Origin of the sequence: Craterilacuibacter sp. RT1T, from assembly GCF_023502145.1 — a bacterium.
Classification (GTDB): Bacteria; Pseudomonadota; Gammaproteobacteria; order Burkholderiales; family Chromobacteriaceae; genus Craterilacuibacter.
The window spans coordinates 455,629-510,449 of the sequence record NZ_JAMFLI010000002.1; the positions used below are offsets into that span (position 1 = coordinate 455,629).

Below are 54,821 nucleotides of genomic sequence, written 5' to 3' on the forward strand. Positions count from 1 at the left end.
AGGGCAAGATGCATCCCAAGTGGCCGCCGGCTATCTGAAGAGCAAGGGTTTTATCAAGTAATGGCGATCAGGCCCGGCCATGCCGCGCACTAGCCCGGTCATCCTGTTTTTAATCAGCGCGGCCTGGCTTGCCGCGCTGGGCTTGCCCCTGCTTAGCATCGCGCCCAACCGTCTGCTCAGCGGGCAGGGCGTGAGCCTGGCCGCCTTATTGCATGGCTGGCGCTATGCCCTGCTAGTGCCGGCTCTGGTGTTACTGGCTGCGCCCTGGCTTGCCGCCTGCGCGCCCGGGCGCGGCCTGCTGCTGCTTGGCAGCGCCATGCTGTCTTTTGCCTTGCTGGCCTTGTGCGGCGAAGAAGCGCAGTGGCAAAGTGCGCAGGATGGCGAGGGCCTGCTGCGGGTGTCATTCGGCGGGGGATTCTGGTTGTTGCAACTGTTGTTGTGGCTGCTGCTGGCCGAATTGCTGCGCGGCATGAGGCTGCGCATGCTGTGGCTAAGTGCGGCTCTGGCACCGCTACTCTGGCTGCTTGAGCGTGGCCGTCTGGATGCGCTGTCGCTGGCGCAGGAGTACCGCAACCATCAGGACAGTTTGGCGCTGGCACTGGGGCAGCATCTGGCGCTGGTGGTGTATTCGGTACTGCCGGCCATTTTGTTTGGCAGCCTGCTTGGGCTTGTGGCCTATCGCTATCCCGTCTGGCGCAAGCCCTTGTTTTCCTTCCTTGGCGTGCTGCAAACCATTCCCTCCATCGCACTGTTTGCCTTGCTGATTGCACCCTTGGCTTGGCTGGGCGCGCACTGGCCGCAATCGGGTATTGCCGGCGTGGGGCGGGTGCCGGCGCTGGTGGCCTTGACCCTGTATGGCTTGCTGCCGATGGCGCGAAGCAGTTTTGCTGCGCTTACGCAGATTGCGCCTGAGGTGCTTGAGGCCGGGCGCGGCATCGGCATGTCGGCGGCGCAATTGTTTTTCCGTGCCGAGTTGCCGCTGGCACTGCCGGTATGGCTTAGCGGGGTACGGGTGACCGCGGTACAAACGGTCGGGCTGGGTGCCGTGGCCGCGCTGATCGGTGCCGGCGGTTTTGGCAGCATCATGTTTCAGGGGCTTTCCAGTAGCGCGCTGGATCTGGTCTTGCTGGGCGTGATACCGCTGGTTTTGCTTGCGCTTTTGCTGGACGTGCTATTCCGTCTGGCGCTTAGCCTGCTCAAGGTAGAACCATGACGCGCGCCATGATAGAAGTGCGCAGCCTGAGCAAGGCTTTTGGCGCGAGCCCGGTGCTGCAAGCGCTCTCGCTGGATATTCATGCAGGGGAGCTGCTGGTGCTGGTGGGCAGTTCGGGTTCGGGCAAGTCTACCTTGCTCAGGCTGCTTAACCGCCTGCTGGAGCCGGATAGCGGCACCATCCATTTGCAAGGCGAGGATATCCGGCTGTGTGCACCCGAGCTTTTGCGCCGGCGTCTGGGCTATGTCATCCAGTCGGTCGGCCTGTTCCCGCACTGGACGGTGGCCGAAAACATAGGCGCCGTGCCGCAGCTGCTGGGTTGGCCCAAGGCGCGGATACGCGCGCGGGTGGACGCGTTGCTGGCGCTATTGCAGCTGCCGGCTGCAGCCTATGCGCAGCGCTATCCGCATGAGCTTTCCGGCGGGCAGCAGCAGCGGGTGGGGGTAGCGCGCGCGCTGGCGGCGGATCCGGATGTTTTATTGATGGACGAACCCTTTGCCGCGCTCGACCCGCTGACGCGCAGCAGTTTGCAGCAGGCCTTGTGGGAGATCCATGCGCGCTCGGGCAAGACGATTGTGCTGGTCACGCATGATATTGACGAGGCCTTGCGTCTGGGGACGCGGCTGGTGTTGCTGGATCAGGGCCGTATCGTGCAACAGGGCACGCCACAAGCCATTTTGCGCGCGCCGGCCAATGACTGGGTGCGCGAGTTTGTCGGGCAGGGCGAGGCCGGCTTGCGCCTGCTGGGGCTGCAAGCTGTTGGCGAGCGCATGCGGGCGAACGAGCGCGTGGCCGGCGAGCCCATCGCCAGCCACTGCTCTTTGCGCGAGGCGCTGTCGCTGTTTGTCAGCCGTCAGGTGGATTGTTTGCCGGTGGCAAACGAGAGCGGGCAATTGATAGGCAGCCTGCATTTTTCCGACCTGATCGGCGGGGACAGATGAAGCGCTGGCGTGATTACCGGGGCGCCCTGCTGTCGGGCGCGGTCTTGCTGGCGCTGACGCTGGCCTTGCCCTATAGCAGCGCACTGTTTTCATCCCTCTTTCCCGAGCTTGAGCGTCCGCTGTACCTGCAGGAGTCCTTTGCCCGCTTGCTGCTGTCGCATCTGGCCATCGTCTCGGCTTCCAGCCTGATCGCGGTGTCGCTGGGCATGGGGTTGGGGGCCTGGGCCAGCCGGCCGCACGGGCAGGCATTTCGCCCCTTGCTCGATAGTGTGCTGGCACTGAGCCAGTCATTTCCGCCGGTGGCGGTGCTGGCGATTGCCACGCCGCTGATCGGCTTTGGCGAGGCGCCGGCACTGATTGCGCTGGTGCTGTACGGCATCTTGCCGGTGGTGCAGGGCACCATGGCCGGCTTGGCCTCGGTGCCGGCAACGGTCACGGAGGCCGCGCGCGGCATGGGGTTCGGGTCGCGCCAGCTTTTGCTCAAGGTCGAGTTGCCGCTGGCGGCGCCGGTGATTCTGGCCGGGGTGCGGGTCTCGGTGGTGATCAATATCGGCACGGCAGCGATCGCCTCGACCGTTGGCGCTAAAACACTGGGCCTGCCTATTCTGGTTGGCTTAAGCGGTTTTAATACCGCCTATGTCATTCAGGGCGCACTGCTGGTGGCGGGGCTGGCGATTGTGGCCGACCAGTGTTTCGAAGGGCTGGCCCGGCGCTGGCCGTCTTTGCCGGTCAGTGCATGATATTTTGATCGAAAGAGGGTATTTATAAGCTCAAAAGCATAGAATGGACGCCTGCATCTAGGAGTCCCTTGTGTTATCGCTCGCTTTTTTGTGCTTTTTTGCCTTTATGGCCGGCCTGATCGATGCTGCTGTGGGTGGTGGCGGCCTGATCCAGATTCCGGCGCTATTCAATATCCTGCCGAATACTTCGGCCGCCACGCTGTTTGGCACCAACAAGTTTGCCTCGGCCATCGGCACCTTGTCTGCCGCACGCAGTTATCTGGCGCGGGTCAGGCTGCCGTGGCGTCTGGTGCTGCCGGCCGCTTGTGCCGCTTTTGCCATGTCGTTTGCCGGCGCCGCGACGGTCAGCTTCCTGCCTAAAGACATCTTGCGCCCCATGGTGCTGCTGCTGCTGATCGTGATGGCGGTGTATACGCTATGGAAAAAGGATTTTGGCCAGTTGCACAAGCCGGTGACAATAGGGCGGCGCGAGATGCTGGTCGGCCTGCTGATTGGTGGCGCCATCGGCTTTTACGACGGTCTGTTCGGGCCGGGAACCGGCAGCTTTCTGATGTTCTTGTTTATCCGCTTCTTTGCCTTTGATTTTCTGCATGCTTCGGCCGCCGCCAAGGTGGTCAATCTGTCGACCAATGTGGCGGCCCTGCTGTTTTTCATCCCCAGCGGCAATGTGCTGTTCGGTTTCGCGCTGCCCATGGCCGCTTGCAATATGGCCGGCGCTATGGTCGGCACCCATCTTGCGCTGAAAAAGGGTGCCGGCTTTGTGCGTATCCTGTTTCTGATTTTGATAAGCGTGCTGATTGGCAAGCTGGGCTGGGATACTTTCAGCGCGCTATAAGCGCAGCAGCATCAGGCGTTCAGGGCTTTTCCAGCTCGCGTTCGATCTCGCGGATATGTGCTTGATGGGCGCCGATACGCGCGCCAACCGGCGGGCCCTTGAAGTGCTTCTTGACGCCGAGCAGATGCCAGAACACGCCCAGCACCAGTAATAGGGCAAGGCTGATATGCAGCACCTTCTCGTTTGGCGGCTGAATGCCGACAAAAACCAGTACCGCGCCGCCTATGGTGGCCAGCACGGCTACCGGCCGCGACCAACTGTAAAGATTGAACGGCCCCTTATGCTTCCAGCTGCGTCCTTCGGCAAAAATGCCTGCGGCAATCGGCAGCACATAGGAGATATACAGCAGCACGGCGCAGGCGGTAGAGAGCACGATAAAGGCGTCACCATACAAGGTGGCGGCAATGGCGAGCACGGCACTGACCCAAATGGCCGTACCCGGTGTGCGGTGGATGGGATGGACCTGCTTGAGCTGGTGCGAGAAGGGCAGGCCGCCATCGCGGGCAAAGGCATACACCATGCGCGAGGTTGAAGTCAGGCAGGCGAGGCCGCAGATATAGTTGACCACAAATACGCCTATGCCCAGCGTGACCTGCAGCGTGCGTGGCAGTTGCGAGAGCAGGGCCGAGAAAAAACCCATCCCTTGTTTGACGCCTTCCCCGATGCTGGGCAGGGTCAAAACGAATACCGACACCAGAATGTAACCGAACAGCGCAGACCATAGCACCGCCAGCATAATGCCTTTGGGTACGTTATGCGCGGCATGGTGCGTTTCTTCCGAGGTGTGGGCAGAGGCGTCGTAGCCGGTGAGGGTATAGACGGTGAGCAGCAGCCCGGACAGGAAGACCAGCAGTGCATTCTGGTTTTGCGGCCACAGGCTGCCTTCTGTGCCGGTGAAGTTGGTGAACGTAAACAAGCGGGTGAAATCCAGTGGCCCGGGTGCATAGATCAGCAGGGAAACGGTTAGCAGCAGCGAGACAAAGAAAATCAGATAGCCCGAGAGGTCGGTCAGGCGGGTGGTTGTCTTGATGCCCAGATGGTTAAGCCAGGCCTGAGACAGGGTGATGGCGGCAATAAATAGCGTCTGGTGCGTCCAGGTCAGATTTTCCGGCGCGATACCCAAGAGCGGCGCAATCAGCGTTTTGAAGAAGGGGTCGTAGACGCCAAAGTTGACCGAGGCAACAACAAAAATCAGCCCCAGCAGATTAAACCAGGCAGTGACCCAGCCGTAGCCGCGCCCCCCCAGAATGGAACCCCAGTGATACAGCCCACCCGCCGTCGGATAAGACGATGCAATTTGCGACATGGCAGCCGCCACCAGCAGTACGAAGAGCGAGCCGACCAGCCAGCCCAGTCCGACCGATGCCCCGCCCCCGGCCGATAAGGCCGCCGGAAAGGCGGTGATGCCGCCGGCGAGGATACAGATAATGGAAAAGGAAATGGCGAAATTGGAAAAGCCGCTCATGCGCCGCGCCAGCTCCTGCGCGTAGCCCATGCTGTGCAGCTGCTTTTCGTCTTCGCTAAGCGGCGCTTGTGCGTTATCGTGCGGATGTTTGCTCATGTTTACTCCTCGTGGGGCCTACCTGTGCTGCCGGCCATGCGTGCGGATGCGACGAGATGGTCAAACAGCGCCTGCTGCTGCGCGTCGCTTGCCGCGCTAAGTTCCGGATGCCACTGCACGGCACAAATCTCGGGATGGCCATCGATTTCGATGGCTTCGATTACGCCGTCTTCTGCCCATGCCACCGCGCGTATGCCGCTTCCCAAGCGGTCTATTGCCTGGTGGTGCCATGATTGAACATATGCCTGTGTGCCGATCAAGGCCGCGAGCCGTGATGCGGGCGCAATGCGGACTTGGTGTGCGGTTGGCTGGCGTGGTGGTGCGCGATGCGCTACCTGATCACCGACCACATCGGGCAAGTGCAGATGCAAGGAGCCGCCACATGCAACATTGATCAGCTGTAAACCACGACAGATCGCCAGTGTCGGCAAGCGCTGCTGCCGTGCCGCGTTAAAGAGTGCAAGCTCGGTGTTGTCACGAGCCACACTCAGGCTGTAAAGCGCCGGGTGCGTGTCGGTGCGGTGGCGCGCAGGATCGATATCACCGCCACCTATCAGTACCAGCGCATCCAGTACCCCGACCCAGGCGTGCGCCCAGCGCTCGCTCTCTTCGCCGCTGGTGTGCGGCAGCATCAGCGGTACGCCGCCGGCCCGAACAACGGCATGCAAATACTCGGTCGGGACATGCATCCCATGGCCGTCGCCTGCCGGGTAGCAGCTCAGGCCGACCCGTATCTCAGCCATGGTGCAGCCCTTCGGTGGCCGCAATGAAAAGTGCCCGGTAATCGGCAACGCTTAACGTGCAGGGGTTGCCGCTGTCGCTTGGGTCTGCCTTGGCCATGGTGGCGATTTCATCGGCGCGGCGACTATCCAGACCAATGGCTGCCAGTGTGTCGGGAATGGCGCAAGCAGCGCGCAGCTGCAGCACCCAGTCATAAACGGCGTCAAAACCTGTACCTGGCAATGTCAGTACCCGCGCTAGCTGATTCAGCTTGTCATGAATCGCACTGCGGTTTCGTTGCATGACATAGGGCAGGAGAATGGCGTTGGCCAGGCCATGATGAATATTGAACACCGCACCTATGGGGTGGGCCAGGGCATGGACGGCACCGAGGCCCTTTTGAAATGCGGTGGCACCCATTATGGATGCGGCCAGCATCTGGGCGCGCGCCTCGAGGTCATGGCCATTGTCTACCGCACGTTGCAAGTAGCCATGGACTAGGCGCATGCCTTCCAGTGCAATGCCGTCGGCCATGGGGTGGTAGCCCGGCGCACAAAAGGCTTCGAAATTGTGCACGAAGGCATCGATGCCGGTGGCGGCAGTCAGGCTGGGCGGCAGGCCTATGCTCAGCTCAGGGTCGGCGATGACCTGCTGCGGCAGCATCTTGGGGTGGAAAATGATGACCTTGCGCGCCTCGCGTTCGTTGATGATCAGTGCGGCGCGGCCGACTTCGGAGCCCGTGCCGGCCGTCGTGGGCAGGGCGATAAGCGGTGCCATGCCCGCCACGTCAACCCGTGTCCAGTTGTCTCCCACATCTTCAAAATCCCATAGCGGCCGCGTTTGTCCGGCCATCAGGGCAATGGTCTTGCCCACGTCCAGCGCGCTGCCCCCGCCGATGGCAATGACACCATCGTGCCCGCCACTTCGAAAGGCGGCGACGCCTGCCTCGACGTCGCGCCCAAGCGGGTTGGGGCGTAGCTCATGAAATAGCGCGTAGCGTATGCCGGCACTGTCCAGCTCTGCCATCAAAGCCTGCACCGGGGGAAGTGTGGCCAGCGCCGGGTCGGTGACGACCAAAGGGTGGCTGATATGGCTGCTTTTGCACAAGCCGGCCAGCGCCTTGAGCCGGCCGGCTCCAAAACAGATGGCCGTCGGGTAGTTCCAGTTTCCGGCAAGCGTCATGATCAGTCTTTCAGGTGGAAGGATTTGATGCGCGTCAGTTGCGCGTAGGCCTGCGCCGACAATGACACGCCACGGCCGCTATCTTTGACGCCGGTCCAGGCCAGCATCGGGTCGAGATAGTCGCAGCGGTTCATAAAGACGGTGCCGGTTTGCAACTGTTCGCCAAGCCTGATGGCGGCGTCTTCGTCACCGGTCCAGATCGATGCGGTCAGCCCGTAGCGGCTGTCGTTCATCAGTTGCAAAGCTTCGCCATCGGAAGAGACCGGCATGATGCCGACGAGGGGCCCGAAACTCTCCTCGTGCATGACACGCATGCGGTGATTGACGCGGGTTAAAACCTGTGGCGCCAGATAGGCGCTGCCGGGCGCATCGGCGGCGAAGTGCGCGGGGTCTATGTGTGCCTGTGCGCCGCTGGCGAGTGCTTCGGCAATCTGGCCGCGCACGAATGCGGCGGCCTGCGCGCGCACCATGGGCCCTAGCGTGGTCGCGCTATCCAGCGGATTGCCCAGCCGGTACTGGCGTGTGGTTTCGACAAAAGCCTCGACAAAGGGCGGATAAAGCGCGGCATCTACATAGATGCGCTCGATGCCGCAGCAGGATTGACCAGCGTTGAAAAAAGCGCCATCGACCAGATTTTCGACTGCGCGTTCAAGCTCGGCATCGGCGCGCACATAAGCCGAATCCTTGCCACCCAATTCCAGACCGACGCCGATAAAGCGTCCGGCGGCAGCCTTTTCGATGGCGCGTCCACCTTCAACCGAACCGGTGAAGGCTACAAAATCAATCGAGCCGTTTGCCACCAGCTTCAGTGTCGAGGCGTGATCCAGTTGCAGGCTCTGGAAGACACCTTCGGGCAGCCCCGCGCTGGCAAAAGCTTCAACAAGCAACTCGGCAGCCAGCGGTGTCTGGCTGGAATGCTTAAGTAGCACAGTATTGCCGGCGGCAAGTGCCGGAATAATGCCGTTCAGCGCGGTGAGAAAAGGGTAGTTCCACGGTGCCAGTACCAGTACGGTGCCCAGTGGTGTGCGCCGCAAGAAGCGGCGAAAGCCGGCTTTGATGGGCAGCGTGATGTCGGCAAGCGCTTCTGCGGCCATCGATAGCATGGTGCGGGCGCGCTCCTCCAGCCCCCTGACTTCAAAGGGAGAATGGGCAATGGGGCGGCCGATCTGGCGCGTGATGGCGTCGGCGATGCGCGGTTTCATCGCGACCAGCGCGTCAACGGCCTGCTCCAGTAATAAAATGCGTGCCTCGACGGGCATGGCGGACCATGGCCCTTGTGCGCCCTGTGCCGCATCCAGCGCCTGGCTTACTTGCAGGGGGCTGTTATATTCGCGGCTGAGTAACACGCAGCCATCTATCGGGGAAATGACCTCGAAGCCGTTTTTCATCAGATCACCTCGAAGTAGCGTTGCAATTCCCAGTCGGTCACGTAGCGCTGGAATTCCCTTTCTTCCCATTCGCGGGTGGCCGCGTAATGATCGACAAAATCGTCGCCCAGCCAGTCGCGTGCCATGCTCGAGCTACGCAGGCATTGGGCTGCACCGTGCAGGGTGTATGGCAGCTTGAGATGGGGTTTGGCATCGAATTGGTAACCGTTGGCCGCGATGGGCGCCTCAGGCATGATTTTTTCATTGATACCGGCAAAGCCGGCGGCAAGTGCGCCGGCCAGCGCAAGATAAGGGTTGGCATCGGCACCGGGCAGGCGGTATTCGATGCGCTGGCTTTTGCTGGTGCCGGGAATGGCGCGAATGGCGACGGTGCGGTTGTCTATGCCCCACAGCGCCTGGGTCGGCGCCCAGTAACCGGGCACCAGCCGGCGAAAACTGTTGATGGTGGGGGCCGCGGTGGCGGTGATGTCGCGCATATAGCGCTGCAGGCCGCCGATAAAATGCTGTTGCAGTGTGCTGATGCCGTGGTCCGTCCCCGGATCATGAAAAGCATTGCTGCCGTCGGCGTGCTGCAGCGAGATATGCATATGCCCGCCTTGGCCTGCGTGGTTCTCGTTCCACTTCGCCATGAACGACACCATGCGCCCCTGTTTCTGGGCCAAAACCTTGGCAAAGGTCTTGAATATGGCCGCGTTGTCGGCGGCATGCAGTGCGTCGCCGTAGCATAAGGCCGCTTCCAGCGCGCCCGGTCCGGTTTCTTCGTGCAAGCCTTCGATCGGCATTGCCATGCCGTCACACAAGGCAAGCAGACCACGGTAAAAATCGGTGTTTACCGAATTGCGCAGCACCGAGTAGCCGGATGCGCCGGTGCCTAGCGGCTTGGGATCGCGATAGCGCCTGGCCTGCAGCGCAGAGTGATCCTCGTCGGTGACTAAAAACTCATACTCGAAACCGGCCTTAACCGAAAAACCCTGAGCAGCAATACGCTCCAGTACCCGGCGCAAGACACCGCGCGGACACAGACACTCCAGCCGTCCGCTGACTTCACCTTGCACCATAATCATATTGTCTTCCAGCGGCAGTTCGCGCCAGGAGGCAGGCAGCAGGCGGATCTGTACATCGCCGTAACCCTGGCCCCAGCCCGTCAGCTTTGTGTTGTCGTAAAGCTTGTCCGCCATATCCCAGCCGAACACCACATCACAAAATCCGAAGCCGTTATCCAGCGCGGCGAGGAATTTGTCGCGCGCCATATATTTACCGACCATGGCACCGTCGATATCGAACAGGGCGACTTTCACCTGCTTGAGGCCTCGCGCTTCAATCACGGCTTTCAGTTCGGCAATGGCGTTTTCTGTAGTCGGCATGGCATTTACCTGCGCTTGAAGAGTCGAAACTCTGATCAGCTAGTCATAGCGATTGGTTTATGTCATTTCAAGGTGCGAATGTAGTAGCGAGTGTGGCGTGACTGCTTGGCTATTACAGTACGTGTCGTGCCCGTACTGAATGTTGGGCCTAGGGAATTCAGCGCAATCAAAAAACCATTTTGGGTAGCATGCGTCGCCGTCTTACAATGGCGCGCAATACAGATCAGGATGCAGCTAGATGCGCTATCAAGGCAGGATTCACCAGTGGAAAGACGCGCAGGGTTTTGGTTTTGTGACGCCCAATGGCGGTGGCGAGCGCGCTTTTGTGCATATCAAGGCCTTCGAGGATCGCAGCCGCCGCCCAGGTGACGGCGATCTGATCGTGTACCGGGTCGAGAAAGATGCACAGGGGCGGCTTGCTGCCGTGGACATTGTCTACCCGCAGCGCGCCGGGCAAGCAGCACTGAGCAAGGCAAACGGTTGGCCCTTGTTGCTGGCGCCGCTGTGTTTTGCCTTGCTGGGCATCTCGGTGTGGCTGGGGCGCATGCCCATGCTGGTTTTGCAGGTCTACGGCGCATTGAGCGTGCTGGCTTTTTTGCTCTACTGGAAAGACAAGGCCGCAGCGCAAGGCGGGCGCTGGCGCACCCGCGAGGGCACGCTGCACTTATGCGCGCTATTAGGCGGTTGGCCCGGCGCACTGGTGGCGCAAAAGCTGTTGCGGCACAAGACGGTCAAGCCGGCCTTTCAGTCGGCCTTCAAGGCAACCGTCGTGCTTAATGTGCTGCTGGTGGCCGCCTGTTTAAGTCCTTGGGGCCAGCCCTATCTCGCGCAATTGTCAGGGCGTGAGGCGTCCGTTCCCGGTGTGCAAGAGGCCGCATGGCTTGCACCGGCCACCACGCCGGTAACGGTCAGCCGCTTCAGTTGCGACGGGCGCACCCAGTGCGCGTAGATGACGTCCTGCGAGGAAGCGACCTTCTTCCTGGAAAATTGTCCGGGCGCGCAGATGGATGGCAACCACGACGGCGAACCGTGCGAGCAGCAGTGGTGCCGCTAAGCCTTATTTACTGTGTAGCGGGTGCTGCGCGCGGGCATGCTCGATAGCATGGATGCGGGCGGCGTCGACGGCATGCGGGATGTCGCGCTTATTGGCACAACCTTGCGCCACGGCGCCTGCGTCGACGTTGCGCGCCGCGTGCAGCAAATCGGCCAGATAGCCGGCTTGCGGATACAGGCAATGCTCGAAGCCCAGGCGGCCGCGCGCATCGGCCACGCAGGCCGACAACATCTCGTGGAAACGCTCGGGGCGGCGCAGCGCATCGCAATCGCGCAGCAGGCGCAGTATGGTGTCGGCGCGCATTTCAGGCGCGATATGTACCTTGGTGTGGTAGAGCACGGTAATGCGCGCCAGGTCGCGGCATTCGGCCGGCACGCGCAGGCGCTCGCATAGCGCCAGTAGCGGTTTCTCGCCGCGCGTCTCGTGGCCGATATGGCGCGGCAGAATATCGGCCGGGGTCAGCGCCTTGCCCAGATCATGGGTCAGACAGGCAAAACGTACCATCAGTGGCGCACCACTTTGCGCGGCGGTGTCGATGACGCGCATGACATGATCGCCGGTGTCGATTTCGGGGTGGTAGTCGGCGCGCTGCGGCACACCGAACAGTGCATCCACTTCGGGCAGGACGCGCGCCAGTGCCCCGCACTCGCGCAGAACCTTGAACATGCGCGAGGGTGTGTCTTCCATCAGGCCGCGCGCCACTTCCTGCCATACCCGTTCCGGCACCAGCGCATCCACTTCGCCGTTGTCCACCATCTGGCGCATCAGCGCCAGCGTCTCGGGCGCAAGGGCAAAGCCGAAGCGGGCGGCAAAACGCGCCAGCCGCAGGATGCGCACCGGATCTTCGGCAAAGGCGGGGCTGACATGGCGCAAGATGCCGGCGGCAAGGTCTGCCTGTCCGCCATAGGGGTCGGTCAGGCGGCCGTCTTCGTCTTCGGCGATGGCGTTGATGGTCAGGTCGCGCCGTGCCAGATCCTGCTCCAGCGTGACATCGGGGGCGGCGTGAAAGACAAAGCCGTGATAACCGGCGCCCGTTTTGCGTTCGGTGCGCGCCAGTGCGTATTCTTCGTGCGTGAGCGGGTGCAGGAATACCGGAAAGTCGCGCCCGACCGGGCGAAAGCCCTGTGCCTGCATCTGTGCGGCACTGCTGCCGACCACCACCCAGTCGCGATCCACCACCGCGCGCCCCAATAAACGGTCGCGTACCGCGCCGCCTACGACATACAGCTTCATTCCCGTTCTCTCCAGCGCGCCAGGCGCGTATTGCGTTCGTCTTCGCCCAGCCAACCCGGCGCGACCGCTTCCAGCGCGCTGGGGCAAAAACCCAGCAGCTCACTCGGGAAAGGCGCCAGGCTGACATTGTCGACACGCAGCGATTTTACATTGTCGCGGCTGATCAGGGCGGGGCCGGGCAGGCATTCCATGATGCCGGCTTGCAGCATGGCCAGACCGTCCGGCAGGCCGATCACGGTGCGCGGGTGGCCGGTGAGCTCGCCTACATAGGCCACCAGTTCGCGCAAACGGTAGCGGTGCGGGCCGGTCAGCTCCAGCGTCTGGCCTATGCTGGCAGGCCGCTCCAGACAGGCGGCGACAGCGCGTGCCACATCATCGGCCCATACCGGGGCGAAACAGGTGTCGGCACCGGCCAGCGGCAGCACCGGCAACACCGACAGCAGGCGGGCAAACATATTAAGAAAGGCATCGTCGTGGGCGAACACCACCGAAGGGCGCAGGATGGTCCACGCCAGACGGCTTTGCATGATCACCCGCTCGCCGCGTGCCTTGGTTTGCTGGTAGTCCGACGGTCCGTGCGCATCCGCCCCCAGTGCGCTGATATGGATCAGGCGCTGGATGCCGGTCTGCTGCATGGCGCGGACGATTTTTTCCACCAGTTCGACATGGGCGACTTCAAACGCGCGGTGCGAGCCATGCAGGATGCCCACCATGCTGATGACCGCGTCGTGGCCGGCGATCAGCGCGTAGAGCGCCGCGCTGTCGTGTACGTCACAGGCGACAAGCGTGACGCCGGGCAGGGTGGACAGGGCCTTGATGCGTTCCGGCCGGCGGCTGGCAATAGTCAGCTGCATGCCGCGCCGACTCAGCATTTCGGCAATATGCCGGCCAACAAATCCGCTGCCACCTATCAATACAATGCGTTGCATAGTGCGCCCTCCCGATTGAAGAACGGCCCGGTTTATTTGGCCGCGATGGTGCCCATTCTCGCCTTGAGCGAGGTTTCGCCCTTGCCGAAGCTGGCGGCATAGTAGGTGGCGTTAGCCATCACTTTTTGTACATAGTCGCGCGTTTCGGTAAACGGGATGGTTTCGGTGTAAATGGTGCCGTCCAGCGGCGTACTGGCGCGCCATGCGCGCGCGCGCCCCGGGCCTGCGTTGTAGCCGGCAGTGGCCAGGACCGGGTGGCCGGTGGTGTCGAGTACATGGCGCAGATACCAGGTGCCCAGCTGGATATTGGTGTCCACATCGTTGACATCAAAGCCGGGCAGGCCGACCTTGCCGGCGACCCAGCGTGCGGTGGCCGGCATCAGCTGCATCAGGCCGGAGGCACCCACGCCCGAGCGCGCCACCACGGTAAAGCGGCTTTCCTGACGCATCAGGCCGTAAATCCATGCCGGATCTACCTCCAGTTGCTTAGCGTAGCGCTCGGTGGTGCTGCGGTAGGGGGCCAGAAAGCGCAGGCCGAAATTATGCGCGTCGCGCGTGCGCTCGGCACTATAGATGGCCATGTCGTAAAAGCCCTTGTCCTTGGCCAGTTCAGCCGCGGCAATCAGCTCGGAGTCGCTCTTGCCGCGCATCGCCCAGCGCCACTCGCGTCGTGCTTCTTCGTGAAACTCCGGACGCTTGAGCGTATCCGACAGCGCAAACAGTTCGATGGCGCGGGCAATGGCCGGCTCTTTGGCAATGGCGCGCATATCCTTGCCGCTGGCTTCAATCTGGCGTGCGGGCGCAGACAGGCTGTTGCCCAGCGCCTCGCGCGCAAGAATGCCGTAATAGCTGTGCTCCTGACTGAGTCGCACCAGGCGCGCATTGGCTTCGCTGCGCTTGCCCTGCATCAGTTCGGCTTGCGACAGCCAGTAGCGCCACGCCTGGCGTGCGGCCAGCTTGGCCGGCATCTTGCCTATCACGCTGCTTAAGGTGTTCCAGTTCTGTTCGCGTAGCGCCGCGCGTGCCCACCATTCCCATTGCTCGGGGGTGAGTTCTCCCGGGGCGGATTTGGCGTACCAGTCCAGCGCCTGCGTCATGTCCTGACGGCGTGCGGCGCGGGTCGCCAACTCTCCCCAGCCGAATCCGGCCTGCTCGCGCGTCAGCGTGGGTTCAAGGCGCACAAGATCGGCGGCGGCGCCGCTTAAATCGCTCTTGCCGCGCCGTACAATGGCGATGACGGCGGCTTCGTTGCTGCCCGGGGTGAAAAATTCGTCCGACAAGCCGGCCGATGTGGCCAGCGCGCGCGCGACGGTAACGTAATTGTTGGCCACCAGGGTGCGTACGCGGGAACGCACTTCATCCTGACTTAAGGTGCCCAGCGTCGCGCTTTCATCTAGCAGGCTGTTGCAGCCTGCGGGCAGGGTCAGTTTGTCCAGCAAGTCGGCATCGGGCGGGCTGATGCGTCCGGCTTTCAGCTCGGACAGCTGGGCGTAGCACTGGGTCTCCTGATCGCGCGCGTCTTCCGGTGCGCGTACCCGTTCGCGGCGAAAACCGTCCCAGTTGTTTTCCTTGCCCAGACGCTTGAGCCATTCATTGGCCAGGCGTTCGGTCAGCGTAGAGGGGGCTTCTTGCGCTAAAAAGGCGCGCGCCGGCGCGTCGTCGCCATTTTCCAGGCTTTTAAGCGCCAGCCAGTAGCGCGGGTACATACCAAGCGCTGTGCCAGCGCTGCTGGCAGCCAGTGTTTGCAAGCGGGCGATATCGCCGGCGCGCCAGGCGTCGCGCGCGGCGCCCAGATCATCATTGCTGTCGGCGTAGACGCTGGCGGGCAGGGCAAACAGGCTTAACAGCAGTAGGGAGATTTTTTTCATATCACTTGCGCCAGAAGGCGGGCGTAAAGAGGATGAGGATGGTGAAGATTTCCAGCCGGCCCAGCAGCATGGCCAAGCTGCAGACCCAGGTCTGGAAATCGTTCAGCCCGGCGTAGTTGGCACCCGGGCCGACTTCACCCAAGCCCGGTCCTGCATTATTGATGCAGGACACAATGGCGGAAGCGGCACTCTGGAAGTCAAGACCGCTGCCTAACAGCACAAAAGTCAGTACCACCACACTCAAAATGTATACGAAGATAAAGCCCAGCACCGAAAAGGCGACGCTGTCGCTCATGGTGCGGCCATTGACCTTAAGCGGAATAATGGCCTGCGGATGCAGTAACTGGGTCATTTCGCGCTGCGCCTGACGGAACAGGATCAGGCTGCGTATCATCTTGATGCCGCCGCCCACCGAGCCTGAGCAGGCGGTAAAGCAGGACAGGAACAGCATCCATACCGGCACAAAAAGCGGCCACTGGCCATAGTCGGTGCTGGCAAAGCCGGAAGCGGTGGCAATCGAGATCAGGTTGAAACTGACATGGCGCAGCGATTCGCTCAGGCCATACACCCCTTGCCACCACAAATAAACCGCCAGCAGCAGAATGCTGGACAGGATGACCAGCATCATGCTGATAAATTCGCTATCGACCCGGTAGGGTGCCGCCGAGCGTTTTTTCCACGCCAGAAAGTGGGTGGCGTAATTGGTGGCCGATAGCAGGGTAAAGCCGGCGATCACCAGCTCGATGGCCACTGAATCGTAATGGCCGATACTGGCATCGCGGGTGGAGAAGCCACCCAGTGCCACGGTGGACAGGCCGTGGCAGACGGCGTCGAATACGTTCATGCCCGCCATGTACAGCATGGCCATGCACAGCAGGGTCAGGATGCAGTACATGGTCCACAGGCTCTTGGCGGCCTGGGTGATGCGCGGCGCCAGTTTGGCATCCTTCATCGGCCCCGGTGTCTCCGCCTTGTACACCTGCATGCCGCCCACGCCCAACAGCGGCAAAATGGCGACGGCCAGCACGATAATGCCCATGCCGCCCATCCACTGCATAAAGTGGCGCCAGAAATTGATCGCCGGTGGCAACACATCCAGCGAGAACAAGACGGTCGCGCCATTGGTGGATAGCGCGGATATGGCCTCGAAAAAGGCGTCGGTGAAGCTGAGTGAACTGTCGAACAGCATGAACGGTATGGCGGCGGTGGCGGCAAAACCTACCCACAAGGCTACCACCAGCATAAAGCCGTCACGCGGCTTGAGTTCGTGTTCGAAGCGGCGGGTGGCGGCCCAGGCAAACAGGCCAACGGCCAACCCGACTACGCCGGACAATAAAAATGCTTCCAGCGTGTGGTCGTTGTAGATGACGCCGACACCGGCCGGCACAATGAACATGCAGGAAAACAGCATGATCAGCTTGGAAAAGACATGGGCGATGGGCAACAGCTTGCCCAGTGCACCGCCTCTGGCGGCTAATGGCAAGGTCGACATCAAAAGAAACCCATCTTGACCTGAATGAGTTCTTCCACTTCGCGCACCAGACGGCGGTGGGCAACGAAGATGATCAGGTGGTCTTCGCTGTGTATCACTTCATCGTGGTGTGCCATGCGCACTTCGCCTTGGCGCACAATGGCGCTGATATAGCAGCCGTGCGGCATTTCCACTTCGTCTATGCGCAGGCCGACCAGGCGCGAAGTCTTGCGGTCGCCCCTGACGATAACTTCCATCGCCTCGGTGCGTCCGCCGCGCAGCGCATGGACCGCCTCGACATCGCCGCGGCGCAAATGGGCGAGAATCGAACCGATCGTGGACTGGTGCGGCGAAATCACAATATCGATGCTGTGGCCTTCGAGCAGGTCAACGTAACTGGCACGGTTCACCAGCGCAATCACCCGCTTGGCACCCATGCGCTTGGCCAGTAGCGTGGACATCACATTGTCTTCGTCGTCATTGGTCAGCGCGCAAAATACATCCATCTCGTCGATGTTTTCCGCTTCGAGCAGTGCCTCGTCGGTGGCTTCGCCATGCAGCACCAGGGTGTTGTCCAGATTGTCGCCCAGCCATTCGCAGCGCTCGCGCAGGATTTCAATAATCTTGACTTCGTAACCTGCATGTTCCAGCAGGCGCGCCAGGCGGTGTCCGATATTGCCGCCGCCGGCAATCAGCACGCGGCGTATCGCTTGGCTGCTGTTGCGCAGCTCGGCCAGCATCTGTGGCACGGCCGCACGCTCGGCGAGGAAAAACACCTCGTCATTGCTTTGCAAGAGCGTGTCGCCCTTGGGAATGATCAGCCGGTTATTGCGATAGATGGCGCAAAAACGGCAGTCGGTGTCCGGCAGATCCTGACGCACATGGCGCAACTCGCGCCCCAAAAGCAGGCCGCCTTCCATGGCGGTAACGGCAACTAACTGGACGCGGCCGCCGGCAAAGTCCAGCACCTGCAAGGCGCCCGGGTATTGGAATAGCTGGTACAGGTTTTCGGTAACGATCTGTTCCGGGCAGATGGGCTGATCCACGCCGAATAAATCCAGTGTGTTCTTGTCGCCGAATTCGACATAGTCACTGGCGCGTACGCGTGCGATGCGGGTGGGAATGTTGTAGAGCTCGCGCGCCAGCTTGCAGGCCACCAGATTGGTTTCATCGTTACGCGTCAGCGCCAGCAACATATCGGTGTCGGCGGCGCCGGCGCCGGCCAGTACCGAGGGCTGGGCAGCATTGCCGCAGATGGTCTGGATGTCCAGCTTGTCCTGCAGTTGCTTGAGCAGTTTGCTGTCCAAATCGACGATGGTGATGTCGTTCTCTTCGGAAACCAGGTTCTCCGCCACGCGGGCACCGACCTGGCCGCCCCCCAAAATCAGAATTTTCACAGTATTGAAGCCGTCTAGATTAAGTATTTTGGCCAGATTCTAACGGTTTAACGGACGGGACGCACGGCTGCGACGGGTGTTTGCCTGGCGAAAATCCGCCAAGCTTTCCCGCTTTAAGCAAAGGCTTGCTCGCAAAACTTGCATCAGCGCATGCTGCTGCGAGCCTCGCGCACGGTACGCTTAAGGGTGGCCGAGTCGGTCGTGCCACTGATCAGCCTGTCCCCCAGTAGCAGTGTCGGCGTAGTAAATACCTTGATTTCATCGGTCAGGGTCTGATTGTCCTCTAGCGCAAGACGTACGGCCTTATCCGGCTTGAGCCACGCCTGTGTGCCGGTTTCCTGCGCGGTTTGCTCGATGGCATGCTGATCCAGCGGAAGTGCGCCCTGCATCAGGCCTTGATGCACCGCCCAGTAGCGTGCGCGCTGTTTTTGCCATACATTCAGCGCAAACAGGGCGGCCGGCTCCGAGCTGGCATCAAACAGGGGCAGCAGTTTGAAGACAAACTTTACCTCCGGCAACTCCATGGCGACGCGTTCGATGACCACATCCATGCGCCGGCAATAAGGGCAGTTGAAATCGGTAAAGTAGATGACGACCTGTCTGGCCGCAGGGTCGCCTAAAAACGGGTCGGCTGGGTTGGCATAGATGCGGGCAGGCTGTTGTGCGGCCAGTGCTTGTAGCATCTGCCGTTGCCGTGCGCGATTGCGTTCGGCGATTTTTTCCAGATCGGGCAGGTTTTTGCTGTTAGCCAGCAGGGGCATCAGGCTTAAACCGGCCAGTAGGGTCCGGCGTTTCATGATGGCACTCCTTGAGAGGGTCTAGAGCCGGCACATGGTTGCGGCATGCGCCTGAGGGTATTAAAGCGAAAGAGAGCGCCAAGCGCTCCCTTAATGTGGTTTTCTTATGCTTTAGTCTTCAAGCTCCAGCGGCATGCGACCGGGCAGCAGCAGGTTAAGGCTTAGTGCAATCAGGGCGCTGACCGTGATGCCCGAGCCGAAAATCTCGCGTACAAAACCCGGCAACTTGCCCAGTACTTCCGGGCGTACGGTGACCGCCATGCCGCAGCCGATGGCGACGGCAATAATCACGCCATTGCGCCGGCTGGATTCGACCTGGCCCAGCATCTGCACGCCGGCCACGATAATCATGGCAAACATCATCAGGCCGGCGCCGCCGAGTACCGGCAGCGGAATGGTGACGATCAGTGCGCCAAACACAGGGAACAGGCCGGCCAGCATCAGCAGCAGGCCTGCCAATGCCACAACATAACGACTGGCAACGCCGGTCAGCGATACCACCCCGATATTCTGGGCAAACGAGGAAAACGGGGTCGTCGACATGATGGCAGCAATGGCCGAACCTACGCCATCACACAATATGCCGGCCGACATTTGCTTGCCGCTGACCTTGGTCTGAGTCGCCTGGCCCAGTGCCAGAAAGTTGCCGGTGGATTCGACGATGGTTACCAGATAGGCAATCGACATGCCGATAATGCCGGAAATCGGAAAGCTCATGCCGAAATGCAATGGCTGGGGTAGGGCAAATGCGCTGGCTTGTGCCACCGGCGCAAAATCGATGCGTCCCAGCATCAGGCACAGCAGATAGCCTACCCCCATGCCGATCACGATGGCGGCGGCCGAGACAATGCCGCGACCAAACTGGACAAGTCCAATCACCAGCACCAGTACAAAGAAGGCAATCGCCAGATGTTCGGGGTTGGCGTAATCAGCGGAACCGGGCTGGCCGCCGGCAAACCAGTCAACGGCTACCGGGATTAGCGACAGGCCAATCATGGACACGACGGTGCCGGTGACCACAGGCGGGAACAGCTTGCGGATTTGCGGCATGAAAAAACTGCCGGCTATCATCACCAGCGAAGCGGCCAGCGAGGAGCCCATGATGCCGGCTACACCGTGCTCGAAACCGATGGCAATGGCGGCGGCGACAAAAGTGAAGCTGGTGCCCATCACGCAGGGCAGACGTATGCCGATCGGCCCGGCGCCGCGGCATTGCACGATGGTGACGGCACCAGACACCATTAAGGCCGCATTGACGAGGGCGACCATTTCCTGCGGTGGCAAGCGCAATACGCCGCCTACGACCAGTGGAACGGCAATAATGCCGCCGAGTGCGGCAAGCAGGTGCTGTATGGCTAGTAGTAATGATGTCGCCAGTGGGGGGCGGTCTTCAACCTGATACAGCAGCTTTTCCATGCTTCGCGTCCTTGCGGTGAGTGCTTTGTAGGTAGCGCTTGCGCGCCAAGTGCGCGCATGATTGTCAGATTCTATGTTGCTGTCAATGACGATTTATCTCTTTATGAAGATAGTTTGGCGTCGTGTTGTCAATGCGTAAAAGCCATGCAAATAAAAGCGCGCCAAATGTTGTGACAAGTAAATAAAATCGTCTTATGCTTGTCTTTTTACTTTTATGCGCGGGGTGCTTATGGCCGATCAATTCGAAAATGTCAGTGTGGCCAAACGAGCCAACGTTTATTTTGACGGCAAGTGCGTCAGCCATACGGTGACCCTGGCTGATGGCACACAAAAATCGGTCGGCGTGATTCTGCCTGGCAAGCTGGTGTTTACCACGGCCGCAGCGGAAGTCATGGAACTACTGGAAGGTGAGTGCAAGGTGACGCAGGCTGGTGCTTCTGCCGCACAGGGCTACGCCGGGGGTGAGTCGTTTAGCGTGCCCGCCAATAGCAGTTTTACGATCGAAGTGCTCAAGACTGTGCATTACGTCTGCCATTTCGGCTGATTAGGGCGGGGTGGTCGTAAAAAGGCTCAATGCCCGAATGGGGATTGAGCCTTTGGTATTTGACGGGCGCCGATAGCGGGCCGGAGCTAGCGCATGCTAGCGATAGCTGGCATCGAGTTCGGTAAACGCGGCTTTATTGTCTGCCGTAACATAAGGGCGCATCAGGGCCAGTACCTGACGTGCGCCGCGCCGCCCGGTTTCTACCGAAATCGGGACTTTAGGTGCAGCGGATTGCTCGAACGCGTACCAGAATTTCACTACCAGCCAGATATTGACGGCCAGTTGTTCGACTTCTTCATCGGAGGAAAAAGTCAGCAAGCCGGCGCGGGCAAAACCCTTGAGCATATCGCCCATCATCGGGCGCAAATCGGTGCCGATGGTGGCATGGTACTCGGCCTGCAATTGCGGATTGCGCGACAACAAACCCGGTAGATCATCAAACAAAAAGCGGTAATTCCACATGCCCTTGAACAGGCTATCCAGTTGGCCGGATAAGGCCTGCGGCGTAATGGCGTCTTCGGCCTTTGGTGTCAGCTGTGCACGGATAAAAGCTTCATATTCACGGAAAATCTGAAAAACGATCTCTTCCTTGTTGCGAAAGTGATAGTACAGATTGCCAGGGCTAATGCCCAGGTGGGCCGAGATGTGGTTGGTGGTGATCGCACGCTCGCCATGCTCGTTGAAGAGCTTAAGGCTCTCGGCCACGATCTTGTCGTAGGTTTTGATCCGGGTTTTGCTCATAGATTGAAGAATCAAGCCATTTAATAAGGATGAGTCGGATACCAGTTTACACCGGAGCTGCAGATTTGTTCAGGCTGGCCTCAGCCGGAAAAGCCTCGAACATAAAGCGCTTGAGTATCGCCTGCTCTACCCGCTGCCTGTCCTTGGCCAGAATGGCAATGCGTAGCGTCAGCTGATAACTGACATCGCTGAGCGGATGAATCGATACGCGTGGTGCGACCGAAGGCGTATCCAGATGGTGGCGCGCCTCTATACGCGCCATATGCTGCTGCGCAGCCTGAATATGTGGCGCACAGACATCGTTGGCAGCCCCCAGCAGCAAGGCTTCACCCTGCTGGGGGGGGAGTGTATAGGGCAGGGGCAAGCCCAGCGTATGCACGACATATTCGCCCATATAGTTTTCCAGCACCACCGGCTGGTTGAGCAGCAGGCTGTGCGGAAAGGACAAGGCGCGCCCGGTCATCTGGTGGCTGTCGTGGGTGGGGCCGATTTCCATCACCGTGGTGGTAAAAAGTCCGATATCGACCACCCGCCCGCGTATATGACCGACCTCGATATGGTCACCCAGGCTGTAGCTGTCGGAGGCGCTCCTGAGCAGGCCTCCGGTTAAGCACATAATCAACTCTTTGGTCGCAATAATCACCGCTGCGGCAAAAGCCAGCATCGAGACTGCAATAGTCTGCAGCTCGGACGCCCAAATCAGCGCAATGCCGGCCACGCCGCAGACAAACAGCACATTGCGCACGGTAATGGACCAGCGCCGCCTGTCGTCCAGCGACCAGTGGGTATTGCTGGCGATGGCGCGCCCTATGCTGATGCGCAGCACCACCAGTACCGTGATCATGACGCCGGAACGCACGATGTCGGCAATATAACTTGCACGCAGGTGCGTCCAGAAGTCGATCAGCTCGCTCATGCTTACTCGCCCAGTTTGACCGCGTGTTCGCGCGTTTCGTGGAAGACGATATCCGGCCAGCGCTCTTGCGTCAGCTGCAGGTTGACGCAGTTGGGCGCAAGGTAGGCCAGATTGTTGCCGGCATCGGTGGCGATATTGCCTTGCAGTGCCTTGATGAAGTCATCCAGCTTTTTGCGGTCGTCGCAGGTGAACCAGCGCGCCGACCAGATGCTGGCCGATTCGAAAATGGCATCCACGCCGTATTCGGCAGCCAGACGCGAGGCGACGACTTCAAACTGCAGTACGCCGACGGCACCCAGAATCAGGTCGCCACCGCTGTGCGGCTTGAACACCTGTACCGCACCTTCTTCACCCAGCTGCTGCAGGCCCTTGGCCAGCTGCTTGAGTTTCAGCGGGTTGCGGATGCGTACCGAGCGGAACATTTCCGGTGCAAAGAACGGGATGCCGGTAAAGGCCAGTGCCTCGCCTTCGGAGAAGGAGTCACCGATCTGGATATTGCCGTGGTTGGGGATGCCGATGATGTCGCCGGCGAAGGCTTCTTCCACGATTTCGCGGTCGTGCGACATAAAGGTCACCACGCTGGAGGCGGCGATATCGCGGCCCAGACGCAGGTGTTTCATTTTCATGCCGCGTTCGAACTGGCCGGAACACACGCGCATAAAGGCGATGCGGTCACGGTGCTTGGGGTCCATATTGGCCTGAATCTTGAATACAAAGCCGGAGAACTTGCCCTCGCTCGGGTTTACGCTGCGCACGGTCGCGTCGCGCTCTTGCGGTGCCGGTGCCCAGTTGATCAGTGCGTCCAGAATCTCGCGCACACCGAAGTTATTGATGGCCGAGCCGAAGAACACCGGCGTCAGCTCGCCGGCGAGGAATTCGTCCAGATTCCACTCGTTGGATGCGCCCTTGACCAGTTCGATCTCCATGCGCAGCTGTTCCATTTCCATCGGGAACAACGCATCCAGGCGCGGATTGTCCATACCCTTGATGACTTCGATATCGGACACCAGTTTTTCGGCGCCGGCTTCGAACAGAATGACCTCGTCGGTCAGCAGCGAGTAGACGCCGCGGAAGCTCTTGCCCATGCCGATCGGCCAAGTGACTGGTGCGCAGCGTATCTTGAGTACATCTTCCACTTCATCCAGCAACTCAAGCGAATCGCGCACTTCGCGGTCGCACTTGTTCATGAAGGTGACAATGGGGGTGTTGCGCAGGCGGCAGACATTCAACAGCTTGATGGTCTGCTCTTCCACGCCCTTGGCGGCATCGATCACCATCAGGGCCGAATCGACTGCTGTCAGCACGCGATAGGTGTCTTCGGAAAAGTCCTGGTGACCCGGCGTGTCCAGCAGGTTGACCGTATGGTCGCGGTAATCGAACTGCATCACGCTGGAAGCGACCGAGATGCCGCGCTGCTTTTCGATGTCCATCCAGTCGGAGGTGGCGAATTTGCCGCCTTTTTTGCCCTTGACGGTACCTGCCATCTGAATGGCACCCGAAAACAGCAGCAGCTTTTCGGTCAGCGTGGTCTTACCCGCGTCGGGGTGGGAAATAATGGCAAAAGTGCGGCGGCGGGCGACTTCTGCGGCAATGCGTGTCAGTTCTGCGGACATGTCTGTTGCTTGGTGTATGCGGTAAAGGCGGCATTGTACCGGTTTTCGTGCCGGCTGAGCGCTGCGCCTTTTATGCATGTTGCGGGTACAATGGCGGCACTGGATTCAAGATCATGGAGCAGGCGGATGTTTACAGGGATAGTGCAGGGCACGGCCGAACTGGTCGCATTGGAAGAAAAGACCGGTTTTCGCACCCATACCGTGCGCTTGCCACAAGCGATGTTGCCCGGTTTGGCGCTGGGCGCCTCGGTGGCGCACAACGGCTGCTGCCTGACCGTGACCCGGGTGGAGGGCGATCTGGCTTCGTTCGACCTGATGCAGGAGACGCTGCGCCTGACCAATCTGGGCGCTTTGGCGCTGGGCGAGTCGGTCAATGTAGAACGTGCCGCGCGCTTTGGCGACGATATCGGCGGCCACGCCATGAGTGGCCACATCCTGTGCTGCGCCGAGGTCGTGGCCGTCGAAGAAACGCCGAATAACCGCACCTTGCGCTTTCGCCTGCCTGAGGCGGCGCTTAAATATGTCTTTACCAAAGGCTATATCGGCATCGACGGCATCAGTCTGACCGTGGGCGACGTCAAGGGGGACGAGTTTGCCGTGCACCTGATTCCGGAAACGCTAAGCCGCACCATAATCGGCCAGCGCAAGGCGGGCGATTGGGTCAATATCGAAGTCGACCCGCAGACCCAGGCTATTGTCGACACGGTCGAGCGGGTGCTGGCCAGCCGGAGTCTGGCATGAGCGCACCGCTGTTCGTCATGTCGTGGAGTGGCGGCAAGGATTCCTGCCTTGCCTTGTGGCGCACACTGCAAAGCGGTGCCCGACCGCTGGCTTTGCTCTCCATGCTGGACGAAACGGGTGAGCGTAGCCGCTCGCACGGCATTAGCCCTGAAGTCTTGCAAGCCCAGGTTGAAGCACTGGCGATTCCGCTGGTCACCGGTCGTGCCACCTGGGGCGAGTACGAGGCGGTGTTTATCGCGCAGCTGCAAGCCTTGCAAGCACAGGGCGCCGAAATGGCGGTGTTTGGCGATATCGACTTGCAGCCGCACCGCGACTGGGAGGAAAAGGTGTGCGCCGCTGCAGGTTTGCAGGCAGTGCTGCCGTTATGGCAGGAGCAGAGGCTGAGTCTGGTGCGCGAATTTGTCGATGCCGGCTTTGTCGCGACCATCGTGGTGATACGCAGCGACTTGATGGCGGCCGATTATCTGGGCAAGGTGCTGGATCATGCGCTGATTGCGCGCATGCAGGCCGAGGGCATTGATCCGTGCGGGGAGGGGGGTGAATTCCATACGCTGGTTACCGCCGGCCCGCTGTTTGCCCGGGCTTTGCCTTTGCGCGAAAAGGCGCGGCATCAACATGATAAATATTCAATGCTTGAATTTGAGCTTTCCGATAGCATCTTATAATAAATAATCGAAACGCGGTGCGCGTGGTGCGAGCCGTCTGCAAGGGTAGAACAAAATGCTTATTTCCCCCATTCAGGACATTATCGCCGACATCAAGGCCGGCAAAATGGTGGTGTTGGCCGATGCCGAAGATCGGGAGAACGAAGGCGATCTGGTGATGGCGGCCGAGCACGTCACGCCGGAAGCCATCAACTTTATGGCCAAGTTCGGCCGCGGCCTGATCTGCCTGACGCTGAGTGAGGCGCGTTGCCAGCAACTCGAACTGCCGCTGATGGTCAGCAAAAACGGCGCGCCCTTGGGTACCAATTTCACGGTCTCCATCGAAGCGGCCAAGGGCGTGACCACCGGCATCTCGGCCGCGGATCGCGCACGCACGGTGCAGGCAGCGGTGGCGCGCGGTGCTGCGCCATCCGATCTGGTGCAGCCCGGCCATATCTTCCCGCTTAAGGCGGTGAATGGCGGCGTGCTGGTGCGTGCCGGCCACACCGAAGCCGGTTGTGACTTGTCTGCGCTGGCCGGGCTTGAGCCCGCCTCGGTGATCTGCGAAATCATGAACGACGACGGCACCATGGCGCGTATGCCCGAATTGCTGGCCTTTGCCGCCGAGCATGGTCTTAAGGTGGGCACCATTGCCGATCTGATCAGCTACCGCAGCCGCACCGAGAGTCTGGTTGAGCGCGTAGGCGAGCGCGAGATCGTGACGCCGTTTGGCGAGTTCGCCATGCATGTGTTCCGTGATATCAGCAATGGCGACACCCATCTGGCTCTGGTCAAGGGCGATATCCGCAGCGATGAAGAAACGCTGGTGCGCGTGCACGAGCCGTTCTCGGTGATGGACATTCTCGATCCGCTGACTAGCCCGCATAGCTGGACAGTGCCGTTTGCGCTGGAAATGATGGAAGAAGAAGGGCGGGGCGTGATGATACTCTTGCACCGCAATGAAAACGGCAGCGAATTGCTGGCGCGTGCCTTGCCGACTGCCGGTGAGAAAACGCCGCGTGCCAACTGGGACAGCAAGACTTTCGGCATCGGTGCGCAAATGCTTAAGGCCGTTGGCGTGGGCAAAATGTGCCTGCTGGCATCCCCGGTGAACCTGCCGTCTATGGTCGGTTTCGACCTGGAAGTGACCGGATTCCGTCAACCTAAACACCTGACCGTAGAAATCGGTTAAAATCGCGCCCTTCCCGCGCAAAGCCCACCCATTACGGAGATCTGCCATGCTGGACACCATCACTCGCATCGAACCTAATCTTGAGGGCAAGGGACTGAAGATAGGCGTCGTGATGAGCCGCTTTAATCCGGATGTCTGCCATGGCCTGCGCGACGCTTGCCTGTCCGAACTGGGCTTACTGGGCGTAGCGCCTGATGATGTGCTGTATACCAGTGTGCCCGGCGCACTGGAAATCCCGCTGGTACTGCAAACCATGGCAAAAAGCGCTCGCTTTGATGCGCTGATTGCCTTGGGTGCGGTGATACGCGGGGAAACCTACCATTTCGAACTCGTGTCCAACGAGTCCGGAGCCGCCGTGACACGTGTCGGCCTCGATGCCGGCGTGCCTGTTGCCAATGCCGTTCTTACGACCGAAACCGACGAGCAGGCTGAAGTGCGCATGATAGAAAAAGGCCGCGATGCTGCTCGCGTGGCCGTGGAAATGGCCAATCTACAAAAAGCCTTGCGCGGCTGATTGCCTGCCGCGCCCGTTCTTTACAAGGAATAACCGATGAAAACCGCCCGCCGCCGCGCCCGCGAATTTGCCGTTCAGGGCATTTACGAGTGGCATCTGAATCAGGAAAGCCCGGCTTCCCTGATTGAAAAGCATTTGCGCGAAAATGATTACTTCGTCAAGGCTGACGAAGCGCTGTTCCGTACCTTGTTGTACGGTGTGGTCAAGGACGCCAAGGAACTGGGTATTTTGGTTGACCGCTTCCATGAGCGTAGTGCCGAAGAAGTGAGCCCGGTCGAACGCTCGGTGCTGCTGATGGCGGCACTGGAACTGACCCAGCATCCGGAAACGCCTTATCCTGTGATCATTAACGAAGCCATCGAAATCACCAAGACCTTTGGTGGTACCGACGGCCACAAATTCGTCAATGGGGTACTGGATAATCTGGCCGCCGAAGTGCGTGCCGACGAGGTGGCCAACCAGAAGTCGCGCCGCCGCGCCGACTAAGCCAGCAGGCCCGCCTGACTGACACCCGCTGCGGCGGGTGTTTTTGCGTCTGCGGGCGGCAGAAGGGATATATGAACGAATTCGAATTGATACGCCGCCATTTCACTCGCACAGCGCCACAGACCGTGCTGGGCGTGGGCGACGATGCGGCCATTATTCAGCCTGCTCCCGGCTGCGACTTGCATGTCTCGGTCGATATGCTGGTGCAGGGACGGCATTTCTTTGCCGACGTGGATCCGGTGAGTCTGGGGTACAAGGCGCTGGCGGTGAATTTGTCCGATATGGCGGCCATGGGCGCTACGCCGCGCTGGGCATTGCTCTCGCTGGCCTTGCCGCAAGTGGATGAAGCCTGGGCGGCCGGTTTTGCCCGCGGTTTCTTTGATTTGGCGGCGCGTTTCGGTGTGGATCTGGTGGGGGGGGACACCACTTGCGGCCCGTTGACCTTGTCGGTCACCATCATGGGCGAGGCGCCAGCTGGCGAGGCGCTACGCCGTTCGGGTGCAGAAGTCGGCGACGATATCTGGGTGAGTGGCCGCTTGGGTGAGGCGGCGCTGGCGCTGGCCTGCCGCTTGGGGAAGGTAAAGAATGTGCCGCCGGAGGTGTTAGCGGAATGCCTGCAGCGTCTGGAGCGCCCCGAGCCGCGCGTCGTGCTGGGACTGGCATTACGCACGGTCGCGCATGCGGCACTGGATGTGTCCGATGGCTTGATGGGAGATCTGGAGCACATGCTCGCGGCCTCGGGCGTGGGCGGCGAAGTCGACCTGGAAGCCTTGCCGACCCATCCTTGGCTGGCGGCGCACCGTGCCCAGCATGTCACGCTGATTGCGGCGGGAGGGGACGATTACGAGCTGTGCTTTACCGCGCCGGTCAGTGCCCGTGAGGCGCTGGCCGCGATCGCCGAGCAGTGTGGCGTAAAGCTGAGCCGTATCGGGCGCATTACGCCAGATCGTGGCGCTCGCTTGTTGGACCAGAACGGGTGCGCGTGCCCGCTTGATAAAAAGGGGTATGACCATTTTGCGTAAACCTGACTGGGCTTTTCTGTGTGCGCATCCGGCACATTTCCTGGCCTTCGGCTTTGGTGCGGGGCTTGCGCCCAAGGCGCCGGGCACATGGGGGACGCTGCTTGCCTTGCCTTTATATGCGCTACTGCTCGCGCTGGGTCTAAGTGGCGTGCAGATTGCCTGGCTATGCCTGCCCCTGTTTCTAGTTGGCATCCCCATTTGCGGCCTGACCGGGCGTGCTTTGGGCGTAAGCGACCATGGCGGTATAGTGTGGGACGAAATCGTGGCCATGCTGCTGGTGCTGGCTTTTGCACCGGCGACGCCGGCCGGCTGGCTGCTGGCCTTTGTGCTGTTTCGCCTGTTCGATATTGTCAAACCCTGGCCGATACGCTGGTTTGACCGGCGCATTCATGGCGGCTTCGGCGTGATGTTCGATGATTTGATCGCTGCCTTGTTTGCCATGGCTGTACAGGCGCTGGTGTGGCGGTTTTTGCTGTAATTTTTGCGGCCTTATAAATCAGCCAGGGGCAGGGCACGTTTGTAGCAGCTACAACATGAGAGTCTGTCTTGGGAATCATGTTGAATGAAACTGCCTGCCAGCTTGCGCCCGATCCGGGCTGATGTCGTGCGCGGCGTGCTGTTTATGCTGGGCATGGGTTTGCCGGTACTGGCCGGCATTCTGTTTAAGCAGCCGGTGCTGGGCGCGTTTGCCTCCTTGGGTGCCATGCTCGCCTTGTCGCTGGATCCGCGCCGCAGTATGGCAACGCGCATTCCCAGTATTGTGCTGGGCACGCTGCTTGTGGTTGCGGCCGCCGCACTGGGGCTTGTGATTGCCGGCAACCGGTCGCTGGCGCTGGCCGGCTTGTTTGTCATTAGCTGGCTGGCTGGCCTGCCCAGGCCTGATCACGCTTATTTGAGCTTGTTGGGAAAATACGCCGCTTCGGCACTGGTGCTGGCCGAAATGGGTTTTCCCGCAACGCTGCCCATTGGCGCCGCTTATGTGGCCGGTGCCATGCTGGGCTTGGCTTTGAGCCTGTTGCAGGCGTGGCTGGTTGCCAGCGTCGAGCCGGGCAGCAGCCCGTGGGCGGAAATGAATGCCGTTATTTCCGGCGATAGCAACGGCCCGCTTTATGGCCTGACCCTGCCCTTGACCATTATGTTTGCGACCCTGTCGGCGGTGAAGCTGGGTGTGGTTGAGGCCGGCTGGGTGGGGTTGACCGTGCTGTTCGTGATGCATGTGGATGATGCGCAGGCATGGCAGCGGATCTGGCAGCGTGTGGCCGGCACCTTGCTGGGGGTCGTGCTGGCGGCATGGCTGCTTGCCTGGGTGGCTGCGCCACTGGGCCTGGTTTTGCTGATTGCCTTGCTGGCGGCAGTGTACCCGATGGCACTCAGGCGCAATTATCTGGTTTTCAGTCTGGTGGTGACGACTCTGGTGCTGCTGGTGATCGATGTGGTCAAACTGGAGTCGGGCGGGGATGCCGGTTTGCTGGGTTGGCGTTTTATCGACACCCTCTTGGGTTGCGCTTGGGTAGCGCTGGCTTTGTTTTGCATGCGTGCCTTGCGCCATTTTTGGCCTAGAGGCAGAGGGTGCCAGGGCTAAGGCTTTACGTTGCCATGGCGAGTGGCGGGCTTTGTGGTATCCTTGCGCCCCTCTTGTGACCCGTCACCGTTATTCATGAAAGACCCTTGCGACCACTACACCTTTGATCTCATTGGTGGCGTGCAGAAAAAACCCGGCCGAAAACCGCTGGGCGCGAAAGCGATGACGGTTGCCGAGCGCAAGCGGCGTAGTCGCGAGCTCAGGCGCAAGCGCCTGCAGGAGCAGTCGGTTACGGTCGAACTGTCGCGCGATGCGCAAAAGTCGCTGGAAAAGATGATTGAATGGTGGGGGGTGAGCAAGAAAGAGGCGATCAATCGTGCCCTGCAGATTGCCTGTGCCTCGCAAACCGGCCGCACCGGCATGTTGTTCGATTTCGACCCCGCCTTCCTGGCCCCGCCTGCGCCGGCCAAAAAGAAAAAAACCACGGCCTGAGTGCCTGTCTTCGTCTTATTCCTCCGTTTCCCCATGAAAAGCGTGCAGCTGGCTGGCCTCGTGCCGCGCATCGTGTTCGCTATGCAGATAACGCCGCGTGGTCTGAATGCTGGCGTGACGCAAATTCTGGCTGACCATCAATAGGCTGACGCCGGCGTCGAGCTGGTGACTGGCCGAGGTGTGGCGCAGCCAGTGGCAGCTGGCTTTGCGCAGGCTAAGTCGCGACTCTTCGTCGTGGCAGCAGGTCTCGGCGCGCCGGAATACTTCCTTGCATATCAGGTAAATCGCCTTATCACCCAGTGGCTTGAGTGCGCTCAAGCGGCAAACGAGCGGCGTTTCCTCTGCCGGGTGGACCGCTTCGCCCAAGCCAAGGCTTAGGCGGTAGCGTGCCAGTGCATCCATCAGTTCGCTATTGAGCGGTACTTCCGCCAAGACGCCGCCCTTGCCGTGAATGCGCCACCAGTGACGGTTGCGGCGAGTGAATATATCCCCCATCACGGCACCAGCTACTTCGCTGCGCCGTGCTCCGGTCAGATACAGCAGGGTAATCAGCCAGCGCGTGCGTGCGGCGTGGGCGCGCTCTTTGGGTGTTGCTTCGGGCAGCTGCGCCAGCGCCTGATGCACCGCCTGCCATGCGCCGGCATCAAGAAAACGCTCGAAGGGCAGGCTGTCCTGCTTGGTGCGGCGTGATTTGACCAGGGCAAAAGGATTGCCCGACAGATAGCCTGCGTCACCCAGGTAGCGATATAGCGCAGCCAGTATGGTCAGGGCGTGGCGGATGCTGGATGGCGACAGCGGGCCGGCAAAAGGCTTCCACTCGGGGTGCTGGCGCGCTCGGCTGGGGCCCACCCAGTCACTACCCGGTTGCGCCAGAAAGCGCTGGTAGTCATGCACATCTTCGCGCTTAAGGCTGGCGAGGCTTTGTTTGCGCTGACTCAGCCACAGCAAGAAACGCTCCGCTTCCTTGCGGTAGCCGGACAGTGTATGTGGCCGGTCAGCGTGTTCGGATAGCCAGGCAAGCACGGCATGTTCGTCGCTTTGGGCGCGAATTAATAAGGCAGGGGCGGGGGCTTGGACAAGTGGGCTTAGCATGGGATTGAAAGTATACCCGCCAATTGCATTGGCCTCCTTGCTAATGGGGGTATAACTAATGCATTAAAGTTATTTATCATATAAAATATATAAATTACATAATAGGCGACGGTTGAAACATGCTTCAGCATCTGGCTATCCGGCACAAGTTGTTACTGCTATTGCTCCCGCCTGTGTTTGCCGCACTGGCTTTGACCGGCTATTTGTTTGCCGGCCGCTATCAGATGCTGCAAGAGTATGAGGTCGCGCACGAAATGACGGTAATTTCGGGCGAGGCCAGCCAGCTAGTCCATGCCTTGCAGGCCGAACGCGGCCTGAGCAATGGCTTCTTGTCCGGCTCCGGCGCCCCGCCAGCGGCACTTTTGGAGGCGCGCGGCGCATCCGATCAGGCGCTGACCCGTTTTGTAAGTGCAGCCGAAGCATTAAATGATACCGAATTGGCTCCGCAGTTAACGCCTTTAATCTCCAGTTTGCAGGGGTTGGCGCAGGCGCGCGCCGCTATCAATGCCCGCAGCGTGCCCGCGCCGCAGGCTTTTGCGGCTTATAGCCAGCACATCGAGCAATTGATCGCGCTGGTGTCCGGCGTGGTGGAAGTCAGCCGCGACAACGAGTTGGTGCATTCCGGCATGGCGCTGCTGTCTTTGCTGAACGAAAAAGAGTCGGCCGGGCGCGAACGTGGTTATGTGAATGGCTTGCTCGCCGCCGGCAGTATGAGCCCGGCTGAACAGGACAAAATGGTCGCCTTGGGCGCGAGCCAGCAAAGCTATGCCCATAGTCTCAAGCTGCTGGCTAACCCGGCGCAGCGCACGCGCCTTGAGGCGGTCGAAAACTCGGCTGCCAGTCGCGAAGTCTCTGCATTGCGCCAGCACATCTTGGCGGTGCCGCCCGCAGAGGTCTTGGGTGTCGAGCCTAGCGTATGGTTTGCCGCCGCAACGGCCAAGATCGGTCTGCTCAAGGCTGAGCAGGATCAGATCCTGTCCGGTCTGGATGCGCATATTTTGCAACAGCTGGCCCAGTCCCAGCGCATGCTGTGGATGAGTGGCATCGCCAGCGTTTTGCTGACGGCCTTGCTATCGCTTTTGGCTTGGCGCGTTTATGCCAGCATCCACCGGCCATTAACGCAGCTGGAGCAGCTGATGAGTTTGATGAGTCGCGATCTGGATCTGTCCCACCGGGCCAACTTGAAAGGGAATGATGGCATTGCGCGCATGGCTCAGGCATTCGATTCCCTGGTGGCTTCCTTTGCGCAGACCTTGCAGACGGTTAAGGGGAATACGCATACCTTGCTGGATGCCGCACAGGGCTTATCGGATGTCTCCGGCCGTGCAGCGCATGCGGCTGATTTGCAAAGCGCATCTTCGGCGCAAATTGCCGCAGCGATTGAGCAAATGTCGGTTGGTATTACTTCGGTCAGCGAAAATACCGAGTTTAATTTGCAGGCCGTGCGCGAAATGACCGCCAGTGTCGAAGACGGGCGCAGTCGCATGGCGCAAACGGCGCAGGCGATTCGAGGCACCGCCAGCTCGCTGGAAGAGGGCGGGCGCATGGTGGATGAGCTGTCTGCCCGCTCGCAACAGATTACCGGCATTATTACGGCTATTCGCGATATTGCAGACCAGACCAACTTGCTGGCTTTGAATGCCGCCATTGAAGCGGCGCGGGCGGGTGAGGCCGGCCGGGGTTTTGCCGTGGTGGCTGACGAAGTCAGAAAGCTGGCCGAGCGTACCGGGCTTGAAACGGTGAATATCGCGGATCTGGTCAGTGCGATTGGCCGCGGCACCGAGGCGGCTTCCTTGCAGCTGAAATCGGCGCAGCACACCATGTGCGAAGGGCTGGCACTGATCGATGTCAGCGTAGAGGATTTGGCCGGCATACGCGAAAAGGCGGCGGCCTCGGCCGACAAGAGTGCGGAAACGGCATTGGCCATACGCGAGCAGTCCAGCGCCAGTACCGATGTGGCGGTCAATATCAGCCGTATTGCCGAACTGGCCGAAGAAAACCTGACTCAGGTGGCCGAATCGGCGCAATTGGCATCGCGCCTGAGTCAGGCAGCCGATGAGCTGGTCACGCAGGTGGATCGTTTTAAGGTCGCGCGCTAAGCGTAGGGCCTGATCGCCATCCGGCGTATTGTTCATGCCCGCTTGGGTGTGAAACAATACGCCGTTTTTATTTGGCTTATGAAAGCATCCCTTATGGACGATCAGGCCCTGCTGCGTTACAGCCGCCATCTGCTGCTAAAAGAAGTCGATATGGCTGGCCAGCAAGCGCTGCTGGACGCGTGCGTGCTGGTGGTGGGTTGTGGCGGGCTGGGCTCGGCGGCGATTCCGTTTTTGGCGGCATCGGGTGTGGGGCGATTACTGCTGGCTGACGATGATGTGATTGAAATCTCCAACTTGCAGCGCCAGATCTTATATGGCGAGGCGGATCTGGGGCGGCTCAAGGCCACGGCGGCTGCCGATGCCGTGAGACGCATCAATTCGGGGGTGTCGGTCGAAGTTTTGCCGCAGCGCCTGGATAGCGTGGCGCTGGCGCAGCGGATGGCGCAAGTAGATGTGGTGCTGGATTGTTCGGATAACTATGCCACGCGTCAGGCGGTAAACGCCGCCGCCGTGGCCAGTCGTACGCCTTTGGTATCGGGTGCGGCGGTACGCTTTGATGGCCAGTTGCTGGTGGTCGATCCGCGGCTCGAGCGTAGCCCGTGTTATCACTGCCTGTTTGGCGGTAGCCATGCCAGCGACGGTGCGTGTGCGACTTTCGGCGTGTTTTCGCCGCTGGTCGGCGTGATCGGCGCGCAGCAGGCAGTGGAGGCGCTAAAGCTATTAATGGGGATCGGGCAAGCACCGACCGGGCGGCTGATGACCTATGACGTGCTCAAATCAGCCTGGCGCGAGATGCGTTTTAGCCGCGACCCGGATTGTGCCGTGTGTGGCACGCTTTAGCGCCATAGCAAGTAGCTGTAGCGTCCGATTTCGATTACCAGCAACGCCATAAACAGGCGCCGGATCAGCGTATTGCCGCCCCGTGCGATTAGCCGGATGCCGGTGAACGAACCGGCGATTGCGGCTACGCCCATCATCAGGCCGGTGCCCAGCAGATAATTGCCATGTGGCACGAAAAACCCCAGAGCCGCGATATTCCAGCCGTTGGTGAGGATTTGTCCGGCCGCCAGCGCCCGTTTGAGATTCATGCCGAACAGGCGGTTGTAGAGCAAGGCGAGAAAAGTCAGGGTTGCCGGGCCGAACACGCCTTCGTAAAAGCCCAGCACCAGTCCGGCAAGGATGGCGGCGAATAAGGCCGCGTTGCCGTCCAGCAAGGGCGGGGTATCGATTTCGCCCAACTTCTTGTGGCGAAACAGATAGACGGCCAGCACGATCATGAGCACCAGCAACAAGGGTTTGAAGCTGTCGCCGGGAATGTATTGCAACAAGGCCGCACCGCCATAGGCGGTGAGCGAGCCGGCAATCAGTGCCGGCAGGGTCTGGCGCCATGGAATGCCGACATTTTGCCAGTAGTGGCGCACATTATTGAGGCCGCCCAAGGTGAAAGCGATCTTGTTGGTGCCGATCACGGTCATGGTGCTGGCAGCAGGATAGGCATTAAATAGCGCCGGCAGTTGCAGCAGGCCGGCGCCCCCCACGGTCGCGCCGGCAATACCCGAAGCGAAAGCGATCAGGACAAGGGTCAGGGTTTCCGGCATGGATAGACTTTTAACGTCAACAATGCCGTTACTATAGACAGGATTTGCCCACGATCTGCTGTGGGCTGAAAAGTGCTTAGGACGCTGCCTGCCAGTGTCCGCTCTTGCCGCCCTGTTTTTCCAGCAGGCGGATGCCGCCGATTTCCATGCCGCGGTCTATGGCTTTTAGCATGTCGTAAACAGTGAGAAGGCCGGCATTGACGGCGCTTAATGCTTCCATTTCCACGCCGGTGCGGCCAACGGTTTCGGCCGTGACCCGGATGTGCAGGCGGTTCAGCCCAGCTTCGGGGCTGAATTCGACGGCTACGCGGGTGAGCGCAATCGGGTGGCACAGCGGGATCAGGTCGGCGCAGCGCTTGGCGCCCTGAATGGCGGCGATGCGGGCGATGCCGATCACGTCGCCTTTTTTATTATTGCCGGCCTGCAACTGGGCAAATGTCTCTGCCAGCATGGTGATATGGCCGGTCGCAACCGCGACGCGACGGGTTTCGTGCTTGGCGCCGACATCGACCATATGGGCTTGGCCGGCGGCATCGAAATGGGTAAGTGCTGACATGGTTGGCGCTTTTTATCGAATGGCAATGTGCCGTATTCTAACCGGCATCAGAAGGAAACCGCATGGCAATTGTCCTCGGGGTGGCCGGCTTTTCCGGCTGCGGCAAAACAACGCTGATCACGGCCATCCTGCCGCTATTGGCCGCGCGCGGCCTGCGCGTGTCGGTGATCAAACACAGCCACCACGCGATCGAGCTGGATGTGCCGGGCAAGGATAGCTACCGCCATCGCCAGGCTGGCGCAAGCCAGGTGATGATGGTGACGGCGCAAGGCTATGCCGTTTTTGCCGATACGCCGCAGCAACTGGATCTGGCTGCGCAACTGGCCTTGCTTGCGCCATGCGATCTGGTGCTGCTTGAAGGGCAGAAGTGGGCGGATGTAGCCAAAATCGAGGTTTATCGTCCGGCGCTGGGCAAGCCGGCACTCTACGAAACAGACCCGCGCGTGATCGCGGTGGTCAGCGATGAGGCGCTGACGGCAGCGTGTGCCGTGCTCGACATTAATCAGGCTGATCAGGTGGCTGAATTTATCGCCGCCTGGTGGCAACAACAAGGTAAGCAAGCATGATCAGGATTCTGTATTTCGGATTTTTACGTGAAGCACTGGGGCGGGATGAGGAAAGTCTGGACTGGACCGGCGGCACGAGCGAGGATTTGCTTGACCTGTTGCGCGCGCGCGGTGACGACTGGGCCGCAGCCTTGGCGCCGGATAAAGTGTTTCGCGTGGTGGTGGATAGGGAAATCAAGCGCGGGGTGGCCGAGATCGCCGATGGCGCTGAAGTCGGCATCTTGCCACCGGTGACCGGAGGCTGATATGTGGCTGGATATTACCGTACGCAAAGCGGCTTTTGTCAGCGCCTATGAAGAAGAGCGGCTATTGGCCGAAGCGGGGGACGCCGGTGCGCTGGTCGGCTTTCAGGGGCGGGTGCGCGGTCAGGATGGCGAGTTGCCACTGGCGGCGCTGCATCTTGAACACTATCCGGGCGTAACCGAAGACGAGATCGTCCGCATCGCCCATGAGGCGGCGCAGCGCTGGCCCCTGACGGCTTGCCGCATCATTCACCGCGTGGGGCGGCTGGCGGTGGGCGAGGGCATTGTGCTGGTGCTGGTGGCCAGCGGCCATCGGGCGGCGGCTTTTGCCGCAGCCGAATTTTTGATGGACTACCTGAAAACCCGCGCCCCGTTCTGGAAGCGCGAGGAATTCATCGACGGCAGCAGCCACTGGGTCGAAGCCAAGGCGTCCGACGATGCGGCCGCCGGCCGCTGGGAGGCGCAGGCTTGATTGCCGGTCTTTTGCTTGCTGGCGGGCAGGGCCAGCGCATGGGCGGGGTGGACAAGGGCTTGGTGTTGCTGGCCGGCCAGCCGCTGGCGCTGCATGTGATTCACCGTCTGCGCCCGCAAGTGGATGTGCTGTATATCAGCGCCAATCGCTCGCTGCAGACTTATGCCCAATGGGGGCAGGTGGTGTGCGATCTGCCGCGCTTTGCCGGCCAGGGCCCGCTCTCGGGCATGGCCAGCGTGGCAGCCTGCCTTTGCGATGCGGTGGATTATGTGCTGCTTGCCCCGTGCGATATGCCGGCGTTGCCGCCGGATGTGTGCCGGCATTTGCTTGCCGCGCTGAAAGACGCGCCGGCTGCCGGCGCGGCCTATGCCGTCAGCTGTGACGGCCCGCAACCGGCCGTGGCTTTGGTGCGCAAAGAGGCATTGGCACAGCTTGCCCCCTGTCTTGATGAGGGGCAGCGGGCCATCCGCCACTGGCTGACCCGAGTCGGCGCGATTCCCGTACCGTTTGCCGATGCCGCCGCTTTTGCCAATGCCAACGATGCCCAGGCACTGGCGGCTCTTGAGGCGCGCTTTTCACTTTTACCCGAAACAGGATCAAAACATGCTTGATTACCACGCTGCCCTGGCGACCTTGCTGGATGGTTTGCCGCAGGCTGAAGGCTGTGAGTCGCTCGCTTTGGCGCAGGCTGCCGGCCGGCGTCTGGCTCGCGATGTTGAGGCTTGCTTTGATGCGCCGCAGTTCGACAATAGCGCGATGGACGGTTACGCCGTTTGTGATGCGAGCGCTCAGGCCAGCCGCTTTCATGTCGTCAGCCGTATCGCTGCCGGCGATGTGGCGCAAACGGCGCTAAAAGACGGCGAAGCCGCCCGCATTTTTACTGGCGCGCCTTTGCCGGTAGGCACCACCGCCGTGGTGGCGCAGGAAGATACCACGCGCGAGGCGGATGTGCTGCTTTTGAATCAGCCCGCCCGAGCGGGCCAGCATATGCGTTTGCAAGGCGAAGAGTATGCTGCCGGCGCCACGCTGTTGACGGCGGGCACCTTGCTGGACCCGGCAGCCATCGCCTTGCTGGCCAGTCAAGGTCATGCCGTTTTACCGGTGTTGCCGCGCCTGAAAGTCGCCGTTTTTTCCAGCGGCAACGAGCTGATCGAGCCGGGAGAGGCACTCACCGCAGGCAAGATCTTTGATGCCAACCGTTACCAGTTGCTGGCATGGCTGGCGCGTTTTAATGTCGAGACCATCGATGGCGGCATCTTGCCGGACGACGCGGTCATGACCCGTGCGGCTCTGGCGCGTGCCAGTGAAACGTGTGATGTGATCCTGAGTTCGGGGGGCGTATCGGTAGGCGAAGAAGATCATGTGCGCTCGGCGCTGGAAGCGATAGGCAAGATCACTGCATGGAAGCTGGCGATCAAGCCGGGCAAGCCTTTTGCCTGGGGCCGCGCCGGCGCTGCCCATGTATTTATGTTGCCGGGCAATCCGGTCGCGACTTTTGTCACCTTCCATCAACTGGTGGCGCCGGCTTTGCGTCGACTGTCGGGTGATGATCAACCCTTGCCGGTCGCGATCAAGGTGCGTGCCGGCTTTAGCAAGACCCGCATTGAGCCGCGGCGCGAATTTCAGCGCGCCCGCTTGCGTCAGGAGGGCGACATTTACGTCGCCGATCTGGTTAAGGGGCAGGGTTCGGCCATGTTGTCGGCGTGCGCCGCCGCCGATGTGCTGGTGGAAATTCCGCCATCCAGCAGCGTGGCCATCGGGGACACCCTCCTGGCTTATCCGTTGAAAAAGGGTTGGGTATGAATGCATTGAACACGATACGCATCGGTCTAGTTTCCATTAGCGACCGCGCCAGCAGCGGCGTTTATCAGGACGAGGGTCTGCCTGCGCTGCGCGACTGGCTGGGGGCGGCACTATTGAACCCGGTCGAATTCGTCGAACGCCTGATTCCCGACGAGCAGCCGCTGATCGAGGCCACGCTGGTGGAGCTGGTCGATGTATGCGACTGTGCGCTGGTATTGACCACCGGCGGCACCGGCCCCTCGCCACGCGATGTAACCCCCGAGGCCACGCTGGCGGTAGCGCAGCGGGTGATGCCGGGTTTTGGCGAACAGATGCGCCAGATCAGCCTTTACTATGTGCCAACCGCCATTTTGTCGCGTCAGGTCGGCGTAATTCGCGGCACCAGCCTGATTCTGAACCTGCCCGGACGCCCCAAGTCCATACGCGAAACGCTGGAAGGGGTGAAGGATAAGGACGGCCAGGTTGTGGTGCATGGCATCTTTGCCTCGGTGCCTTATTGCATCGAGCTGATGGGCGGGCCGTGGATGGATACCGACCCGGCTGTGGTGCAGGCTTTCCGCCCCAAGAAAAAGTAATGCGGCCCGAGCGGCCGTGCGCTAAGAGCGTGTTCACGATCTCGCGAGCAAGGGCGAGACAAGGCAAAAACGGCTGAGAAAGCGGAATGTACAGGTGGCACATGAGCATTTCGAAGCCGTTTTTAACGCGGTATCGTTGATGCGCAGCAGATTGTGAACAGGTTCTTAAGCCTCCGGCACGAAGCGCATGGCCACCGAATTGATGCAGTAGCGCTCGCCGCCAGGCGGCGGGCCATCGGGGAAAACATGGCCCAGGTGCGCATCGCAACGTTGGCAGCGTACTTCGGTGCGTACCATGCCGTGGCTGTGGTCCTCGATGCGCTCGATGCTGCCGCTTGCCGCCTCCTGAGAGAAACTGGGCCAGCCGCAGTGGGCATCGAATTTGCTGGCCGATTCGAACAGCAGCGCATCGCAGCAGATGCAGTAATAGCGGCCACGGCGGTTTTCCTGATACAGCGCGCCGCTGAACGGACGCTCGGTGCCGGCTTCGCGCGTGACGCGGTAGCTTTCCGCATCCAGTTGTCCGCGCCATGCTTGTGGGGTCTTGATGATCTTGTCCATAGGGTTTCCTTGGCGGATGCAGGTATTGCGACTCAGGATAGGGCCAGCGCAAGGCCGAGCGGCACAAAAACCACGCTGGCGAGATTGCCCATCAGTACCATGGCCGCCATATGTTCGGGCTGCTGGCGGTAGTGTTCGGCCATCAGGAAGTTAAGCACGGCCGGCGGCAGGGCGCCGAACAGTATCAGCAGCATGGCCTGTTGCGCATTCAGCGCCAGCAGCTGGATGGCCAGATAGGCGGCGGCAAGGCCGGTAAGCGGGCACAATATGGCGCAAGCAAGCCCCGCCTTGAAGCTGATGCGCTGGATGCCCAGCATGCGCACCCCCAGGGCAAACAGCATCAGCGGAATGGTGGCATCCCCCAGCATTTTCAGCCCGGTCAGCAAGGGCGGCGGAATGAGCAGGCCGGACAGGTTGACCGCCAAGCCCAGTGCGGTCGCGATGACGATGGGGTTGCGTACGAGACGGCTAAAACGGGTCTGATTGCTGAAAATAAAAGCGCCCAGCGTGAAGTGCAGCAAATTGGACACGATAAACAGCACGACAAAGGCGTTGAAACCGGCCTCGCCAAAAGCCAATAGCGCCAACGGCAGGCCCATATTGCCGCAGTTGTTAAACATAACCGCCGGCAGCAAGGTGCGCCGCGCGACGCCGCTCAGGCGGGCAAACGGCCAAGCCAAAAAGCCGGAAAAAACGACCACCAGCGCGGCTGCCGGTATGAGCTTCCACTGGCTGGACAGATCAAAGCCGCGCGCCGACAGTGCGCTAAAAACCAGCAAGGGGACGCATACGTCCATATTCAACTGGTTGACGGCGCGCATATCGGGCTTGGCATAGCGGCCATAGAGCCAGCCGGCCAGTACGATAACCAGCACCGGCAAAATAATGGCAAGAATGCGTTCGGTCATTATGGGTGCGGGGCTGTCAATGGATGCCTATGCCTGAGACTTCGCGCGCCAGCGTGGCGGCGGCGTTGTCGGTCATGGCACCGATAAAATCGAGCACTTTCATATAAGCCTGATAAGGCGTGTCAGCGGACTCGATTTTTCTGTCCATCAGTGCCAGATGCAGATGCTCACGCGTGCTTAAGGTTTTGCCGGTACTGAGCGCAAACGCTGGCGGAATCAAGACATCCAGCAGCGCGCCCATGCACGGGTAGGCGGCAATTTCGGTCATCAGTTTGGTGCGATGGCGATAGATGCGCCGGCTGGCCAGCTCTTTGGCGCCTTGCACCGTGTCGCGCACGGCCGGCGAGCAGACCGAAATCAGGTCTTTGGCCGGGAATTCACCGCAGCGCAACTGATGCTCGAAGGCCATAAAGCGTCCGGCCACCTCATTGACGCATTTGCCCACTGCCGCGCCCCTGAGCGCCGAACAGCGCTGGCGCGGATCGCTAATCGGCCAGCTTTTCTCGATGCCAACCAGCCCGCCCAGCGCGCGCTCGAATTCATCCACATCCAGCATGCCGATTTCGACGGCGTCTTCCAGATCGAGAATGGCGTAACAGATATCGTCGGCCGCCTCCATCAGATAGGACAGCGGGTGGCGTACCCATTCGCGGCTGCCGCGCCGGATCAGCCCCAGCTCGTCGGCAATGGCTTCGAAATAGCCCAGTTCGCTGCGATAGATATTGAACTTGCCGCGTTCGGGGTAGATGTCGGAAGTCCACGGGTATTTAACCAGTGCGCCCAATGCCGCCGAAGTCAGGCGCATGCCGCCTTCGCCCACATACAGCTCGAGCGAGCTGACCATGCGCAAACCGTGGGCATTGCCTTCGTAACTGCAGATGTCGCTTTGCTCGGCCACGCTCAAGGGCGCAAGCCAGTGTGTGTTGACCGGGTTGCGAAACCAGTCGCGCAGAGCATCTTCACCGGTGTGGCCAAAGGGCGGGTTGCCCAGATCGTGGGCAAGGCAGGCGACTTGCACCACCGCACCGATATCGAAAGGGGTGATGCTGCCGGGCAAATGCCCGCTGGCGGCTAGCATGGCGCCGACCTGGTTGCCTAGGCTGCGTCCGACGCTGGCGACTTCCATGCTGTGGGTGAGGCGGTTATGGGTGTGGTCATTCACTGCCAGCGGATGGACCTGGGTTTTGCGTCCCAGGCGGCGAAAGGCGCTGGAAAAAATCAGCCGATCGTGATCGATATGAAAATCGCTGCGCAAGCCGCTGGCGGGATCGCCGCCGCCTATGGCGCGCGCCGCTTCAATCTGGCCATTTTTCAGTTTGAAGCGGCGGGTCGAGAGTAAGGTTGTCCAGTTCATCACCAAGCTGTCGGGCATTATTATTATCCGGGGCGGGAATGCCCCGAGTATGCCCTAGGCGCTATAGATAATGGAACTGCTTGCTGTGGTTCTCTTCGGTCGGGATCTCATAGCCCAGCATAAAGAGTGCCGCTTCTACGCGGCGCAAGGCATCCGGCCCTTTGCACCAAGGCGCTTGCGCCTGTTCTATGGCGGCGGTGACCAGCCAGCTGGCGCGTGCCATCCATTCGGCGTGAAATCCTCCGCGGTTGGCCAGTTGGCGGAAATGGTAGCGCTCGTCGCTGGGGTTGCGGTTCAGCGAAGAGGCACCCGGCGCCCAGGGAAAACACAGCGCAGCCGGCAGATCCATGCGCTTGCGCATGCAGTGCTGGCGGGCGAGCAAGCCCAGTGCGGCGCCGATACGGCCGTCGTACATAATGAGCTTGTCGCTGGCAAGGGCGTAGACCTTGGTAAAGCCGACATTCATTCTGAGGCGCTCGTTAAAGGCTTCCGTATCCGGGTTGTCGGATTCCAGTGTCTGCAGCGCCTCGCGCATATGCGCGGTCAGCGTGTCCTTATGCGCTTCGGCCCACTCCTGATTCTGGCTGTACAGCTTGATGCCCTTGCCGCCGGTGCTCCAGCGCAAAGCGGCGTCCAGTGCGGCAAGCAGGGCATCGGTATCGGCGCGGCTTAACGCCTGCTGCAAGTTCTGGTGCAATAGCTCGCGCTGCTTGCGGTTGTCTTCGTAGTCCAGGCCGCCCCAATGGTAGTGGTCGAAGCAGGTTTCCAGCGTGGAAGCCGAAAAATGGCGTGGAAAGTCGATCGGCAAGGCCTTGTCGCGCAGATGGAAGGGGTGCTCCATAAAGCGGTCGCCAGACAGCCAGCTGGCCAGTCTGTCCTTGAACAGTGCGACTTCAGGCTGTGACAGAAAAGACTGCTTATCCAAAAAAATCTCCTTCATTCTGACGAGGTCGGCAGGCTGCTAATGACGACGCACAATGTGTAATAAGTATTATTACATACGGCATTATCATTCTTTATAGACTACCCAGCATGATTTTTTTGTTTAAGGTAATAAGTGCAGGGGGTCTGATTTCGTTTGCCGCCTCAGGCGTGTAAACTCGCGGCCTAGCTGAAACAGGAAAAGCAATATGTATTTCGAACACTTGGTTGCAGTGAATGATCCGAATAATCCGATGGCGCTGCAACTGTCGCGTGAAACCTTGTGGCAAGGGCTGTTGCACCGGGCCGAGGCACCGCTGACGTTTGTCGAGTCCATGGATGAGGATGTGGTGCTGGAGCGTGGTGCAGGCTATAGCGAACGCGCTTGGGCTTATGGCCAATATCGGGTGCAGGTAAGGGTGGAAATCGCGGTGCTGGAGAGTGTTGTTTATCGTACACACCCGCTGGCGGACAATGCCGGCGGCACCATGAGTATGCGCATCGAAGAGCCTGTTCCCGGCGATTTGTTTGTGCGCTTTGTCTACGATACTCCGGTGTCGGACGAACCGGTTGACGGTGTGGATGTGGCCTCTTATCTGCGTTCGGCCTACCAGCAAACCGATCTGGATCTGGTGCGTCAGATCCGCAAGATGGCCGAAACCGGCGAACTGGCCTGAGCGGCGTCGAAGGGCTTAATCAAACAGCGCGCCTTGGAACGGGTGGCTGTCCGACTCCAGCGCCAGCAGTTGGCGTTTCGCTTCAAGCCCTCCGGCATAGCCGGTCAGCTCGCCATCGCTGCCTATGATGCGATGACACGGCACGATAATCGCCAGTGCGTTGGCGCCATTGGCCGCGGCTACTGCGCGGACGGCTTCGGGCCGGCCCATGCGGGTGGCCAGAGCCAGATAGCTTGCCTTGGCGCCGTAAGGAACTTCCCCTAGGGCATGCCAGACACTGCGCTGAAAGTCGCTGCCCACCATCAATAGCGGCAGTTCGAAATGGCGGCGGCGGCCGGCAAAGTAGTCGGCTAACTGCCTCTTGGCCTGCTCGATGACCGGCGCTGGCATCTCGTGCATGGCGGCGTTGAGTTGCCGGGTGATGCGCGCATCGATGCGGGCGCGCATTTGGCGATAGCGCCAGTCGCACAGGCATAACTGCTCGCCCCATGCGCCCAGCACCAGCTCGCCTAGCGGCGTTTTGACATAATCAATGGCAATGCGCTTCATCGGCTGGTGCTCCATGAGGGAGGGTTTAGTGGGCGCTTTTTTTCAGCGCCTGCATCGCTTGGCTTAACCCGTCTACGGTCAGCGCAAACATGCGCCCGTCCATGCGTTCTTGCAACAGGCCGATGGACTGGGTATGGACCCAGCGTTCAGCCGGCACCGGGTTGAGCCAGACGGCGTGGCGAAAATGGCTGGTGAGGCGTTTTAGCCACACTTCACCGGCTTCCTCATTCATATGTTCGACACTGCCACCGGGGTAGACAATCTCGTACGGGCTCATGCTGGCGTCGCCGACCAGAATCAGCTTGTAATCCGCGCCATAGGTGTGGATCAGATCGAAGGTGGCGACGGTGTCCTTGTGGCGACGGTGATTGTCGCGCCAGAGCGCCTCATACACGCAATTGTGGAAGTAAAAAATTTCCAGATGCTTGAATTCGCTGCGTGCGGCCGAAAACAGCTCTTCGCACTGGCGGATATGGTCATCCATCGAGCCGCCAATATCAAAAAGCACGATCACCTTGACCGCATTGTGTAGCTCCGGCACCAGTTTCAGATCCAGATAGCCGGCATTCTTGGCGGTGGCGGCAATGGTGGCATCTAAATCAAGCACCTCGGCTGCGCCGCTACGGGCAAATTCGCGCAGGCGGCGCAGTGCCACCTTGAGGTTGCGCGTGCCCAGCTCGCCACTGTCGTCCAGATTGCGAAATTCGCGCTTGTCCCACACCTTGACCGCGCGGCGGTGGCGCGACTCGGCCTGGCCGATGCGTATCCCCTCCGGGTTGTAGCCGTAAGCGCCAAACGGGCTGGTGCCGCCGGTGCCTATCCATTTATTACCGCCTTGATGACGCTCTTTCTGTTCCGCCAGCCTTTCTTTAAGCGTTTCCATCAATTTGTCCCAGCCCAGCGCCTCTAGCTGGCGTTTTTCTTCGTCGCTGAGGAATTTTTCCACCTGCTTTTTCAGCCAGTCTTCGGGAATGGCCGTTTGCGGGTCATCCAGCGCGCCTGCGATACCGCGTACCTGCTGGGCAAATACCTGATCGAAACGGTCGAAATATTTCTCGTCCTTGATCAGGATGGTGCGGGCGAGCAGGTAAAAATCATCGATGCTGGCAAAGGCCAGCTGATGTTTGAGCGCTTCTAGCAGGGTCAGCCATTCCTTGAGCGAGACCGGCAAACCTGCATTGCGCAAGGCATAAAAGAAGTCAATAAACATGATATTTGCGTGGCGACGGCTCGGGTTTTGTTTTAGAGTGAAAACGCAAGGCCAAACAGCTGTTTGAATAATGGCCCAACGAGGATAACACAATGGATAATTCGACCAACCCGGGCTTCGCCATTGTTGCTGCGCTAGAGCCGGCACACGCCAGGCTGAAGCGCGCCTGGCAGACGGATCCTTTCCCTGAATATGAACAGCGTATCGCGCTGCTGAATAAGCTTGCCCATATGCTGCATGATCATGCGGATGACTGGATGGCCGCGATCAATGCCGATTTCGGTCAGCGTAGCGCAGTAGAAACCCGTCTGGCCGAGTTGTTTCCGTCGCAGGAGGGCATACGCCACGCCAAAAAAATGCTCAAGCGCTGGATGGCGCCGCAAAAGCGCGGGGTGTCGCTGTGGTTCAAGCCGGCACGGGCCCATGTGCGCGCCCAGCCGCTGGGCGTCGTCGGCATTATCGTGCCATGGAATTACCCCTTGTATCTGGCGATCGGCCCCATGATTGCCGCTTTGGCTGCCGGCAACCGCGTCATGCTCAAAATGTCCGAGTTCACGCCGCATACGGGCGAACTGATGGCGCGCCTGTGCCTTGAAGCGCTGGGGTCGGACTGGGTGGAGGTGGTCAATGGCGGGCCCGAGGTTGCGGCGGCCTTTTCCGCCTTGCCCTTTGATCACCTGCTGTTTACCGGCTCTACCGCCATCGGCAAGCATGTGATGCGTGCCGCCGCCGCCAATCTGACGCCGGTCACGCTGGAGCTGGGTGGCAAATCGCCGGCCATTGTCGCGCCGGGCTTTGATGCGCGTCGCGCGGCCGAGGCCATTGTGGTGGGGAAGATGCTAAACGCCGGGCAGACCTGCGTGGCGCCCGACTATGTGCTGGTCAAGGCCGGCGAGCGCGAGGCTTTGCTGCGGGAAATCCGCCTGGCCGCCAGCCGCATGTACCCGACGCTACGCGACAATCCGGACTACACCTCGGTGATTAACGCGCGCCATCACCAGCGCCTCAGCCTTTGGCTGGAAGAGGCGCGCAGTGCGGGCGCCACCGTCGAGGCCATCAATCCGGGTGCCGAAGATCTGAGCGGCTCGCACAAATTGCCGCTTACGCTGGTGAGCGATGCGCCGCCGGATTGCGCCTTGATGCAGGAAGAGATTTTCGGGCCGCTGCTGCCCATTGTTGCATATGGCAAATTCGACGAGGCGCTGGGCTATGTCAACGCGCGCGCGCGGCCGTTGGCGCTGTATCTGTTTGATGAAGACCCGATGCGGATTGCCCGCGTCGAGCGGGAAACCATAGCCGGCGGCATGTGCGTTAATACGACGGTGCTGCATGTGGCGCAGGATGATCTGCCCTTTGGCGGGGTGGGGGCCTCCGGCATGGGGCACTACCATGCGCATGAAGGCTTTCTGACTTTTTCCAAGCTCAAGCCGGTGCTGGCCATGCCCAGGCTGAATGTGCTGTCGCTGACCCATGCGCCCTACGGCCAGCGCATGCACTGGCTGCTCAAGCTGATGCTGAGGCGGCCATGATGAACCGCCGCCAGCTGCTCAAAACTGGCCTTGCCGGCTCGGCATTGCTGCTGGCGGCGGGTTTTCTGGCGCGCCCCGAGCCGGATACTCCCGACGCTTTGGGCATGCAAGGCCTGGATACCCGCTTTTTGCATGCGGCAGACCGCAATCTGCTTGCCGCCATTGCGCCTATCATGCTGGGCTTGTCGCTGGATGTTGCCCAGTTAAAGGCGCTGCTCTTGGGGGTGGATAGGGCGATCAGCGGCTTGCCGCTGATGCTGCAAGGCGAAGTGCGCCAGTTGCTGGATTTGCTGGGCAACCGCTGGGGGCGGCGTTATCTGGCCGGGGTAAAGACGCCATGGGCAAGCGCAAGCGCGTCCGAGTTGCATGCCTTTTTAGAAGGTTGGCGCCAGTCGCGTTTTACTTTATTGCGTAGCGGCTATCAGGCGCTGCACGGTCTGATTAATGCCGCCTGGTATGCCAACCCGGCAAGCTTTGCCGCGCTCTCTTATCGCGTGCCGGCACAGGGGAGGGTTCTGCAATGACAAGTCCGCTGAAAGACCCGATCAAGGAAGGGCTTGCGCGCGGTTGGCAGGTTTACGATGGCGCTCTGCTCACGCAGGATCTGCAGCTGGATTGTGATGTCGCCATTGTCGGCTCGGGCGCCGGTGGCGGCATCAGTGCCGAAGTGTTGGCGCAAGCCGGTCTGAAAGTGCTGCTGATAGAAGAGGGTGCGCTGAAAAGCTCGACCGATTTTCGCCTGCTGGAGTCTGAAGCCTATCCCCAGCTTTATCAGGAGTCGGCCAACCGCCAGACGCTGGACAAGGGTGTGACCATCTTGCAAGGCCGTACCGTTGGCGGCTCGACCACGGTCAACTGGACCAGTTCTTTTCGTCCGCCGATCGAGACGCTGGCCTGGTGGCGCGACAAGCATGGCCTGAGCGAACTTAGCGAAGAGGAAATGCTGCCCTGGATCGCGAAAGCCGAAGCCAGGGTGAATATTGGCGAATGGCTGGCACCGCCCAACCCGAACAATAGCGTGCTGGAAAAAGGCTGTAGCGCTCTGGGGTATTCGCATGGGCGCATACGGCGCAATGTGCGCGACTGCTGGAATCTGGGCTATTGCGGCATGGGCTGTCCGACCAATGCCAAGCAGTCCATGCTGGTGACCACCATCCCGTCCGCGCTGGACAAGGGTGCGGGCTTGCTGGCGCGCGTGCGGGTAGAGCGCTTGCTGTTCAGCGCCGACAATAAACAGGTGGACGCGCTGGAAGGTCTGGCGCTCAAGGACGATACCTTAAGCCCGTCGGGGGTGAAGGTCAGGGTGAAGGCGCGCCATGTGCTGCTGTGTGGCGGCGCGATCGGCACGCCGGCACTCTTGCTAAGAAGCGGCGCGCCCGATCCGCACGAGGTCTTGGGCAAGCGCACGTTTTTACATCCGGTGGTGTTGTCCGGCGCCATCATGCCCGAGCAAATCGAACCGTGGAGCGGGGCCCCGCAAACCGTCTATTCCAACCATTTCCTGCATACCTGGCCCATCGATGGCCAGCTCGGTTACAAGCTGGAAGTGCCGCCTATCCATCCGGTGCTGCTATCGACCACGCTCACCGGCTTTGGTCTGGATCATGCCCGCCTGATGCAGGCTATGCCGCACTTGAATGTGATGCTGGCCTTAACGCGCGACGGCTTTCATCCGGACAGCCCGGGCGGAACGGTCAAGCTGAAAAAAGACGGCAGCCCGGCGCTGGATTACCCGATCACCGATCCTCTATGGCAGGCTTTTCGCCAGGCTTGGCACTCGATGGCCGAGCTGCAGTTCGCCGGCGGTGCCCAATCGGTGCTGACCGTGCATGAAAACGCCAAACCGGCCAGCAGCCTGGCCGAAGCGCGCGCCCAGATTGATAGCCTGCCGCTGGAGATTCTGCGCGCCCGCGTGGTCAGCGCCCATGTGATGGGCGGCGCGGCGATGAGCGCCGACGCCTCACGCGGGGTGGTCAACCATTGGGGTGAACACTGGCAGCTGGGTAATGTAAGCGTGATCGACGGCTCGCTGTTTCCGACCAGTATCGGAGCCAATCCCCAGTTGTCGGTCTACGCCTTTGCCCTGCGTAACGCCTCCCGTCTTGCCAGCCGCCTGGCCCGAGCGTAGCGCGCTCAGGCCGGGGCAAGCTCAAGCCAGCTGCCAGCGTCCTTCACCCAATAGTTCCAGCTGGTGGCTGTGGTGGCTATTCAGGGTGCTGCGGTGACCGACGCTGATCAGCACGGTTTGCGGCAGACGCTCGCGTACCAGCGCATACATGGTGTGTTCCAGCCCCTCGTCCATCGCACTGGTGGCCTCGTCCAGGAAGGCCGACTGCGGTTTGGCCAGCAATAGACGGCCAAACGCCAGCCGTTGCTGTTCGCCTAGCGACAGGATATGCGCCCACTCTTCGCTTTCGTCCAGCCGGCTGCTTAAGTGCCCTAATTGAACCAGCGCCAGTATTTTGGCTGCCTCATCGCCCGCTTCGGCCGCGCTGGGGTAATACAGCGCATCGCGCAGCGTGCCTTGCGGCAGGTAAGGCTTTTGCGACAGGAAAATGGAGCGACCCTCGGGGCGGGTGATGTGTCCCTCGCAATATGGCCACAGCCCGGCGATGGCGCGCAGCAAGGTGGTCTTGCCGCTGCCCGAACGCCCGCGTATCAGCAAGGGCTCGCCCGGCTTGATGCTTAAAGTGGCATCGCTAAGCAAGGTGCGTCCTTGCGGCGTGTGGATATTGAGCGCACTGAGCGCCAGCAGCTTGCCGCGGGTGCTGATCTGCGGGCTGGGCAGATTGTCGGCCTGCTCGATGGCATCGACAAAACCGGTCAGACGGTCAAGCACGGCACGGTAGCCGGCAAAGTCGTCGTAGGCACTGCGGAAAAAGGACAAATTATCCTGCAGCTGGCCAAAGGCCTGCGCCGTTTGCACCATATCGCCCAGCGTGATCTGTTTGGAGAAGAAGCGCTGCGCCTGAATAATGAACGGAAACACGGCGGCAGTCTGGCTGACGATAAAGTTGAAACCCTGGAATTTGAGCGAGCGGTAAACAATGGCCCAGGCGTTGCCGATAATGCCGGAGAAGCGCGACCTGAGCTTGTCGCCCTCTACGCCTTCGCCGCGGTAAAACGCCACGCTTTCACCATATTCGCGCAAACGCACCAGCGAATAACGGTAGTCGGCATTCAGTTTTTCATTGAGGAAGTTCAGCCGGATCAGCGGCCGGCCTATCTTGAAGGCAAACACGGTGGCGATAATCACGTAGACGTAGACTACGAATACCATGCCGCGCGGGATCTCGGTGCCGAACAGATTGAGTACGCCGGACAAACCCCACAGGATGATGGTGAACTCGATGGTGGACACCAAAGCATCGATCACCCCCATGGAGAGCGATAAAGACATGGCGGCAAAGCTGGTGACATCCTGTTGCAGACGCTGGTCGGGGTTGTCGGCCGGCGTCGCTAAGTACTGGCTGCGAAAGTAAGCCTGTTTGTCCAGCCAGCCCGCGAGCAGGCGCTCGTTCAGCCATTGCCGCCAGTGGAGGGTGAATGCCTGGTTCAGATAGAACGAGGTCAGTGCGCGCACGATATGCACCGAGGCCAGCACGGCAAAGCCCCACATCGCCACCCAGAACAGCTGCTCATCCAGCTTTTGCAAGGAGGCGTACATCTGGTTGTACCACTGCGAAAACAGCACGCTCATCCTGACCCCGAACAGGGTGAAGAACAGGATGGCGAGCAAGAGCAAGGTGGGGCGCGGATTGTGGCGGAGGGAGAAAAAATCTCCGCTCAAGCGCCAGAACTGCTTGCCCCAGCCACTGAAACGGACCAGCGCCCAGCCGGCGAGCAGGGCAATAACGAGCGTGATGGAATACGCCTTAAGCAGCCACAGGCTGCTATTGAGAAGCTCTTGACTCCAGTTCATACGGTCTCCGAGAGCATGTTTGATGCGTATAGATTGTGCATTTTACTTAGCTTAGCGCAGCCAAGTCACTCATCCTGCTGCGTGATGCCGAAATAGCCGCAGGCGGCCGGTGCCGGCTTCGACTACAAACAAGAAAGTCTGGGTGTTGGCTGCTGCTTCTGTCTTAAGGTTGTACGGACAGAAAAGCGTGGCGTTCACCGCATCAAAGCATCGCCGCACGGCGGCAAACGGATGGAGACAGGCATGAAAATCACGTTTCTGGGCGCGGCCGGTACGGTGACCGGCAGTAAAACGCTGATCGAGCACGACGGCCACCGGGTGCTGGTCGACTGCGGCTTGTTTCAGGGTTTCAAGCAGCTGCGGCTGCGCAACTGGCAGCCGTTCGAAGTGCAGCCATCAACGATAGACGCTGTGGTGCTGACCCATGCCCATCTCGACCACAGCGGCTATTTGCCGGCGCTGGTGCGCGACGGATTTCATGGCGCCATCCATACCACCCCCGCCAGTGTGAAGCTGGCGGCTATTTTGCTGGCCGACAGCGGGCGCTTGCAGGAGGAGGAAGCCGAGTTTGCCAACCGGCGCGGCTACTCCAAACATCACCCGGCCCTGGCACTGTATACCGAAGCCGATGCCCAGCGGGTGGATGAGCACTTCCAGCCGCTGGCACTGGGCGAGGCGCGCGAAATCGCGCCGGGCTTTGTGCTGACGCTCAGGCAGGCGGGCCATATTCTGGGTGCGGCGATGGCCGAGCTGAGCGTGGATGGCAAGACCCTGCTGTTTTCCGGCGACTTAGGCCGGCCGAACGATCCGATTACCTTCAAGCCGGATACGGTCAGCCAGTGCGACATCCTGTTTGTCGAATCGACCTATGGCAACCGCCATCACCCGCAACAAGACACCGGGGCATTGCTAGCCGATGTGGTCAGCCGCACCGTGCATCGCGGCGGAGTGGTGGTGATTCCGTCTTTTGCCGTAGAGCGGGCGCAAACCCTGTTGCTATTGCTGTACAGATTAAAGCAGGCCAGGCGCATTCCGGATGTGCCCGTCTATCTCAATAGTCCGATGGCCGGCGCGGTCACCACGCTGTTTCATGAGTTTCATGAAGAATTGCGCCTGTCCGAAGCCGAGGTCGAATCCATGTGCCGCGGCGTACACTTTGTGCGTACGGTGGAAGAGTCCAAGGCGCTTAACCGCAGCACCCGTCCGGCGGTGATCATCGCCGGCAGCGGCATGGCCACCGGCGGGCGCGTGCTGCACCATATTGCCGCCTTCGGGCCGGACCAGAAAAACACCCTGCTGTTTGCCGGCTTTCAGGCCGGCGGCACCCGTGGCGCGCTGATTGTGGCCGGCGCCAATAGCGTGCGCATGTTCGGCGAGGATGTGCCCATCCGGGCGGAAGTGGTGGCGCTGGAGCATTTGTCCGCCCATGCCGACGGCGACGAGATTCTCGCCTGGCTATCGGCATTTAGCGCGCCCCCGATGCGCACCTTCGTGATGCATGGCGAACCCGAAGCCGCCGATACCCTGCGCCGCAATATCGAGCACCGCTACGGCTGGCGGGTAGAGGTGCCCGAACACAAGCAAAGCATTGTGTTGTAAAGCGCAGGCTAGCGCCCCTTGGCTTCTTTGGGCATGCCCAGCGCACGCTCGGCAATCAGGTTGCGCTGGATCTGGTTGCTGCCGCCGTAAATGGTGTCGGCGCGGCTGAATAAAAACAGCGCTTGCAAACGGGTCAGGGCATAGGGCGCGGCTTCGCATAACTCGGATGCCGTGCCCAGTACATCCATCGCCAGCTTGCCCAAGTGGCGGTGCCAGCTTGACCAGTGCAGCTTGTAAACCAGTGCCGCTTTTTGTTCATCGGCACCGGCATTGTCGCTGAGCATGCGTAGCGCGTTGTAGCGCATCACGCTCAGCCCCATATGCGCCTCGGCAATGCGGCTACGGATGTCCGGGTCTTGTGCCGCGCCATTTTCCTTGGCAATGCGGATGATTTCATCCAGTTCGCTGCGAAACTGCATCTGCTGCCCCAGTGTGGACACCCCGCGTTCAAAACCCAGCAGCGCCATCGCGATCTTCCAGCCTTCGCCCGGCTGGCCGACAAGGTCGGCGGCCAGCGCCTCGTCAAAAAAGACCTCGTTGAATTCGGCGCTGCCGGTGAGCTGTTCGATCGGGCGCACCGTCACTGCGGCCTGGTGCATGGAGACCAGGAAAAATCCCAGCCCCTTATGGTCATGGCTGTTCGGGTCGGTACGCGCCAGCACAAAGCACCAGTCGGCCAGATGGGCAAGCGATGTCCATACCTTTTGACCGCTGATGCGCCACTGGCCATCGTCGCCCAGAACCGCGCGCGTCTTGACCGCCGCCAGATCCGAGCCTGCGCCCGGCTCGGAATAGCCCTGGCACCACAGTTCATTCGTAGATCGGATGCCGGGCAGATAGCGCGCCTGCTGCGCGGGACTGGCGAAAGCGGCGATGGTGGGGCCGGCCAAACCTTCGCCGATATGGCCAAGCCGGCCGGGGCCGCCGGCGCGCGCATATTCTTCGGCAAAAATCACCTGCTGGCTGATACTGGCATCGCGCCCGCCGTGTTCTGCGGCCCAGCCCAGGCAGTTCCAGCCGGCGGCGGCGAGTTTTTTCTCCCATGCCCTGCGTTCGCTAATCAGGCTGTGCTCGTCGCCGGGGCCGCCACGGTGTTTCAAAATGGCAAATTCACCGCTCAGATTGTCGGCCAGCCAGCTGGCGGCATCGCGGCGAAAGGCCTCGTCGGCGGCGCTGAAAGTCATGTTCATGCAGAGGCTCCTTGCTCAGTCCAGTAGTTGCGCGGCAATGCGGGCCCGGTGCCAGGCGGGGCTGCCAAGAAAAGCGGCCGTACTTTGCGCGCGCTTGAAGTAGAGCTGGATGTCGTATTCGCTGGTAATGCCGACGCCGCCAAATAGCTGGATGCCGCAGCCGGCATTATAAAAGGCGGCCTCAGAGGCATAGGCCTTGGCCAGGCTGGCCGCCTGCGCAAGTTCAGCCGTGTTGTGCTGGCTGGCGGATAGGGTTTCCTGGGCAAGGCAAGCGGCGTAATAAACGGCGGAGCGGGCCAGCTCGGCCTTGAGCATCATGTCGGCGGCGCGGTGCTTGATCGCCTGATAGCCGGCAATTGCCCGGCCGAATTGCTGCCGCTCCTTGCTGTAGGCGACGCTGCTGTCCAGTGCGGCTTGCGCCACCCCCAGCTGTTCGGCAGCGATGGCAATGGCCGCCAGATCCAGCAGCGTGGCCAGTTCAGCGTGCCCTCCCGTCATGCGTGCCGACAGCGGGAGCACGACCTTGTCCAGACGGATTTCGGCCTGCGGCCGGGTTTGATCCATGCTGGCTTGCCGCGTGCGGCTAAGCCCTTGCGTATTGGCCGGCAGTAAAAACAGGGCGGTTCCGCCGCCTGCTTTTGCTTCGCGCGCCGCGACAATAATCAGCCCGGCGCTGTGGCCGTTGGGTACATGGTTCAGCACGCCATCCAGCACATAAGCCTCGCCCTCTTGTTGCCAGCGGGCGGTGACGGCATCCGCCTGCCACAGGCCACCTTTAGCCGGCAGCGCCAGCGTTGCCGTGATCTCGCCGCTGGCCATAGCGGGTAGCCAGTGCTGCTTTTGCGCTTCGCTGCCGGCCACC

57 protein-coding genes (2 of these 57 only partly in view) are annotated in these 54,821 nt (G+C 60.7%); 30 read left to right on the forward strand and 27 right to left on the reverse strand.

Annotation, left to right across the window (positions count from 1 at the left end; genetic code table 11):
* From osmF to M3P88_RS05990, 5 genes are all read left to right on the forward strand, one after another.
* Positions 1–61 carry the end of a glycine betaine ABC transporter substrate-binding protein OsmF gene (osmF, locus tag M3P88_RS05970; RefSeq protein ID WP_249615125.1) on the forward strand. The gene continues 869 nt to the left of window position 1, outside the view, so 61 of the gene's 930 nt are visible here — the last part of the coding sequence; its start codon lies off the left edge, out of view; it ends in the stop codon at positions 59–61.
* Between the two features lie 18 nt (positions 62–79).
* Entirely contained in the window at positions 80–1,213 is a 1,134-nt protein-coding gene (locus M3P88_RS05975; RefSeq protein WP_249615126.1) for an ABC transporter permease, read from the forward strand.
* Positions 1,210–2,154 (forward strand): ABC transporter ATP-binding protein, encoded by a 945-nt coding sequence (locus M3P88_RS05980; RefSeq protein WP_283773120.1) that lies wholly within the window; start codon positions 1,210–1,212, stop codon positions 2,152–2,154. Before M3P88_RS05975 ends, M3P88_RS05980 begins: the two co-directional genes overlap by 4 nt.
* Entirely contained in the window at positions 2,151–2,894 is a 744-nt protein-coding gene (locus M3P88_RS05985) for an ABC transporter permease (RefSeq protein ID WP_249615127.1), read from the forward strand. The genes M3P88_RS05980 and M3P88_RS05985 overlap by 4 nt, the downstream gene beginning before the upstream one ends.
* Before the next feature lie 70 nt (positions 2,895–2,964).
* On the forward strand, positions 2,965–3,729 hold the full coding sequence (locus M3P88_RS05990) for a sulfite exporter TauE/SafE family protein (RefSeq protein ID WP_249615128.1): 765 nt from the start codon (positions 2,965–2,967) through the stop codon (positions 3,727–3,729).
* Between the two features lie 19 nt (positions 3,730–3,748).
* Here M3P88_RS05990 and M3P88_RS05995 read toward each other — a convergent pair whose 3' ends face one another.
* The 5 genes from M3P88_RS05995 to M3P88_RS06015 are packed head-to-tail and all read right to left on the reverse strand — an operon-like array spanning position 3,749 to position 9,944.
* Entirely contained in the window at positions 3,749–5,290 is a 1,542-nt protein-coding gene (locus tag M3P88_RS05995; RefSeq protein ID WP_249615129.1) for an amino acid permease, read from the reverse strand.
* Between the two features lie 2 nt (positions 5,291–5,292).
* Complete coding sequence (locus tag M3P88_RS06000; RefSeq protein ID WP_249615130.1) at positions 5,293–6,033, reverse strand: gamma-glutamyl-gamma-aminobutyrate hydrolase family protein; 741 nt, start codon at positions 6,031–6,033, stop codon at positions 5,293–5,295.
* The gene (locus M3P88_RS06005; protein ID WP_249615131.1) at positions 6,026–7,192 is read right to left on the reverse strand and encodes an iron-containing alcohol dehydrogenase; all 1,167 of its coding nucleotides are present in this window, start codon (positions 7,190–7,192) and stop codon (positions 6,026–6,028) included. The genes M3P88_RS06000 and M3P88_RS06005 overlap by 8 nt, the downstream gene beginning before the upstream one ends.
* Before the next feature lie 2 nt (positions 7,193–7,194).
* On the reverse strand, positions 7,195–8,580 hold the full coding sequence (locus M3P88_RS06010) for an aldehyde dehydrogenase family protein (RefSeq protein WP_249615132.1): 1,386 nt from the start codon (positions 8,578–8,580) through the stop codon (positions 7,195–7,197).
* Complete coding sequence (locus M3P88_RS06015; RefSeq protein ID WP_249615133.1) at positions 8,580–9,944, reverse strand: glutamine synthetase family protein; 1,365 nt, start codon at positions 9,942–9,944, stop codon at positions 8,580–8,582. Before M3P88_RS06015 ends, M3P88_RS06010 begins: the two co-directional genes overlap by 1 nt.
* A 238-nt stretch (positions 9,945–10,182) precedes the next feature.
* On the opposite strand from M3P88_RS06015, the gene M3P88_RS06020 reads away from it, so the two are divergent.
* Both M3P88_RS06020 and M3P88_RS06025 read left to right on the forward strand, forming a co-directional pair.
* The gene (locus M3P88_RS06020) at positions 10,183–10,893 is read left to right on the forward strand and encodes a DUF1294 domain-containing protein (protein WP_249615134.1); all 711 of its coding nucleotides are present in this window, start codon (positions 10,183–10,185) and stop codon (positions 10,891–10,893) included.
* On the forward strand, positions 10,894–10,998 hold the full coding sequence (locus M3P88_RS06025; RefSeq protein ID WP_249615135.1) for an excalibur calcium-binding domain-containing protein: 105 nt from the start codon (positions 10,894–10,896) through the stop codon (positions 10,996–10,998).
* Between the two features lie 3 nt (positions 10,999–11,001).
* Here M3P88_RS06025 and M3P88_RS06030 read toward each other — a convergent pair whose 3' ends face one another.
* The 7 genes from M3P88_RS06030 to M3P88_RS06060 all read right to left on the reverse strand — a co-directional run bounded on the left by M3P88_RS06030 (position 11,002) and on the right by M3P88_RS06060 (position 20,109).
* Entirely contained in the window at positions 11,002–12,231 is a 1,230-nt protein-coding gene (locus tag M3P88_RS06030) for a multifunctional CCA addition/repair protein (RefSeq protein WP_249615136.1), read from the reverse strand.
* Positions 12,228–13,160 (reverse strand): complex I NDUFA9 subunit family protein, encoded by a 933-nt coding sequence (locus M3P88_RS06035; RefSeq protein WP_249615137.1) that lies wholly within the window; start codon positions 13,158–13,160, stop codon positions 12,228–12,230. Before M3P88_RS06035 ends, M3P88_RS06030 begins: the two co-directional genes overlap by 4 nt.
* A 32-nt stretch (positions 13,161–13,192) precedes the next feature.
* Positions 13,193–15,028: a lytic transglycosylase domain-containing protein gene (locus M3P88_RS06040; RefSeq protein ID WP_249615138.1), complete on the reverse strand. Its 1,836-nt coding sequence runs from the start codon at positions 15,026–15,028 to the stop codon at positions 13,193–13,195.
* 1 nt (position 15,029) lies between these two features.
* Positions 15,030–16,520 (reverse strand): TrkH family potassium uptake protein, encoded by a 1,491-nt coding sequence (locus tag M3P88_RS06045; RefSeq protein WP_502798944.1) that lies wholly within the window; start codon positions 16,518–16,520, stop codon positions 15,030–15,032.
* A complete protein-coding gene (trkA, locus tag M3P88_RS06050) occupies positions 16,520–17,896 on the reverse strand; it encodes a Trk system potassium transporter TrkA (protein WP_249615139.1) in 1,377 nt (458 codons plus the stop codon). Before trkA ends, M3P88_RS06045 begins: the two co-directional genes overlap by 1 nt.
* 143 nt (positions 17,897–18,039) lie before the next feature.
* Complete coding sequence (locus M3P88_RS06055) at positions 18,040–18,693, reverse strand: thioredoxin domain-containing protein (RefSeq protein ID WP_249615140.1); 654 nt, start codon at positions 18,691–18,693, stop codon at positions 18,040–18,042.
* A gap of 111 nt (positions 18,694–18,804) precedes the next feature.
* Entirely contained in the window at positions 18,805–20,109 is a 1,305-nt protein-coding gene (locus M3P88_RS06060; RefSeq protein WP_249615141.1) for a nucleobase:cation symporter-2 family protein, read from the reverse strand.
* 229 nt (positions 20,110–20,338) lie between these two features.
* Here M3P88_RS06060 and ppnP point away from each other — a divergent pair, with 229 nt between their 5' ends.
* A complete protein-coding gene (ppnP, locus tag M3P88_RS06065; protein WP_249615142.1) occupies positions 20,339–20,653 on the forward strand; it encodes a pyrimidine/purine nucleoside phosphorylase in 315 nt (104 codons plus the stop codon).
* Between the two features lie 96 nt (positions 20,654–20,749).
* On the opposite strand, the gene M3P88_RS06070 is transcribed toward ppnP, so the two are convergent.
* The 3 genes from M3P88_RS06070 to M3P88_RS06080 are packed head-to-tail and all read right to left on the reverse strand — an operon-like array spanning position 20,750 to position 23,923.
* Positions 20,750–21,394: a TetR/AcrR family transcriptional regulator gene (locus M3P88_RS06070; protein ID WP_249615143.1), complete on the reverse strand. Its 645-nt coding sequence runs from the start codon at positions 21,392–21,394 to the stop codon at positions 20,750–20,752.
* A 46-nt stretch (positions 21,395–21,440) separates the two neighbouring features.
* Entirely contained in the window at positions 21,441–22,310 is an 870-nt protein-coding gene (locus M3P88_RS06075; protein ID WP_249615144.1) for a mechanosensitive ion channel family protein, read from the reverse strand.
* Between the two features lie 2 nt (positions 22,311–22,312).
* Positions 22,313–23,923 carry a peptide chain release factor 3 gene (locus M3P88_RS06080; protein ID WP_249615145.1) on the reverse strand — a complete coding sequence of 537 codons (1,611 nt, stop codon included), beginning with the start codon at positions 23,921–23,923 and terminating at the stop codon, positions 22,313–22,315.
* A gap of 126 nt (positions 23,924–24,049) precedes the next feature.
* Here M3P88_RS06080 and M3P88_RS06085 point away from each other — a divergent pair, with 126 nt between their 5' ends.
* The 9 genes from M3P88_RS06085 to M3P88_RS06125 all read left to right on the forward strand — a co-directional run bounded on the left by M3P88_RS06085 (position 24,050) and on the right by M3P88_RS06125 (position 30,536).
* Positions 24,050–24,664, forward strand: coding sequence for a riboflavin synthase subunit alpha (locus M3P88_RS06085; RefSeq protein ID WP_249615146.1), 615 nt, complete (start codon positions 24,050–24,052; stop codon positions 24,662–24,664).
* The gene (locus M3P88_RS06090; RefSeq protein WP_249615147.1) at positions 24,661–25,329 is read left to right on the forward strand and encodes a Dph6-related ATP pyrophosphatase; all 669 of its coding nucleotides are present in this window, start codon (positions 24,661–24,663) and stop codon (positions 25,327–25,329) included. Before M3P88_RS06085 ends, M3P88_RS06090 begins: the two co-directional genes overlap by 4 nt.
* 55 nt (positions 25,330–25,384) lie before the next feature.
* Complete coding sequence (gene ribBA, locus M3P88_RS06095) at positions 25,385–26,500, forward strand: bifunctional 3,4-dihydroxy-2-butanone-4-phosphate synthase/GTP cyclohydrolase II (protein WP_249615148.1); 1,116 nt, start codon at positions 25,385–25,387, stop codon at positions 26,498–26,500.
* 46 nt (positions 26,501–26,546) lie between these two features.
* Complete coding sequence (ribH, locus tag M3P88_RS06100) at positions 26,547–27,014, forward strand: 6,7-dimethyl-8-ribityllumazine synthase (RefSeq protein WP_249615149.1); 468 nt, start codon at positions 26,547–26,549, stop codon at positions 27,012–27,014.
* A 36-nt stretch (positions 27,015–27,050) separates the two neighbouring features.
* Entirely contained in the window at positions 27,051–27,500 is a 450-nt protein-coding gene (gene nusB / locus M3P88_RS06105) for a transcription antitermination factor NusB (RefSeq protein ID WP_249615150.1), read from the forward strand.
* Between the two features lie 71 nt (positions 27,501–27,571).
* Complete coding sequence (gene thiL / locus M3P88_RS06110) at positions 27,572–28,522, forward strand: thiamine-phosphate kinase (RefSeq protein ID WP_249615151.1); 951 nt, start codon at positions 27,572–27,574, stop codon at positions 28,520–28,522.
* Positions 28,506–29,000 carry a phosphatidylglycerophosphatase A family protein gene (locus tag M3P88_RS06115; RefSeq protein WP_249615152.1) on the forward strand — a complete coding sequence of 165 codons (495 nt, stop codon included), beginning with the start codon at positions 28,506–28,508 and terminating at the stop codon, positions 28,998–29,000. The genes thiL and M3P88_RS06115 overlap by 17 nt, the downstream gene beginning before the upstream one ends.
* Before the next feature lie 84 nt (positions 29,001–29,084).
* A complete protein-coding gene (locus M3P88_RS06120) occupies positions 29,085–30,104 on the forward strand; it encodes an FUSC family protein (RefSeq protein ID WP_249615153.1) in 1,020 nt (339 codons plus the stop codon).
* Between the two features lie 75 nt (positions 30,105–30,179).
* Positions 30,180–30,536 (forward strand): hypothetical protein, encoded by a 357-nt coding sequence (locus M3P88_RS06125; RefSeq protein ID WP_249615154.1) that lies wholly within the window; start codon positions 30,180–30,182, stop codon positions 30,534–30,536.
* 15 nt (positions 30,537–30,551) lie between these two features.
* Here M3P88_RS06125 and M3P88_RS06130 read toward each other — a convergent pair whose 3' ends face one another.
* Positions 30,552–31,559 (reverse strand): tyrosine-type recombinase/integrase, encoded by a 1,008-nt coding sequence (locus M3P88_RS06130; RefSeq protein ID WP_249615155.1) that lies wholly within the window; start codon positions 31,557–31,559, stop codon positions 30,552–30,554.
* 188 nt (positions 31,560–31,747) lie between these two features.
* On the opposite strand from M3P88_RS06130, the gene M3P88_RS06135 reads away from it, so the two are divergent.
* Positions 31,748–33,727, forward strand: a complete 1,980-nt coding sequence (locus M3P88_RS06135) for a methyl-accepting chemotaxis protein (protein WP_249615156.1) — start codon at positions 31,748–31,750, stop codon at positions 33,725–33,727.
* Between the two features lie 93 nt (positions 33,728–33,820).
* A complete protein-coding gene (locus tag M3P88_RS06140) occupies positions 33,821–34,567 on the forward strand; it encodes a HesA/MoeB/ThiF family protein (protein ID WP_249615157.1) in 747 nt (248 codons plus the stop codon).
* On the opposite strand, the gene M3P88_RS06145 is transcribed toward M3P88_RS06140, so the two are convergent.
* Together M3P88_RS06145 and moaC are read right to left on the reverse strand one after the other, a co-directional pair.
* Positions 34,564–35,325: a sulfite exporter TauE/SafE family protein gene (locus M3P88_RS06145; RefSeq protein ID WP_249615158.1), complete on the reverse strand. Its 762-nt coding sequence runs from the start codon at positions 35,323–35,325 to the stop codon at positions 34,564–34,566. The two genes, M3P88_RS06140 and M3P88_RS06145, sit on opposite strands and share 4 nt — an antisense overlap.
* Before the next feature lie 76 nt (positions 35,326–35,401).
* A complete protein-coding gene (moaC, locus tag M3P88_RS06150) occupies positions 35,402–35,881 on the reverse strand; it encodes a cyclic pyranopterin monophosphate synthase MoaC (protein WP_249615159.1) in 480 nt (159 codons plus the stop codon).
* Positions 35,882–35,943: 62 nt separating this feature from the next.
* On the opposite strand from moaC, the gene mobB reads away from it, so the two are divergent.
* The 6 genes from mobB to mog are packed head-to-tail and all read left to right on the forward strand — an operon-like array spanning position 35,944 to position 39,539.
* Positions 35,944–36,447, forward strand: a complete 504-nt coding sequence (mobB, locus tag M3P88_RS06155) for a molybdopterin-guanine dinucleotide biosynthesis protein B (RefSeq protein ID WP_249615160.1) — start codon at positions 35,944–35,946, stop codon at positions 36,445–36,447.
* Entirely contained in the window at positions 36,444–36,692 is a 249-nt protein-coding gene (locus M3P88_RS06160; RefSeq protein WP_249615161.1) for a MoaD/ThiS family protein, read from the forward strand. The genes mobB and M3P88_RS06160 overlap by 4 nt, the downstream gene beginning before the upstream one ends.
* A 1-nt stretch (position 36,693) precedes the next feature.
* Positions 36,694–37,161 (forward strand): molybdenum cofactor biosynthesis protein MoaE, encoded by a 468-nt coding sequence (locus M3P88_RS06165; protein ID WP_249615162.1) that lies wholly within the window; start codon positions 36,694–36,696, stop codon positions 37,159–37,161.
* Positions 37,158–37,772 (forward strand): molybdenum cofactor guanylyltransferase MobA, encoded by a 615-nt coding sequence (gene mobA / locus M3P88_RS06170; RefSeq protein ID WP_249615163.1) that lies wholly within the window; start codon positions 37,158–37,160, stop codon positions 37,770–37,772. The genes M3P88_RS06165 and mobA overlap by 4 nt, the downstream gene beginning before the upstream one ends.
* Positions 37,765–38,964, forward strand: coding sequence for a molybdopterin molybdotransferase MoeA (locus M3P88_RS06175; protein ID WP_249615164.1), 1,200 nt, complete (start codon positions 37,765–37,767; stop codon positions 38,962–38,964). Before mobA ends, M3P88_RS06175 begins: the two co-directional genes overlap by 8 nt.
* The gene (gene mog, locus M3P88_RS06180) at positions 38,961–39,539 is read left to right on the forward strand and encodes a molybdopterin adenylyltransferase (protein WP_249615165.1); all 579 of its coding nucleotides are present in this window, start codon (positions 38,961–38,963) and stop codon (positions 39,537–39,539) included. Before M3P88_RS06175 ends, mog begins: the two co-directional genes overlap by 4 nt.
* 165 nt (positions 39,540–39,704) lie before the next feature.
* Here the strand turns inward: mog and msrB are convergent, their stop codons facing one another.
* Genes msrB through M3P88_RS06200 form a run of 4 tightly spaced genes read right to left on the reverse strand, consistent with a single transcriptional unit; the run spans position 39,705 to position 43,287 of the window.
* Positions 39,705–40,100: a peptide-methionine (R)-S-oxide reductase MsrB gene (gene msrB / locus M3P88_RS06185; RefSeq protein ID WP_249615166.1), complete on the reverse strand. Its 396-nt coding sequence runs from the start codon at positions 40,098–40,100 to the stop codon at positions 39,705–39,707.
* A gap of 32 nt (positions 40,101–40,132) precedes the next feature.
* Entirely contained in the window at positions 40,133–41,008 is an 876-nt protein-coding gene (locus M3P88_RS06190) for an AEC family transporter (protein WP_249615167.1), read from the reverse strand.
* Between the two features lie 16 nt (positions 41,009–41,024).
* Complete coding sequence (locus M3P88_RS06195) at positions 41,025–42,380, reverse strand: deoxyguanosinetriphosphate triphosphohydrolase (protein WP_249615168.1); 1,356 nt, start codon at positions 42,378–42,380, stop codon at positions 41,025–41,027.
* A gap of 43 nt (positions 42,381–42,423) precedes the next feature.
* A complete protein-coding gene (locus tag M3P88_RS06200) occupies positions 42,424–43,287 on the reverse strand; it encodes a hypothetical protein (protein ID WP_249615169.1) in 864 nt (287 codons plus the stop codon).
* Between the two features lie 205 nt (positions 43,288–43,492).
* Between M3P88_RS06200 and M3P88_RS06205 the strand changes: the two genes are divergently transcribed.
* Complete coding sequence (locus M3P88_RS06205) at positions 43,493–43,960, forward strand: AtaL-like protein (RefSeq protein WP_249615170.1); 468 nt, start codon at positions 43,493–43,495, stop codon at positions 43,958–43,960.
* Between the two features lie 15 nt (positions 43,961–43,975).
* Here M3P88_RS06205 and M3P88_RS06210 read toward each other — a convergent pair whose 3' ends face one another.
* Positions 43,976–44,509, reverse strand: a complete 534-nt coding sequence (locus M3P88_RS06210; protein ID WP_249615171.1) for a methylated-DNA--[protein]-cysteine S-methyltransferase — start codon at positions 44,507–44,509, stop codon at positions 43,976–43,978.
* Positions 44,510–44,534: 25 nt separating this feature from the next.
* Complete coding sequence (locus M3P88_RS06215; RefSeq protein ID WP_249615172.1) at positions 44,535–45,719, reverse strand: vWA domain-containing protein; 1,185 nt, start codon at positions 45,717–45,719, stop codon at positions 44,535–44,537.
* Positions 45,720–45,811: 92 nt separating this feature from the next.
* Between M3P88_RS06215 and M3P88_RS06220 the strand changes: the two genes are divergently transcribed.
* The 3 genes from M3P88_RS06220 to M3P88_RS06230 are packed head-to-tail and all read left to right on the forward strand — an operon-like array spanning position 45,812 to position 49,376.
* Positions 45,812–47,248 (forward strand): coniferyl aldehyde dehydrogenase, encoded by a 1,437-nt coding sequence (locus M3P88_RS06220; protein ID WP_249615173.1) that lies wholly within the window; start codon positions 45,812–45,814, stop codon positions 47,246–47,248.
* On the forward strand, positions 47,245–47,772 hold the full coding sequence (locus M3P88_RS06225; protein ID WP_249615174.1) for a hypothetical protein: 528 nt from the start codon (positions 47,245–47,247) through the stop codon (positions 47,770–47,772). Before M3P88_RS06220 ends, M3P88_RS06225 begins: the two co-directional genes overlap by 4 nt.
* Positions 47,769–49,376, forward strand: a complete 1,608-nt coding sequence (locus M3P88_RS06230) for a GMC family oxidoreductase (protein WP_249615175.1) — start codon at positions 47,769–47,771, stop codon at positions 49,374–49,376. Before M3P88_RS06225 ends, M3P88_RS06230 begins: the two co-directional genes overlap by 4 nt.
* Before the next feature lie 21 nt (positions 49,377–49,397).
* Here M3P88_RS06230 and M3P88_RS06235 read toward each other — a convergent pair whose 3' ends face one another.
* Positions 49,398–51,170, reverse strand: coding sequence for an ABC transporter ATP-binding protein/permease (locus M3P88_RS06235; RefSeq protein ID WP_249615176.1), 1,773 nt, complete (start codon positions 51,168–51,170; stop codon positions 49,398–49,400).
* 243 nt (positions 51,171–51,413) lie between these two features.
* Here M3P88_RS06235 and M3P88_RS06240 point away from each other — a divergent pair, with 243 nt between their 5' ends.
* Positions 51,414–52,769 carry an MBL fold metallo-hydrolase RNA specificity domain-containing protein gene (locus M3P88_RS06240; protein ID WP_249615177.1) on the forward strand — a complete coding sequence of 452 codons (1,356 nt, stop codon included), beginning with the start codon at positions 51,414–51,416 and terminating at the stop codon, positions 52,767–52,769.
* 8 nt (positions 52,770–52,777) lie between these two features.
* Here M3P88_RS06240 and M3P88_RS06245 read toward each other — a convergent pair whose 3' ends face one another.
* Positions 52,778–53,959, reverse strand: a complete 1,182-nt coding sequence (locus tag M3P88_RS06245; protein WP_249615178.1) for an acyl-CoA dehydrogenase family protein — start codon at positions 53,957–53,959, stop codon at positions 52,778–52,780.
* Between the two features lie 15 nt (positions 53,960–53,974).
* Positions 53,975–54,821: the 3' portion of an acyl-CoA dehydrogenase family protein gene (locus M3P88_RS06250; RefSeq protein ID WP_249615179.1), read on the reverse strand. It continues 299 nt past the right edge of the window; the window shows 847 of its 1,146 coding nt (coding positions 300–1,146); its start codon lies beyond the right edge, outside the window — the gene reads right to left on this strand; the stop codon is at positions 53,975–53,977.

Excerpts from the sequence above, each read along its gene's own strand:
- M3P88_RS05975 (WP_249615126.1), top strand. The coding sequence starts at position 80 with ATGCCGCGCACTAGCCCGGTCATCCTGTTTTTAATCAGCGCGGCCTGG.
- M3P88_RS05980 (WP_283773120.1), top strand. The coding sequence starts at position 1,210 with ATGACGCGCGCCATGATAGAAGTGCGCAGCCTGAGCAAGGCTTTTGGC.
- M3P88_RS05985 (WP_249615127.1), top strand. The coding sequence starts at position 2,151 with ATGAAGCGCTGGCGTGATTACCGGGGCGCCCTGCTGTCGGGCGCGGTC.
- M3P88_RS05995 (WP_249615129.1), bottom strand. The coding sequence starts at position 5,290 with ATGAGCAAACATCCGCACGATAACGCACAAGCGCCGCTTAGCGAAGAC.
- M3P88_RS06000 (WP_249615130.1), bottom strand. The coding sequence starts at position 6,033 with ATGGCTGAGATACGGGTCGGCCTGAGCTGCTACCCGGCAGGCGACGGC.
- M3P88_RS06005 (WP_249615131.1), bottom strand. The coding sequence starts at position 7,192 with ATGACGCTTGCCGGAAACTGGAACTACCCGACGGCCATCTGTTTTGGA.
- M3P88_RS06010 (WP_249615132.1), bottom strand. The coding sequence starts at position 8,580 with ATGAAAAACGGCTTCGAGGTCATTTCCCCGATAGATGGCTGCGTGTTA.
- M3P88_RS06015 (WP_249615133.1), bottom strand. The coding sequence starts at position 9,944 with ATGCCGACTACAGAAAACGCCATTGCCGAACTGAAAGCCGTGATTGAA.
- M3P88_RS06020 (WP_249615134.1), top strand. The coding sequence starts at position 10,183 with ATGCGCTATCAAGGCAGGATTCACCAGTGGAAAGACGCGCAGGGTTTT.
- M3P88_RS06025 (WP_249615135.1), top strand. The coding sequence starts at position 10,894 with ATGACGTCCTGCGAGGAAGCGACCTTCTTCCTGGAAAATTGTCCGGGC.
- M3P88_RS06030 (WP_249615136.1), bottom strand. The coding sequence starts at position 12,231 with ATGAAGCTGTATGTCGTAGGCGGCGCGGTACGCGACCGTTTATTGGGG.
- M3P88_RS06035 (WP_249615137.1), bottom strand. The coding sequence starts at position 13,160 with ATGCAACGCATTGTATTGATAGGTGGCAGCGGATTTGTTGGCCGGCAT.
- M3P88_RS06040 (WP_249615138.1), bottom strand. The coding sequence starts at position 15,028 with ATGAAAAAAATCTCCCTACTGCTGTTAAGCCTGTTTGCCCTGCCCGCC.
- M3P88_RS06045 (WP_502798944.1), bottom strand. The coding sequence starts at position 16,520 with ATGTCGACCTTGCCATTAGCCGCCAGAGGCGGTGCACTGGGCAAGCTG.
- M3P88_RS06055 (WP_249615140.1), bottom strand. The coding sequence starts at position 18,693 with ATGAAACGCCGGACCCTACTGGCCGGTTTAAGCCTGATGCCCCTGCTG.
- M3P88_RS06060 (WP_249615141.1), bottom strand. The coding sequence starts at position 20,109 with ATGGAAAAGCTGCTGTATCAGGTTGAAGACCGCCCCCCACTGGCGACA.
- ppnP (WP_249615142.1), top strand. The coding sequence starts at position 20,339 with ATGGCCGATCAATTCGAAAATGTCAGTGTGGCCAAACGAGCCAACGTT.
- M3P88_RS06070 (WP_249615143.1), bottom strand. The coding sequence starts at position 21,394 with ATGAGCAAAACCCGGATCAAAACCTACGACAAGATCGTGGCCGAGAGC.
- M3P88_RS06075 (WP_249615144.1), bottom strand. The coding sequence starts at position 22,310 with ATGAGCGAGCTGATCGACTTCTGGACGCACCTGCGTGCAAGTTATATT.
- M3P88_RS06080 (WP_249615145.1), bottom strand. The coding sequence starts at position 23,923 with ATGTCCGCAGAACTGACACGCATTGCCGCAGAAGTCGCCCGCCGCCGC.
- M3P88_RS06085 (WP_249615146.1), top strand. The coding sequence starts at position 24,050 with ATGTTTACAGGGATAGTGCAGGGCACGGCCGAACTGGTCGCATTGGAA.
- M3P88_RS06090 (WP_249615147.1), top strand. The coding sequence starts at position 24,661 with ATGAGCGCACCGCTGTTCGTCATGTCGTGGAGTGGCGGCAAGGATTCC.
- ribBA (WP_249615148.1), top strand. The coding sequence starts at position 25,385 with ATGCTTATTTCCCCCATTCAGGACATTATCGCCGACATCAAGGCCGGC.
- ribH (WP_249615149.1), top strand. The coding sequence starts at position 26,547 with ATGCTGGACACCATCACTCGCATCGAACCTAATCTTGAGGGCAAGGGA.
- nusB (WP_249615150.1), top strand. The coding sequence starts at position 27,051 with ATGAAAACCGCCCGCCGCCGCGCCCGCGAATTTGCCGTTCAGGGCATT.
- thiL (WP_249615151.1), top strand. The coding sequence starts at position 27,572 with ATGAACGAATTCGAATTGATACGCCGCCATTTCACTCGCACAGCGCCA.
- M3P88_RS06115 (WP_249615152.1), top strand. The coding sequence starts at position 28,506 with ATGACCATTTTGCGTAAACCTGACTGGGCTTTTCTGTGTGCGCATCCG.
- M3P88_RS06120 (WP_249615153.1), top strand. The coding sequence starts at position 29,085 with ATGAAACTGCCTGCCAGCTTGCGCCCGATCCGGGCTGATGTCGTGCGC.
- M3P88_RS06125 (WP_249615154.1), top strand. The coding sequence starts at position 30,180 with ATGAAAGACCCTTGCGACCACTACACCTTTGATCTCATTGGTGGCGTG.
- M3P88_RS06135 (WP_249615156.1), top strand. The coding sequence starts at position 31,748 with ATGCTTCAGCATCTGGCTATCCGGCACAAGTTGTTACTGCTATTGCTC.
- M3P88_RS06140 (WP_249615157.1), top strand. The coding sequence starts at position 33,821 with ATGGACGATCAGGCCCTGCTGCGTTACAGCCGCCATCTGCTGCTAAAA.
- M3P88_RS06145 (WP_249615158.1), bottom strand. The coding sequence starts at position 35,325 with ATGCCGGAAACCCTGACCCTTGTCCTGATCGCTTTCGCTTCGGGTATT.
- moaC (WP_249615159.1), bottom strand. The coding sequence starts at position 35,881 with ATGTCAGCACTTACCCATTTCGATGCCGCCGGCCAAGCCCATATGGTC.
- mobB (WP_249615160.1), top strand. The coding sequence starts at position 35,944 with ATGGCAATTGTCCTCGGGGTGGCCGGCTTTTCCGGCTGCGGCAAAACA.
- M3P88_RS06160 (WP_249615161.1), top strand. The coding sequence starts at position 36,444 with ATGATCAGGATTCTGTATTTCGGATTTTTACGTGAAGCACTGGGGCGG.
- M3P88_RS06165 (WP_249615162.1), top strand. The coding sequence starts at position 36,694 with ATGTGGCTGGATATTACCGTACGCAAAGCGGCTTTTGTCAGCGCCTAT.
- M3P88_RS06175 (WP_249615164.1), top strand. The coding sequence starts at position 37,765 with ATGCTTGATTACCACGCTGCCCTGGCGACCTTGCTGGATGGTTTGCCG.
- mog (WP_249615165.1), top strand. The coding sequence starts at position 38,961 with ATGAATGCATTGAACACGATACGCATCGGTCTAGTTTCCATTAGCGAC.
- msrB (WP_249615166.1), bottom strand. The coding sequence starts at position 40,100 with ATGGACAAGATCATCAAGACCCCACAAGCATGGCGCGGACAACTGGAT.
- M3P88_RS06190 (WP_249615167.1), bottom strand. The coding sequence starts at position 41,008 with ATGACCGAACGCATTCTTGCCATTATTTTGCCGGTGCTGGTTATCGTA.
- M3P88_RS06195 (WP_249615168.1), bottom strand. The coding sequence starts at position 42,380 with ATGCCCGACAGCTTGGTGATGAACTGGACAACCTTACTCTCGACCCGC.
- M3P88_RS06205 (WP_249615170.1), top strand. The coding sequence starts at position 43,493 with ATGTATTTCGAACACTTGGTTGCAGTGAATGATCCGAATAATCCGATG.
- M3P88_RS06210 (WP_249615171.1), bottom strand. The coding sequence starts at position 44,509 with ATGAAGCGCATTGCCATTGATTATGTCAAAACGCCGCTAGGCGAGCTG.
- M3P88_RS06215 (WP_249615172.1), bottom strand. The coding sequence starts at position 45,719 with ATGTTTATTGACTTCTTTTATGCCTTGCGCAATGCAGGTTTGCCGGTC.
- M3P88_RS06220 (WP_249615173.1), top strand. The coding sequence starts at position 45,812 with ATGGATAATTCGACCAACCCGGGCTTCGCCATTGTTGCTGCGCTAGAG.
- M3P88_RS06225 (WP_249615174.1), top strand. The coding sequence starts at position 47,245 with ATGATGAACCGCCGCCAGCTGCTCAAAACTGGCCTTGCCGGCTCGGCA.
- M3P88_RS06230 (WP_249615175.1), top strand. The coding sequence starts at position 47,769 with ATGACAAGTCCGCTGAAAGACCCGATCAAGGAAGGGCTTGCGCGCGGT.
- M3P88_RS06235 (WP_249615176.1), bottom strand. The coding sequence starts at position 51,170 with ATGAACTGGAGTCAAGAGCTTCTCAATAGCAGCCTGTGGCTGCTTAAG.
- M3P88_RS06240 (WP_249615177.1), top strand. The coding sequence starts at position 51,414 with ATGAAAATCACGTTTCTGGGCGCGGCCGGTACGGTGACCGGCAGTAAA.
- M3P88_RS06245 (WP_249615178.1), bottom strand. The coding sequence starts at position 53,959 with ATGAACATGACTTTCAGCGCCGCCGACGAGGCCTTTCGCCGCGATGCC.